Source organism: Sphingobacterium endophyticum, from assembly GCF_009733535.1.
Taxonomy (GTDB): Bacteria; Bacteroidota; Bacteroidia; order Sphingobacteriales; family Sphingobacteriaceae; genus Sphingobacterium; species Sphingobacterium endophyticum.
This window is the reverse complement of record NZ_SMMI01000012.1, coordinates 1-57,671: the sequence shown is the minus strand read 5'-3', so window position 1 is coordinate 57,671 and position 57,671 is coordinate 1. Positions and strand designations below refer to the sequence as shown.

Annotated in this window: 57 protein-coding genes and 1 other RNA gene (1 of these 58 running past the window's edge); 17 read left to right on the top strand and 41 right to left on the bottom strand. The window is 41.1% G+C overall.

Features of this window, described 5'->3' with window-relative positions:
- From plsY to E0Y80_RS14735, 3 genes are all read right to left on the bottom strand, one after another.
- Positions 1 to 538: the 5' portion of a glycerol-3-phosphate 1-O-acyltransferase PlsY gene (gene plsY / locus E0Y80_RS14745; RefSeq protein WP_156308436.1), read on the bottom strand. Its footprint begins 113 nt before the window's first position; the window shows 538 of its 651 coding nt (coding positions 1-538); it begins with the start codon at positions 536 to 538; its stop codon lies beyond the left edge, outside the window.
- A gap of 13 nt (positions 539 to 551) precedes the next feature.
- Complete coding sequence (gene nadC, locus E0Y80_RS14740; RefSeq protein ID WP_156308435.1) at positions 552 to 1,409, bottom strand: carboxylating nicotinate-nucleotide diphosphorylase; 858 nt, start codon at positions 1,407 to 1,409, stop codon at positions 552 to 554.
- 73 nt (positions 1,410 to 1,482) lie between these two features.
- A complete protein-coding gene (locus E0Y80_RS14735; RefSeq protein ID WP_156308434.1) occupies positions 1,483 to 1,896 on the bottom strand; it encodes a DUF4783 domain-containing protein in 414 nt (137 codons plus the stop codon).
- 193 nt (positions 1,897 to 2,089) lie between these two features.
- On the opposite strand from E0Y80_RS14735, the gene gpmI reads away from it, so the two are divergent.
- Positions 2,090 to 3,625, top strand: a complete 1,536-nt coding sequence (gene gpmI, locus E0Y80_RS14730; RefSeq protein ID WP_156308433.1) for a 2,3-bisphosphoglycerate-independent phosphoglycerate mutase — start codon at positions 2,090 to 2,092, stop codon at positions 3,623 to 3,625.
- On the top strand, positions 3,609 to 4,172 hold the full coding sequence (locus E0Y80_RS14725) for a hypothetical protein (RefSeq protein WP_156308432.1): 564 nt from the start codon (positions 3,609 to 3,611) through the stop codon (positions 4,170 to 4,172). Before gpmI ends, E0Y80_RS14725 begins: the two co-directional genes overlap by 17 nt.
- An 82-nt stretch (positions 4,173 to 4,254) precedes the next feature.
- Here the strand turns inward: E0Y80_RS14725 and E0Y80_RS14720 are convergent, their stop codons facing one another.
- Genes E0Y80_RS14720 through E0Y80_RS14710 form a run of 3 tightly spaced genes read right to left on the bottom strand, consistent with a single transcriptional unit; the run spans position 4,255 to position 6,584 of the window.
- Positions 4,255 to 5,037: a TerC family protein gene (locus E0Y80_RS14720; protein ID WP_156308431.1), complete on the bottom strand. Its 783-nt coding sequence runs from the start codon at positions 5,035 to 5,037 to the stop codon at positions 4,255 to 4,257.
- An 18-nt stretch (positions 5,038 to 5,055) separates the two neighbouring features.
- Positions 5,056 to 5,586, bottom strand: a complete 531-nt coding sequence (locus E0Y80_RS14715) for an adenine phosphoribosyltransferase (RefSeq protein WP_156308430.1) — start codon at positions 5,584 to 5,586, stop codon at positions 5,056 to 5,058.
- Between the two features lie 5 nt (positions 5,587 to 5,591).
- On the bottom strand, positions 5,592 to 6,584 hold the full coding sequence (locus E0Y80_RS14710; RefSeq protein ID WP_156308429.1) for a helix-hairpin-helix domain-containing protein: 993 nt from the start codon (positions 6,582 to 6,584) through the stop codon (positions 5,592 to 5,594).
- Here E0Y80_RS14710 and E0Y80_RS14705 point away from each other — a divergent pair.
- Positions 6,579 to 7,193: a polysaccharide deacetylase family protein gene (locus E0Y80_RS14705; protein WP_156308428.1), complete on the top strand. Its 615-nt coding sequence runs from the start codon at positions 6,579 to 6,581 to the stop codon at positions 7,191 to 7,193. The two genes, E0Y80_RS14710 and E0Y80_RS14705, sit on opposite strands and share 6 nt — an antisense overlap.
- On the opposite strand, the gene E0Y80_RS14700 is transcribed toward E0Y80_RS14705, so the two are convergent.
- The 6 genes from E0Y80_RS14700 to E0Y80_RS14675 all read right to left on the bottom strand — a co-directional run bounded on the left by E0Y80_RS14700 (position 7,182) and on the right by E0Y80_RS14675 (position 15,916).
- Positions 7,182 to 7,985 (bottom strand): DUF4249 domain-containing protein, encoded by an 804-nt coding sequence (locus E0Y80_RS14700; protein WP_156308427.1) that lies wholly within the window; start codon positions 7,983 to 7,985, stop codon positions 7,182 to 7,184. The genes E0Y80_RS14705 and E0Y80_RS14700 overlap by 12 nt on opposite strands.
- Positions 7,986 to 7,989: 4 nt before the next feature.
- A complete protein-coding gene (locus tag E0Y80_RS14695; RefSeq protein ID WP_317163555.1) occupies positions 7,990 to 10,290 on the bottom strand; it encodes a TonB-dependent receptor in 2,301 nt (766 codons plus the stop codon).
- Between the two features lie 180 nt (positions 10,291 to 10,470).
- Positions 10,471 to 11,283: an alpha/beta hydrolase gene (locus tag E0Y80_RS14690; protein WP_156308426.1), complete on the bottom strand. Its 813-nt coding sequence runs from the start codon at positions 11,281 to 11,283 to the stop codon at positions 10,471 to 10,473.
- A 6-nt stretch (positions 11,284 to 11,289) separates the two neighbouring features.
- Positions 11,290 to 12,177, bottom strand: coding sequence for a hypothetical protein (locus E0Y80_RS14685; RefSeq protein ID WP_156308425.1), 888 nt, complete (start codon positions 12,175 to 12,177; stop codon positions 11,290 to 11,292).
- Positions 12,178 to 12,300: 123 nt separating this feature from the next.
- Complete coding sequence (locus tag E0Y80_RS14680) at positions 12,301 to 12,945, bottom strand: hypothetical protein (protein ID WP_156308424.1); 645 nt, start codon at positions 12,943 to 12,945, stop codon at positions 12,301 to 12,303.
- Positions 12,946 to 12,991: 46 nt separating this feature from the next.
- The gene (locus tag E0Y80_RS14675; RefSeq protein WP_317163554.1) at positions 12,992 to 15,916 is read right to left on the bottom strand and encodes an FAD-binding and (Fe-S)-binding domain-containing protein; all 2,925 of its coding nucleotides are present in this window, start codon (positions 15,914 to 15,916) and stop codon (positions 12,992 to 12,994) included.
- A 247-nt stretch (positions 15,917 to 16,163) separates the two neighbouring features.
- Here E0Y80_RS14675 and E0Y80_RS14670 point away from each other — a divergent pair, with 247 nt between their 5' ends.
- The 6 genes from E0Y80_RS14670 to hisD all read left to right on the top strand — a co-directional run bounded on the left by E0Y80_RS14670 (position 16,164) and on the right by hisD (position 24,161).
- The gene (locus E0Y80_RS14670) at positions 16,164 to 16,643 is read left to right on the top strand and encodes an Lrp/AsnC family transcriptional regulator (RefSeq protein ID WP_093095838.1); all 480 of its coding nucleotides are present in this window, start codon (positions 16,164 to 16,166) and stop codon (positions 16,641 to 16,643) included.
- 8 nt (positions 16,644 to 16,651) lie between these two features.
- On the top strand, positions 16,652 to 17,845 hold the full coding sequence (locus E0Y80_RS14665; RefSeq protein WP_156308423.1) for an EamA family transporter: 1,194 nt from the start codon (positions 16,652 to 16,654) through the stop codon (positions 17,843 to 17,845).
- A 31-nt stretch (positions 17,846 to 17,876) separates the two neighbouring features.
- Positions 17,877 to 18,053: a hypothetical protein gene (locus tag E0Y80_RS14660; protein ID WP_156308422.1), complete on the top strand. Its 177-nt coding sequence runs from the start codon at positions 17,877 to 17,879 to the stop codon at positions 18,051 to 18,053.
- A 174-nt stretch (positions 18,054 to 18,227) separates the two neighbouring features.
- Complete coding sequence (locus E0Y80_RS14655; protein WP_156308421.1) at positions 18,228 to 20,798, top strand: DUF5686 and carboxypeptidase-like regulatory domain-containing protein; 2,571 nt, start codon at positions 18,228 to 18,230, stop codon at positions 20,796 to 20,798.
- A gap of 1,223 nt (positions 20,799 to 22,021) precedes the next feature.
- A complete protein-coding gene (gene hisG / locus E0Y80_RS14650) occupies positions 22,022 to 22,873 on the top strand; it encodes an ATP phosphoribosyltransferase (protein ID WP_156308420.1) in 852 nt (283 codons plus the stop codon).
- A gap of 1 nt (position 22,874) precedes the next feature.
- Positions 22,875 to 24,161 carry a histidinol dehydrogenase gene (hisD, locus tag E0Y80_RS14645; protein WP_156308419.1) on the top strand — a complete coding sequence of 429 codons (1,287 nt, stop codon included), beginning with the start codon at positions 22,875 to 22,877 and terminating at the stop codon, positions 24,159 to 24,161.
- Positions 24,162 to 24,251: 90 nt separating this feature from the next.
- On the opposite strand, the gene E0Y80_RS14640 is transcribed toward hisD, so the two are convergent.
- On the bottom strand, positions 24,252 to 25,343 hold the full coding sequence (locus E0Y80_RS14640) for a transcriptional regulator (protein WP_156308418.1): 1,092 nt from the start codon (positions 25,341 to 25,343) through the stop codon (positions 24,252 to 24,254).
- A 320-nt stretch (positions 25,344 to 25,663) separates the two neighbouring features.
- On the opposite strand from E0Y80_RS14640, the gene ssrA reads away from it, so the two are divergent.
- Positions 25,664 to 26,033: a transfer-messenger RNA gene (ssrA, locus tag E0Y80_RS14635) on the top strand.
- On the opposite strand, the gene E0Y80_RS14630 is transcribed toward ssrA, so the two are convergent.
- The 17 genes from E0Y80_RS14630 to E0Y80_RS14550 all read right to left on the bottom strand — a co-directional run bounded on the left by E0Y80_RS14630 (position 25,994) and on the right by E0Y80_RS14550 (position 40,662).
- Entirely contained in the window at positions 25,994 to 27,553 is a 1,560-nt protein-coding gene (locus E0Y80_RS14630) for a recombinase family protein (protein ID WP_156308417.1), read from the bottom strand. The genes ssrA and E0Y80_RS14630 overlap by 40 nt on opposite strands.
- Positions 27,554 to 27,649: 96 nt before the next feature.
- Positions 27,650 to 28,504: a nucleotidyl transferase AbiEii/AbiGii toxin family protein gene (locus tag E0Y80_RS14625; protein WP_231596058.1), complete on the bottom strand. Its 855-nt coding sequence runs from the start codon at positions 28,502 to 28,504 to the stop codon at positions 27,650 to 27,652.
- Positions 28,501 to 29,145 (bottom strand): type IV toxin-antitoxin system AbiEi family antitoxin domain-containing protein, encoded by a 645-nt coding sequence (locus E0Y80_RS14620; protein ID WP_156308416.1) that lies wholly within the window; start codon positions 29,143 to 29,145, stop codon positions 28,501 to 28,503. The genes E0Y80_RS14625 and E0Y80_RS14620 overlap by 4 nt, the downstream gene beginning before the upstream one ends.
- A 57-nt stretch (positions 29,146 to 29,202) precedes the next feature.
- Positions 29,203 to 29,388, bottom strand: a complete 186-nt coding sequence (locus E0Y80_RS14615; RefSeq protein ID WP_156308415.1) for a hypothetical protein — start codon at positions 29,386 to 29,388, stop codon at positions 29,203 to 29,205.
- Positions 29,389 to 29,776: 388 nt separating this feature from the next.
- A complete protein-coding gene (locus E0Y80_RS14610; protein ID WP_156308414.1) occupies positions 29,777 to 30,568 on the bottom strand; it encodes a hypothetical protein in 792 nt (263 codons plus the stop codon).
- 11 nt (positions 30,569 to 30,579) lie between these two features.
- A complete protein-coding gene (gene traN / locus E0Y80_RS14605) occupies positions 30,580 to 31,404 on the bottom strand; it encodes a conjugative transposon protein TraN (protein WP_156308413.1) in 825 nt (274 codons plus the stop codon).
- A gap of 36 nt (positions 31,405 to 31,440) precedes the next feature.
- Positions 31,441 to 32,697, bottom strand: a complete 1,257-nt coding sequence (gene traM / locus E0Y80_RS14600) for a conjugative transposon protein TraM (protein ID WP_156308412.1) — start codon at positions 32,695 to 32,697, stop codon at positions 31,441 to 31,443.
- A 109-nt stretch (positions 32,698 to 32,806) separates the two neighbouring features.
- The gene (locus E0Y80_RS14595) at positions 32,807 to 33,106 is read right to left on the bottom strand and encodes a hypothetical protein (RefSeq protein WP_156308411.1); all 300 of its coding nucleotides are present in this window, start codon (positions 33,104 to 33,106) and stop codon (positions 32,807 to 32,809) included.
- 19 nt (positions 33,107 to 33,125) lie between these two features.
- A complete protein-coding gene (gene traK, locus E0Y80_RS14590; RefSeq protein WP_156308410.1) occupies positions 33,126 to 33,746 on the bottom strand; it encodes a conjugative transposon protein TraK in 621 nt (206 codons plus the stop codon).
- A 12-nt stretch (positions 33,747 to 33,758) separates the two neighbouring features.
- Positions 33,759 to 34,958: a conjugative transposon protein TraJ gene (traJ, locus tag E0Y80_RS14585; protein ID WP_156308409.1), complete on the bottom strand. Its 1,200-nt coding sequence runs from the start codon at positions 34,956 to 34,958 to the stop codon at positions 33,759 to 33,761.
- A gap of 1 nt (position 34,959) precedes the next feature.
- Entirely contained in the window at positions 34,960 to 35,607 is a 648-nt protein-coding gene (locus E0Y80_RS14580) for a TerB family tellurite resistance protein (RefSeq protein WP_197091613.1), read from the bottom strand.
- Between the two features lie 4 nt (positions 35,608 to 35,611).
- Positions 35,612 to 36,283 carry a hypothetical protein gene (locus E0Y80_RS14575; protein ID WP_156308408.1) on the bottom strand — a complete coding sequence of 224 codons (672 nt, stop codon included), beginning with the start codon at positions 36,281 to 36,283 and terminating at the stop codon, positions 35,612 to 35,614.
- Positions 36,270 to 36,950: a conjugal transfer protein TraI gene (locus tag E0Y80_RS14570; RefSeq protein ID WP_156308407.1), complete on the bottom strand. Its 681-nt coding sequence runs from the start codon at positions 36,948 to 36,950 to the stop codon at positions 36,270 to 36,272. Before E0Y80_RS14570 ends, E0Y80_RS14575 begins: the two co-directional genes overlap by 14 nt.
- A 52-nt stretch (positions 36,951 to 37,002) precedes the next feature.
- On the bottom strand, positions 37,003 to 39,468 hold the full coding sequence (locus E0Y80_RS14565) for a TraG family conjugative transposon ATPase (protein ID WP_156308406.1): 2,466 nt from the start codon (positions 39,466 to 39,468) through the stop codon (positions 37,003 to 37,005).
- A gap of 1 nt (position 39,469) precedes the next feature.
- Positions 39,470 to 39,817, bottom strand: coding sequence for a DUF4133 domain-containing protein (locus E0Y80_RS14560; protein ID WP_156308405.1), 348 nt, complete (start codon positions 39,815 to 39,817; stop codon positions 39,470 to 39,472).
- A gap of 2 nt (positions 39,818 to 39,819) precedes the next feature.
- Positions 39,820 to 40,155, bottom strand: coding sequence for a DUF4134 domain-containing protein (locus E0Y80_RS14555; RefSeq protein WP_156308404.1), 336 nt, complete (start codon positions 40,153 to 40,155; stop codon positions 39,820 to 39,822).
- A 129-nt stretch (positions 40,156 to 40,284) separates the two neighbouring features.
- A complete protein-coding gene (locus tag E0Y80_RS14550; protein ID WP_156308403.1) occupies positions 40,285 to 40,662 on the bottom strand; it encodes a hypothetical protein in 378 nt (125 codons plus the stop codon).
- A gap of 453 nt (positions 40,663 to 41,115) precedes the next feature.
- On the opposite strand from E0Y80_RS14550, the gene E0Y80_RS14545 reads away from it, so the two are divergent.
- Together E0Y80_RS14545 and E0Y80_RS14540 are read left to right on the top strand one after the other, a co-directional pair.
- The gene (locus tag E0Y80_RS14545) at positions 41,116 to 41,586 is read left to right on the top strand and encodes a JAB domain-containing protein (protein ID WP_156308402.1); all 471 of its coding nucleotides are present in this window, start codon (positions 41,116 to 41,118) and stop codon (positions 41,584 to 41,586) included.
- Between the two features lie 130 nt (positions 41,587 to 41,716).
- Positions 41,717 to 41,878, top strand: coding sequence for a hypothetical protein (locus E0Y80_RS14540; protein ID WP_156308401.1), 162 nt, complete (start codon positions 41,717 to 41,719; stop codon positions 41,876 to 41,878).
- Positions 41,879 to 41,913: 35 nt separating this feature from the next.
- Here the strand turns inward: E0Y80_RS14540 and E0Y80_RS14535 are convergent, their stop codons facing one another.
- Both E0Y80_RS14535 and E0Y80_RS14530 read right to left on the bottom strand, forming a co-directional pair.
- Entirely contained in the window at positions 41,914 to 43,074 is a 1,161-nt protein-coding gene (locus E0Y80_RS14535) for a hypothetical protein (protein WP_156308400.1), read from the bottom strand.
- A gap of 12 nt (positions 43,075 to 43,086) precedes the next feature.
- A complete protein-coding gene (locus E0Y80_RS14530; RefSeq protein ID WP_156308399.1) occupies positions 43,087 to 44,064 on the bottom strand; it encodes a helix-turn-helix domain-containing protein in 978 nt (325 codons plus the stop codon).
- A 209-nt stretch (positions 44,065 to 44,273) separates the two neighbouring features.
- Here E0Y80_RS14530 and E0Y80_RS14525 point away from each other — a divergent pair, with 209 nt between their 5' ends.
- The 3 genes from E0Y80_RS14525 to E0Y80_RS14515 are packed head-to-tail and all read left to right on the top strand — an operon-like array spanning position 44,274 to position 46,979.
- The gene (locus E0Y80_RS14525; protein ID WP_156308398.1) at positions 44,274 to 45,215 is read left to right on the top strand and encodes an AvrD family protein; all 942 of its coding nucleotides are present in this window, start codon (positions 44,274 to 44,276) and stop codon (positions 45,213 to 45,215) included.
- Positions 45,181 to 45,939 carry an ATP/GTP-binding protein gene (locus E0Y80_RS14520; protein WP_156308397.1) on the top strand — a complete coding sequence of 253 codons (759 nt, stop codon included), beginning with the start codon at positions 45,181 to 45,183 and terminating at the stop codon, positions 45,937 to 45,939. Before E0Y80_RS14525 ends, E0Y80_RS14520 begins: the two co-directional genes overlap by 35 nt.
- A 35-nt stretch (positions 45,940 to 45,974) precedes the next feature.
- Positions 45,975 to 46,979 (top strand): helix-turn-helix transcriptional regulator, encoded by a 1,005-nt coding sequence (locus E0Y80_RS14515; RefSeq protein ID WP_156308396.1) that lies wholly within the window; start codon positions 45,975 to 45,977, stop codon positions 46,977 to 46,979.
- 7 nt (positions 46,980 to 46,986) lie between these two features.
- Here the strand turns inward: E0Y80_RS14515 and E0Y80_RS14510 are convergent, their stop codons facing one another.
- A complete protein-coding gene (locus E0Y80_RS14510; RefSeq protein WP_156308395.1) occupies positions 46,987 to 47,184 on the bottom strand; it encodes a hypothetical protein in 198 nt (65 codons plus the stop codon).
- A gap of 62 nt (positions 47,185 to 47,246) precedes the next feature.
- Here E0Y80_RS14510 and E0Y80_RS14505 point away from each other — a divergent pair, with 62 nt between their 5' ends.
- Positions 47,247 to 47,579, top strand: coding sequence for a hypothetical protein (locus E0Y80_RS14505; RefSeq protein ID WP_156308394.1), 333 nt, complete (start codon positions 47,247 to 47,249; stop codon positions 47,577 to 47,579).
- Positions 47,580 to 47,630: 51 nt separating this feature from the next.
- On the opposite strand, the gene E0Y80_RS14500 is transcribed toward E0Y80_RS14505, so the two are convergent.
- From E0Y80_RS14500 to E0Y80_RS14490, 3 genes are read right to left on the bottom strand one after another with little or no spacing between them, the layout of a single operon-like run.
- On the bottom strand, positions 47,631 to 49,007 hold the full coding sequence (locus E0Y80_RS14500) for a RagB/SusD family nutrient uptake outer membrane protein (protein ID WP_156308393.1): 1,377 nt from the start codon (positions 49,005 to 49,007) through the stop codon (positions 47,631 to 47,633).
- The gene (locus E0Y80_RS14495; RefSeq protein WP_156308392.1) at positions 49,004 to 52,192 is read right to left on the bottom strand and encodes a SusC/RagA family TonB-linked outer membrane protein; all 3,189 of its coding nucleotides are present in this window, start codon (positions 52,190 to 52,192) and stop codon (positions 49,004 to 49,006) included. The genes E0Y80_RS14500 and E0Y80_RS14495 overlap by 4 nt, the downstream gene beginning before the upstream one ends.
- Positions 52,189 to 52,854: a TlpA family protein disulfide reductase gene (locus tag E0Y80_RS14490; RefSeq protein ID WP_156308391.1), complete on the bottom strand. Its 666-nt coding sequence runs from the start codon at positions 52,852 to 52,854 to the stop codon at positions 52,189 to 52,191. The genes E0Y80_RS14495 and E0Y80_RS14490 overlap by 4 nt, the downstream gene beginning before the upstream one ends.
- An 809-nt stretch (positions 52,855 to 53,663) precedes the next feature.
- On the opposite strand from E0Y80_RS14490, the gene E0Y80_RS14485 reads away from it, so the two are divergent.
- Positions 53,664 to 53,891, top strand: coding sequence for a helix-turn-helix domain-containing protein (locus E0Y80_RS14485; RefSeq protein ID WP_156308390.1), 228 nt, complete (start codon positions 53,664 to 53,666; stop codon positions 53,889 to 53,891).
- Positions 53,892 to 54,648: 757 nt separating this feature from the next.
- Here E0Y80_RS14485 and E0Y80_RS14475 read toward each other — a convergent pair.
- From E0Y80_RS14475 to E0Y80_RS20640, 5 genes are all read right to left on the bottom strand, one after another.
- On the bottom strand, positions 54,649 to 55,026 hold the full coding sequence (locus tag E0Y80_RS14475) for a hypothetical protein (RefSeq protein ID WP_156308389.1): 378 nt from the start codon (positions 55,024 to 55,026) through the stop codon (positions 54,649 to 54,651).
- A gap of 223 nt (positions 55,027 to 55,249) precedes the next feature.
- Complete coding sequence (locus tag E0Y80_RS14470) at positions 55,250 to 55,498, bottom strand: hypothetical protein (RefSeq protein WP_156308388.1); 249 nt, start codon at positions 55,496 to 55,498, stop codon at positions 55,250 to 55,252.
- Complete coding sequence (locus E0Y80_RS14465; RefSeq protein ID WP_262885862.1) at positions 55,495 to 55,923, bottom strand: PglZ domain-containing protein; 429 nt, start codon at positions 55,921 to 55,923, stop codon at positions 55,495 to 55,497. The genes E0Y80_RS14470 and E0Y80_RS14465 overlap by 4 nt, the downstream gene beginning before the upstream one ends.
- A gap of 168 nt (positions 55,924 to 56,091) precedes the next feature.
- Positions 56,092 to 56,244, bottom strand: a complete 153-nt coding sequence (locus E0Y80_RS14460; protein WP_156308386.1) for a hypothetical protein — start codon at positions 56,242 to 56,244, stop codon at positions 56,092 to 56,094.
- Between the two features lie 835 nt (positions 56,245 to 57,079).
- Positions 57,080 to 57,397 (bottom strand): NAD-dependent epimerase/dehydratase family protein, encoded by a 318-nt coding sequence (locus E0Y80_RS20640; protein WP_197091612.1) that lies wholly within the window; start codon positions 57,395 to 57,397, stop codon positions 57,080 to 57,082.
- Positions 57,398 to 57,671 lie beyond the last annotated feature (274 nt).

Below are 57,671 nucleotides of genomic sequence, written 5' to 3'. Positions count from 1 at the left end.
ACAAGAGAATGGAAGGAACTGTAGTTTTAAATATAAAGGCAACAGAAAATGGAAAAGCAAAGCCCGCCATAATAGAACTTAACGATACATAGTGGGTGACTAGCAATATAAAAAGGAAGACCGAGACACAGACCAAGGCTGCAGGCCAGTGGATTGCCAGCACCATTCCAAATAGGGTAGCAACTCCTTTTCCACCACGAAAACCTGCAAAGATTGGAAATAAATGTCCTAATACCGCGATAACTCCCAATGCTAATTGTATATTGACAAACTGAGGTCCATCTTGATTCCCAACTAAAGAACTATCTAATAAATATGGCAAATTGGTCGCTGTCCATCCCTTCAAAATATCAACAAACATCACGATGGCACCTGCTTTTTTCCCTAAAACACGAAAGGTATTGGTCGCACCTGCATTTCCGCTCCCATATTCACGAACATCAACCCCATAAAATGCCTGCCCAAACCATACGGCTGTAGGTATTGAACCGAAAAGATATGCTAATATGACTATTCCTACTAGGTATATTGATATCATCTACAGCAATTTACTAAATAAGTTTTGCTTTCAAGCTTAAATCCAGACTTTTAACCGAATGCGTTAATGCACCAACAGAAATATAATCTACCCCTGCATTGGCATAGTCTGCTATAGTTTTTAATGTGATTCCTCCTGACGCTTCCGTTACTAATCTTCCTCCTACTAAATCGACTGCCTCTTGAACCTGGGCTGGAGTAAAATTATCAAACATCACGCGATCAACTGCCTCAAGGCTTAACACTTCTCTTAACTCATCAAAGTTCCTCACCTCAACCTCTATCGCAATATCTAACTGCTTTTCCTTTTTATATGCAAATGCTGCATTTACAGCGGATGAAATTCCACCAGCATAGTCAACATGATTATCCTTAATCAGGATCATATCATACAAACCAAAACGATGATTAACTCCTCCTCCAATCTCAACAGCCTTCTTCTCTAAGAAACGCAATAAAGGCGTAGTTTTTCGGGTATCTAAAACCTTGGCTTTAGTTCCTGAAATGGCTTTAACATATTGAGCGGTTTGAGTAGCAATCGCTGACATGCGTTGCATAATATTGAGAACTAAACGCTCCCCTTTTAAAATTGTATGGATCTTGCCTCTTACTCGAAAGGCTATATCGCCGTATTTTACAGCCGTACCATCTGAAATAAGCAATTCAAATGCTAATTCAGAGTCTATTTGTGTGAAGATTTCCTTAGCAACCTCTACGCCTGCTAAAATACCGTCCTCTTTCACCAATAATTGAGCCTCTCCTAATTGTTCTTCTTTTATCGTAGATAATGAGGTGTGATCCCCTTCTTTTACATCTTCCTCAAGGGCTTCCTGAACAAAATGTACTAGCTTATCTTTGAATTCTCTCTCCATTTAGCAAATTAAAATTAAGCGAAGATGAATAAAAATATATTTATATGGAAACTTAAATACGAAATATTGAAGTTTATTCTATTCTCAGCTCATTGATTTGGGCTTCCCCGCCCGACTGATTAAACTTTACAAAGACCCTATATGATCCCTGACCAGTCTTAATCTGGTAGACTATATAAAAGCTATTATTTGAACTGTTAGTGCGCTGAACTTGTTTGACTTCTGTGGTTTTTGAAGTCCTGAAAAAATCACTCAACATAACCTCGGCTTGAAACTTGGAATAATAGCCCGAATCATTCTTGATCGATAAGGATATATTCTGACCAAATAAATTGGCAACATTCTTAGCATTATTTGATTTCAATGCTCCAAGTAACTCTAATGCAACATCTGTTTGAAAACTCGTCAAGGTAATACATGGCAGAAGCAACATTGCAAATGCAATATGCCTTAACTTTCTTCCTAAACCATTTATTACGTTTAACATAATTGACCTGTCTATTTAGTTGACATTTTCCATTAAATAGGACAACTAAACATGAAATTCATTTTTCTGAACTACAATCAGCGAAAATTATGCCAATCATGTTTATTTTTTCTACCTATCGGAATTGTTGCGTACACAATTTATCATAGGGCCGATTTTATCATTTTTTAAGGATTATAAGTATATTTGTGTAATGAGTTCTGAAAATAAAAAAGTAGCATTACTAATCCTGGATGGTTTAGGCTACGGAAAAAATGATAATTCTAACGCTGTAATAGCTGCCAATACCCCCTTTTTAGACTATTTGCTTGCAACCTACCCTAACTCAAAACTTGAAGCATCTGGTGAAGCTGTAGGTTTACCTGCTGGACAAATGGGCAACTCGGAAGTTGGCCACATGAATCTAGGGGCTGGTCGTGTTGTCTACCAAGAATTGGGACGTATCAATAAAGCGGCTCAAGAAGGTGTATTTAAAACTGACCCTACCATTCAAGCTGCTTTTGATTTTGCGAAAGCAAACAATAAATATGTACACTTTATAGGATTGTTGTCTGATGGTGGTGTGCATGCCCATATCGAACATCTAAAAGCTTTGTGTGATGCTGCCAAAGATGCTAAACTAGGCAATGATCAAGTTTTCATTCATGCTTTCATGGATGGTCGCGATACTGACCCCAATGGTGGCGTAGGATATGTAAATGATTTAACCTCATTCCTTAAAAATTCTGTTGGTACTCTTGCTTCTGCTATTGGACGTTATTATGCAATGGACCGAGATAATCGTTGGGAACGTGTTAAAGAAGCTTATGACCTACTAACAAAAGGTATAGGAATACCTTCTTATAACTTAGCTGAATCTATACAACAATCATATAGCCAAGGTGTAACCGATGAATTCCTCAAACCAATCGTCATGGTGGATGAGCAAGGATTACCAAAAGCAATCATTAGAAACGAGGATGTTGTGATTTGCTATAACTTCCGTACAGACCGTGGTCGCGAAATTACCGAAGCTTTAACGCAAAAGGATTTCCCTGAATATAATATGCACCCTTTAAATTTGTATTATATCACCATGACTTCTTATGACGATACATTCAAAAGAGTTAAAGTCATATTCCACAAAGATAATCTAACCCAAACTTTGGGGGAAACTCTTTCTTTGCAACATAAAACTCAAGTAAGAATTGCAGAAACGGAAAAGTATCCGCACGTTACCTTCTTTTTCTCCGGAGGTCGGGAAGATCAATTTGAAGGTGAAAGAAGATTATTGATCCCTTCTCCAAAAGTTGCTACTTATGATCTTCAACCAGAAATGAGTGCAAATATTATTGCAGACTCTATCTGTAAGGATATGATTGAAAATGCACCAGATTTTATTTGTCTAAACTTTGCTAATCCGGATATGGTGGGTCATACTGGTGTTTTCGATGCAGTTGTTAAAGCCGTTGAGACAGTTGACAATTGTACAAAACGAGTAGTTGAGACTGGAATTAATAATGGATATTCATTTATTATTCTTGCCGATCATGGTAATTCAGAATTTATGATTAATGAGGATGGAAGTGTTAATACTGCACATACGACGAATCTGGTACCATGTGTATTAATCGATAGTCAGTATAAAAACATTAAGGATGGGAAATTAGGAGATGTTGCTCCTACTGTTTTACAGTTGTTAAACCTTCCTATCCCTTCAGAAATGACCGGTAATGTCCTTGCATATTAATAAGAAACATAAAAATACTTTAGTAGCAGTAATATTTATTACTGCTGCTTTATATGGTTGTTCAAACCCTAATAATCAAAGGAAAGAAATAGCCAATCAGGAACATTTTTTTGATATCCCTGGCTTCTTTCAAAAAGAAATTGATTCCCTAACTGCCTCTAATCCATCTGTGAACAAAACAGTTAAAAAGGATGATTCGGAAGAAACCAAGAATTTAAAAATTAAGGATTGGAATGTTGAACTGTCCAGTTTTTATGCTATTGACTTAAATAAGCCTGCTTATGCTGGGTATGTAAAAGTTGATTCTGCAGATTCTGTTATTCAATATAGTTTCAGTAACCCTGATCTGGATCTTTCATGTGTCCGAATAAAATTGGATAATTCAGGACAACCAGAAATGATTTCTGTAGAAAAGGAAGTTAGAAATACTTTATATAAAACTTCCGAATTCTTGGTCTATGAGAAGAATAAATTCTATCTCGTTGAAAAGAATCAACAAGTCAAGGTCATGGGCGACAACTATTATAAAGTTCAAGGGGAATTTTAAGAAATTCTTATAAATGCAAAAAGCTCGATCATTTCTGAATCGAGCTTTTTATTTTTAATAAGCGTCGTTATTTAAAATAACATTATTTAGTCTCTTTTTGTTTTTCTTGTTCTAACTGTATCAGGGCTTTTTTCTCAGAACGTATATTCAAAAACTCCACTAAAACTGAGAATGCCATCGCAAAATAGATATATCCTTTAGGAATATGCTGGTCGAAAGCTTCTGCAGTTAATGAAACCCCGATTAACAGTAAAAATGCCAAAGCAAGCATCTTAACAGATGGATAATCATTCACAAACCTTGAAATACCTTCTGCAGAGATTAACATGATCACAACCGCTACAATGACTGCTGCTATCATAACGCCAATGCTATCTACCATTCCTACCGCGGTAATTACCGAATCTAGTGAAAAAACTAAATCTAAGATGATAATTTGAATAATCACACTCATAAATGTCACCGGTTTATTTCTACTTTTTGCCGATTCTGTATGACCTTCCACTTTATGGTGTATTTCAGTAGTTGATTTATAAATCAAAAATAAACCTCCGATAAAAAGAATTAAGTCACGTCCCGACAACTGAAGGTATCTGCTCCATTCAGGATGGTCCACTCCTATTGTATCTGCCAGATTAATAAAAGGTGCTGTAAGCCCCATAATCCATTTAATGGAAAACAACAACCCAACACGCATCACTAAGGCCAAAATAAGCCCTAATTGCCTAGCCTTCTTCTGCTGTTCAATCGGTAGCTTCGCACTCTGTATTGAAATAAAAACTATATTATCAATCCCTAAAACAATCTCTAAGACAGTTAAGGTTAAAAATGAAATCCAAATATTTGGATCTGATATCCACTCCATATTTTATATTATTTTAAATTAATCGTAATGAACTAAAGAACATATATTTTCACTAAATCTTGTTAACCTTCCGGAACTTTGTAAAAAATCTAAACTGATCACAAAACTATAACCCGAAATGACCCCACCTAGTTTTTCCACCAACTTACTCGCCGCAACAACAGTCCCTCCAGTTGCTAATAAATCATCATGCATCAAGACTTTTGTGCCTTCTTGAATGGCATCTTCATGCATTTCTATAGTGGCTTGACCATATTCCAGCTTGTATGATTCAGAAATGGTATGAAATGGTAACTTACCTTGTTTACGGATTGGTACGAATGGTTTGTTCATTTCTTGTGCTAATAAAAACCCAAAAAGAAAACCCCTACTTTCAATGCCCGCAAGGACATCGATCTCGATCCCATCCAATTTTCTAACAAATTCTTTTACGGCTAGTTTAACCAATTCTGGCTGTTGTAGTAATGGTGTAATGTCTTTAAAAACTATTCCGGGTTGTGGGAAATCCGGAATATCACGGATATAAGCTTTCAGTTGTTCTTCAATCATCGATGTTATTTAAAATCCAAATAAAATTCAATTTTACGCAAAAAATCCTCATCCAAAGAATGAATCTTTCCCAAATCCGAGATTCCTTTAAAGGCTCCATGTTGTTCCCGATACCGAATTATTCCCCAAACATTTCTATCCCTAAAATAGGGATGCTTCCTCAATTCATCTGCTGTAATGCTGTTTATTGCCAATTTCCTAACCTTCGTAGCATCGACTTCCAACCATGGCAACATTTCCTCATAGGTCGCAATGGTTAAACCATAAACATCCTTAATTTGTTCTAAGGATATAAAACCACCTAATACATCTCTATACTTAATTATCCGTCTGGCCAATACTGGACCTATACCCTTCAGTTGCATAAAATCTAGAGTATCTGCCGCATTAACTTCAAAAATCTTAGGACTTTTGACTTTGTAGATTGACTTAGAAATAGAATCTGTCTTTTTGAATTCTTTAGGATTCTTTAAAATTGAAGCAGTAGCATTTACCTCTTCTGGTAAATCAACATAGGGTATTAGTTCATTGGCCTCCTTTTCCGATAAGGAATACAGCTTCCTGATATCTGATTTTTTATAAAATTTACCACCTTTATTGCGATAGTTGATAATAGTTTGAATTTGCTTTTCGCTAAGACCCAGTTTTATCCATCCTGACTTCACTAAAGTATTGGGATTAAAAGGAAATAATTTCCTGTCCTTAATTTCCTGCGGCGGATCGAATTCCTGGTAGGTTAAAGAATGTTCAATAGAGTCCAGTACAATATCATAATCTTTAAGCTGATACGATATGGCATGTTTTGGATAGAAAATTGGAAGAATAATATTTGAAAGGATTAATAACAGCAATACACAGATCAAAACGAGTACTCCTCTTTGCTCCTTTTGGGTTAACTTAAAATATTCACTCAGTCTCTTCACAACAATTGAACGGATGATGGCATTCCTAAAACTTTCCTTAAATTTGTGAAAATAACCCACTGTTCCAATATGCATTTTGTTCGCCCCATCTTTATCCTCAATTATATTTATCCTAAGGCGATTTGGAGAAAAGAAAAAGAAAAAAATAATATTTATTTAACATTTGATGATGGACCTATCCCTGAAATAACTCCTTGGATTTTAGACTGTCTCAAAGAACATCAAGTAAAAGCCACCTTTTTTTGTGTGGGAGAAAACATCAAAAAAAATCCTGAAATATTTGATAGAATACTGGCTGAAGGTCATGCTGTTGGCAATCATACCTACAACCATTTACGCGGTTGGGATAATGAAGATCAAACTTATTTTCAAAATATCGAAAAGTGTGAAAAACTAACTAACTCAAAGCTTTTTCGTCCACCTTATGGAAGGGCAAAAAAATCTCAGATGAATGTATTAGCCCAAGACTACAAAATCATTATGTGGGATGTCCTCACAGGCGATTACGACCCCAAGATTAGCCCTGAAAAATGCTATAAAAACTGTGTCAACTACACAAGAAATGGAAGTATAATCGTTTTTCACGATAATATAAAAGCCATTGAGAATGTCAAATATGCCTTACCTAAAAGCATTAAACAGCTCTTACGTAAAGGTTACCGATTTGAGACGCTATCCTTGTGATGCCTTATCTATACCAACAGGATAATCCCGAACGCTGCTTACACTGAAATAGCCCAAAGCACCATTGCTGATATTTGATGTGGGGTTCCCCGGTGCCGCACTTCCTGGATTCGTTTGCGAGTACTCCGCCCAGTAATTATAAACTTCCTTGGTTACAATCTGTCTTCTTATCAACAGGCTGTCACCAGGCTTGATATCATTACCATCTTCTCTTCCTAATTGATGCGTAACTTCGTTGCCATCATTAAATTTATCTGAAAAGATCGCATTAAATTTCATAGGCGAACCGTTGATCGACATACTATAACGGTAGTAATTCTCCTGACCGCTAGGATCAAAGAATTTAAAGTTGACAAAAAAGAAATCTTCGTTGAATATGGTTTCCTGATTCACACCGATCGAATCTACTTCAATATAGGCCAACATCGTCGTTGTTGATTGATATTCCTCTCCATCAACTACCACGGTCAATGTATAAGATTCCCCTACAGAAATTGGAAGATCAGGATTGATATACCTGCCTTCGCCGACTGATGTAAAATAAAATGTTTTGCCATTCCCCAATCGGATGTAAACTTCTGCATCTAAAACGGGTTCATTAGGTTTTGGATCATCAAAATTCACAGACTTGCTCACAAAAATCGCATGCGATTTTTCCTCGTTGTTGAGGTCAGCTACAATCACAACCTTAGGATCAGAACTGTTTAGATCAATATCAATGATATCTTCACAGCTGCTGAAGAATACTACAGTTAAAAAAATTAAAATGCTATATATAGTTTGCTTTTGCATGATCTTAAAATTTAAAGTTCCAGGTAACTGAAGGAATTGCTCCAAATAGCGCTATCCTATAGGCTTCTGTAATATTTGGATTTTGCTCATTTTCTCGGAAATCAATGATATAGGCATTCTTCCGGTTGTAGGCATTGTAAACCCCAAATGCCCAGCTAGAATGGAATTTCTTGTTTTCCTTCTTAGGCTCATAAGTGATCGACAGATCTAATCGATGGTAATCTGGCATCCGGTATCCGTTTCTTTCCGTATAGTAAAATAATGTTTTACCATCAACCTGATACTTACCACTTGGGAAAGTGATTGCATTACCGGTGTAGTAAACAAAAGTTGCCCCTAAGGTCCATTTCTTACTTAACTGATAAATTCCTACCAATGAAATATCGTGCGTACGGTCCTGACGGGCATTGAACCAATTTCCTTCATTGATCTGATCAAATTGCCTTTCACTTTTTGCTAAGGTATAACTTAACCAGCCCGATAAACGACCTTTATTTTTCCGCATTAAAAACTCCGCACCATATGATCTGCCTACCCCATATAAAAGGTCTCCTTCCATATATTTGTTCGCCTGTAGATCTGCCCCATTTCTAAAATCTATTTGGTTATGCATGTATTTATAATACGTTTCTACAGAAAACTCATACATATTATCCTGAAATGTTCGAAAGTATCCAATAGCGGCCTGATCGGCAATTTGAGGTTTAATATTCAAACTACTTACAACATATTGATCTGTCGGCAAACTCGAAGTCGTATTGGTCAATTGGTGCAAATTCTGAGAAATCCTATTGAAACTTGCTTTCACACTGTTCTCAGGATTGAATGCATAAGATAATGATAGCCTTGGCTCTAAATTAAAATAATGCTTGGCAACAACATTTTCAAAATATGACTCCGATGTAGGCTCTCCGTCTGCATCAAATTCAAAGAATGAACCTGGCCCCATAACCATAAAGTCACTTAGCCTCAATCCATATATCAATGATAATTTGTCTGTTGGTTTCCATTCGTGTGATACATAAGCCGAAGCTTCAATTCCTTGTCTATTGTCCACCGTAATGCTATTGATATCGGAATCTTCCTTAGCAGCAATACTCGCAGGCTTAATCTGCTGATGTAAAACATTTACACCGAAGCGTAATGTATTGTTGTTGTTGGAGTAATATGAAAAATCCTGCTTCAGGTTCCAATTCCTAATTTTAGAGGCAATTGTAAACTTTGTTTCATCGCTGTTCACATCAACATTGTAATTGAAATCACTATAGATTAATGAGGTATTGCTGAACAATTGGGAATTGATTACAGAATTCCAACGAACCGTGGCAGTAGCATTTCCCCAGTCGAAACCAAATAAATCCCCATAACCTAAATCATCCTTACCAAAATAACCCGAAAGGTATAAGGTATTTCGATCATTCAACTTATAGTTCATCTTTGCATTCAGATCATAAAAGTAAAGCTTGCTGCTTTTCGTCGTTTCATCCGGAGATAACTTCAGAAATAAATCTGCATAGGTACGTCGGCCACTGATCATAAATGAACTTCTATCCTTTACTAATGGCCCTTCCAGTTTGAGTCTGGAAGCAATCAATCCCAAACCTCCTTCGCCGCTGAATTTTTTATTGTTTCCATCCAGCATACTAATGTCCATTACTGATGAGATACGTCCACCATATTGAGCAGGAATACCACCTTTATATAAACTAGCATCTTTAATAGCATCTGAATTGAATGTAGAAAAGAATCCTAATAGATGGGAAGCATTATAAACCGTTGCCTCGTCCAAGAGAATTAGGTTTTGGTCGCCCCCACCTCCACGAACATAGAAGTTGGAACTTCCCTCTCCTCCGGTACTTACTCCCGGCAAGAGCTGAATTGTCTTTAAAATATCCTTCTCTCCAAATACTACAGGAATATTTTTGAGCTCCTCCATCGTGAATTTCATATTCCCCATTTGTGCCGAAGTAACATGGTCATCTTCCTTTTTACCGGTGACTACAATTTCTTCTATAACACTCGATTTGGATGTTATTTCAAAATCCTTCCTCAAATCCGCATTGACTTGAATAGAATCTACTTTATTTGCATAACCCACAAAGCTTATCTGAACTTCATAAGTTCCAGGAGGAACCGAAACAGAATAGAACCCATAATTATTTGAATAGGTACTCAGATTTAATGCTGGAATCCGCATTACCGCTGCAATCAGGTTCTCACCTGAATTTGAATCTTTAATATAACCACTTAAAGTCACTTTTTCTTGACCATAGCTGGTATTAAACATCAAAATTATCAAGCACAAAAGGCTATTTTTGATCAGGTAATTAAGCGAAAATTTCCGCACTAAATTCAAATTCATGGCTAAAAATAAAAAAGCCATTCTGAACATCAAAATGGCTTCCCGTAGGTTTATAATATCTTATCGATTCCAAAGTTATTATTATTATTCATACTCGCAAAATAATTATCCATTTTAGACACCTTATGCTGCTTTAGAAAAATAATCATGAAAGAAAGTAAGCTGATACAGAACGGATTTGCTCCAATAATCCCAATTATGTGCACCAGGCATTGTTAAAAAACGATGGGGTATATTTAAATACGTTAATTTTTCATGAAGCTTGCAATTTACTTCATAAAAAAAGTCTTCGGTACCGCAATCAATAAATAATTCTAAAGATTTTGGCTTTATCAAGTGCGTCATTTCCATTACAGTATGCGTGTTCCATACTTCCGGATTGGAAGCGTATTCTCCAATCCGCTTTGACATCTCCCAATTGTTTGGAAATGGACGGATATCAACACCCCCAGCTGTACTACCTGCTGCGCCAAAGGTATCTTGGTGACGGATTGCTAAATACAAAGCGCCATGGCCTCCCATGCTCAATCCTGTAATCCCCCGCTTTGTACGATCCTTTATAACCGGATATTTAACATCAATGTATTGAACCAATTCTTTCGCTACAAAAGTTTCATACTGAAAATTCTGATCATTCGCTACATCCCAATACCAACTCCCAAATCCTCCATCTGGACATACAATAACAATTCCTAATCGGTCCGCCAATTCTTTTACTGCCGGAACCTTACTTACCCAATCCTTATAGCTCCCTGAATAACCATGAAGTAAATATAAGGTTGGAAACTCCTTAGACTTGCTATTTTCTGGTTGAATGACAACAGTTCTAATATTCTTCTTCATTGCCGCGCTTGCTATATCCAAGGTGTCAACCTTAGCTGCATGAGCAAACACAACAAACAATAACATTAAAATAAGGGTACTATATGTTTTCATAAATGATTAGGGTTTTGAGATATGATAATAATAAAGATAGGAATCTAATCCGAACGGTTTTTCACTGATTGTAAAAAAACCATCAGAAAATCGATCAAATGTGATGGCCTCTCCCTGGGGTTCTGGCTCGTACATTACTGGCAAAAAATCCTTCTGTAAAGCTTCAACAATTGACTCTTTATGTATTAGTGGCCAATAATATATATTGGTCAAACTCTTCATAACTATTGCATCCCTATTATGGGATATATCTGCTGCCGTAATAAAGGTAAAAGGAAATTTCATCAATGGTTTAAGCAGGATAGAACGGCCAGATTGATTAAATATATTCGCTGTATAAAGTACGGAATTGAACTCCCTTTTTGAGATCAAATAAAATTGTTTGTCCAAGGGGTCAATAAAGAAAGCTTCTGCATCCCTGCCTTTGCCAGGATAATGCATTTCCTTGATTGCGATATCATTTCTCCTGATGGTATCCATTCCTTTGCCTTCAACAAATTGTGGCTCAGGAAAAACATAGAGCGATATATGATTCCTAATTGCGCGATTATCCCCTATATCTCCAAGAACAATATATGATTTCCCATCCAGTTCTACCCATGCAATATCTTCGATATCGATGGCTTCGATTCCTTCCAATCGATAGGTTTTCTTCAACCTCGCTGCAGAATCAATTAAATATACATTTGCTTCATCTCCGCTGTCATTATGAACCCAAAACATTCCCGGGTTGTTAATGGAAGCAATAATTCCTGACAACTCCCCCAAAACAGGGGCTGTAACCTTTCCTCTGGATGTCCTCTCGGAATGCTGAACTTCTTGGGCAAAAGTGCTGAAGAAGCTAAACATTAAAACAAAAAGTGCTAAAGATTTTTTAAGGAAGTGAACTAGCATAAAAAAGAGTAGGCAATAAAGATTTGTAGAAATTAAATGGAAGTATCAATTAATGTAAAACCAGTAAACAAATAGATTCCAGCACTTTGGTACTGGAATCATTGTTAAAAATTTAAATTAATGTTATTTACCTTCAAAAGCAGAAATAATAGCTGCACGATAGGTAGAATCCTTTTCTCCCAATTCAAATGAATGTTTATAAATATCAAGTGTTCCGAACATCTCGGCATCTTTACCAGTTCCGTTGGAAAAGAAATATTTGAAACTATAAGTACCAGGATTCGTTAAGTCAACTTGTTTATTATTTGATGAAAAAACAAGCGGAGTGATCACAGTACTTGCCATCTTTCCATCGGTTGGTAACTTAAATAATGTTCCCAAAGATTTAACAAAATTATCAGATGGTGCCCCATTTGAAGATATTCTTACCCATCCTTTATTGAATCCTAAATCTTCAATTGGCTGGCCCTTTTGATCGATCCCTGCAGGAATATTCTTCATAACTTCAACATTAAACCCTACAGGTTCTGCATTGTATTCTGATTTAGCCTCATAGACAATAGATGAATCCGTCTCATTTGATTTTGTAATGTCAAAATATAAATGAAACTGACTTGAGCTCGTTTCATTGGTCAACGGCTTCAGCGCAGTAGATGTATTGGTCCCCGTTGAATCTGTTGATCCGCCCTCAGATTTCTTGGAATTGCCACATGATGCCATCCACAAAATTGATGAAACCATTAATGCAAAGGATGTTATCTTTTTCATGATTTTGCTATTTATTTTGAAACAATAAGATACAACTTTTGTTTGGTTATTTCTTGATTAAAGCATCATAAATTATTTCTACTGGATGGTATGATTTACGTTGAAGACCATCCTTTATCTGATGTCTACAAGATGTTCCCGCAGCAGCAATGATATATTCGTTCCCTGTCTTTCTTAAGGTTGGATATAATACCAATTCTGCCACTTGTTGGGATACGGCATAATGCTCTTTCTCATATCCAAATGAGCCCGCCATTCCACAACAGCCCGTTGGAATAACTTCAACCTCGTAATTGCTTGGAAAAGAAAGCAGCTCTATGGTGGCATCTACCAATTTAAATGCTTTCTGATAACAGTGTCCATGTAACTTGATTTTTTGCGGTTCCGCAGTAAATTGTTCCGTGTGAATTCTACCGGCCTTAATTTCACGGACTAAAAACTCATCGATCATCAACGAATTCTCACTAAGCATTCTTGCCTTTTCACGTCTTGACTCATCAACTAAATCTGGATACTCATCTCTGAATGTAATAATAGCAGAAGGTTCAATACCTAATAAAGGCGATGATGAACTTACTTCAGCTGCTGCTAATTCAACGTTTGCATTAGCCAAAGCTTTGGCTTTTTTCACAAATCCTTTCGATAGATATGTCCTACCACTTTCCTTTAGCTTAGGCACGATAACTTCGTATCCTAAAGCGCTTAATAATTTATAAGCGGTAATCCCTACCTCGGTATCATTGTAGTTTGTAAACTCATCACTAAATAAAAATACCTTCTTATTACTTTGTGTTATTGGCTGTTTGGCTGCCCATTTACTAAATGTCGTAGCATGTACCTTTGGCAATGAGCGTTCAGGAGCAAAGCCAACGACTTTTTTAATAATGCTTGATGTGAAACTATTGGTCGCAAAGAAATTGTAGATCGGGGCAACCAAGGATCCTAACTTTTGAGATTCCGTAAAATTAGCTATAACCTTTGCCCGAAAAGGACTTCCGTTAGCATCATAATAATGCTGTAGGAATTCGGCCTTCATTTTTGCAATATCAACGCTGGATGGACATTCTGTTTTACATCCTTTACAGCTTAAGCACAAATCCATCACTTCTTTTATCTCCTCATGATTGAATCGATTCGTTTCCGTCGAATTCGTTAAAAACTGTCTCAGCATATTGGCCCGCGCTCGGGTTGTATCCTTCTCATTCCGCGTTGCCATAAAAGACGGACACATCGTCCCTCCGGTGATCTCGGTCTTCCGACAATCTCCAGAGCCTGAACATTTCTCAGCCAACCTGAGAATGCTTTCATCCTTCGTAAAATCAAAATAGGTCTTGATCGACTTCCCATCCGCCACCTGATCATATCGCAAATGCGTATCCATTGGTGGGGTATTGACAATCTTCCTAGCGTTAAAGATATTCTTCGGATCAAATATCCCTTTAACCTCTAAAAGAAGCTGATATACCTTTTCTCCCAATACTTTACCGATAAATTCACCTCTTAACCTACCGTCACCATGTTCACCACTTAATGAGCCGTTATATTTCAAAACCAAATCCGTCGTCTTTTCCAAGATCCTACGGAACTGCTGTTTGCCTTCAGCTGTTTTTAAGTTGATGAAGGGTTCTATATGCAACTCACCCGCTCCTGCATGTGCATAGTAGGAAGCATGTGCATTTTCTGCTTTAAGGAGTTCTTGAATATCTGTTACATAAGCTGGAAGATCTTCTGGAGAAACGGCACAGTCCTCAATTAAATTTACCGGCTGTGAATCTCCTGGAAGATTTCTGATGAGGCCAAGCCCCGCCTTCCGAACATCCCAAACCAAATTGGTCTTTTCTACACCTGTAATCCAAGGATAGGCATATCCCAACCCAGCAGATTTCAACTCTGAAACTAGATTATTTGCTTTCAATGCGATTTCCTCCTGCGAATCGCCTCTGAATTCAACGATCAGAAGAGCTTCCGGATCTCCTTCTATAAAGAAGCGGTTATATTGATAGGTTGGATGACCAACTGTAAAATCCAAAATATATTTGTCAACCAATTCTGACGCTTCTGGCTTATTTCTTAAGGCTATTACATTGCCTCGCATACATTCAACCATATCGTTGAAATGAACACATAGCAAACCAATTTCTTTAGGTGGCAATGGCATCAATCTTACCTTTGCCTCGGTAATTATACCTATTGTTCCTTCTGAGCCGGCCAATAACCTACATAAATTGAATGGAACCGAAGTATCCGAGAGCATATCCAATGCATAACCAGTATTTCTTCTTGTAATCTCCGATTTTGGATAGCCTGCATGAATAGCTTCCTGATTTTCTTTGTTGGTCAAAAGTGCATTTAGCGATCGATAAATATCGCCTTCACGACCTTTATGCGACAGCTTTTCAAAATACTCACCCTCATTCAGGTCTTTAAATAAAACCTCGGATTCATCATCCAATATCACACTTGCTTCCAGCAAGTTATGACGAGTATCTCCCCAAACGATTGAATGCAATCCAGAAGAGTTATTTCCAATCATACCTCCTATCATTGCCCGACTAGCGGTCGAAGTCTCAGGACCAAACATTAAGCCATAAGGCTTAAGAAAAGCATTTAAATCATCCCGTATAACGCCCGGCTGAACTCGTGCCCAGCCCTCTTCTGCATTGACTTCTAAAATCTGATTAAAGAACCGAGAAATATCAATAACGACCCCATCTCCGACCACCTGACCTGCCAATGAGGTTCCTGCAGTTCTCGGAATTAAGGTTATTGAGTTTTCCCTCGCAAAACGAATAAGCACTTTTAAATCCTCAATGTGCTGAGGAATGCAAACCGCTAATGGTAATTCCTGATACACCGAAGCATCCGTGGAATAGGCTAAGCGCATGGTTTGATGTGACGCTTTACTTGAATCGTAAAATAAATCTCCTTTAAGAGATTCTGCTAAGTCAACTAATTTTTCTTGTAATGACACGATTAGATAGATTGAAACCCAAAATTACACATTGTTTCATTAAATATCAGTTCTAAACGCATATTTCCAATATTTCAACTATTTATGTATATTCGTAAAGACCTATGAATCAACCTCCATAAATAGGTTTATCTAAATCTCAATTCAAGCAAAATTCATCCTTTCAGAACAATAATTCACTGAATAAAATTCTAAATTATTGCCAATTCTTTGAATTTAATTCGGAATTACCGATATTTGCAACACTATGGCAAAACTAGAAATATCATTAGATCAAATTGACCTGCAAATCATCCGCATTATGCAGGATAATGCCCGCACTAACAATGCTGATATTGCCAGAGAGCTCGGAATGGCTCCTTCGGCTATCTTGGAACGCGTAAAGAAATTAGAACAAAAGGAGGTTATCCTTCAATATAATGCCCGCATCAATCCAGCAGCATTGGATCAAAAAATGCTTTCCTTCATCTTTATAAAGACCCAGGATATCATCGGTGTGCAGAAAGTAGGACTCCTATTAGCTGAAATTCCGGAAGTATTGGAAGTACATGATATCGCTGGAGAGGATGGCTACCTAATCAAGGTAAGAACAAATGATTCCGCAGGATTGGTTGACCTTATGCGCAACACCTTGAGTAAGATAGAAGGAATTATATCAACTAGAACTACAATCGTTTTAGAAACTGTAAAAGAAGACAATAAATTAGTTATCCCTTCAAAGGATTAATATAAATCATGGTTAAATCATCAAGTCCATCAGGAAGTGTCATCATCTTTGCCTATCTGGTGGTTTACATTGTTTGGGGATCTACCTTTTTCTTTATCGAGAAAGCATTGCATGCTTTTCCACCATTTGTGTTAGGATCAATCCGCTTTATTATTGCGGGTACCTTACTAATGCTGTACTGTTGGATGAAAGGCTATAAAATCTATATCAAAAAAGCGGTCAAAGACGCTGCTTTGGTTGGATTCTTATTGTTATTTGTCGACATGGCGGCTATTATTTGGTCCGAGCAGTTTATATCGAGTGCCATTGTATCCATCCTATCAGCTGCAACAGCCATCTGGTTTATTGTGCTCGATAAACCCAAATGGAAAGAAAACTTTTCCAGCATTCCTACCTTGCTCGGACTGATCTTAGGTTTCCTAGGTGTAGTGATGCTTTTTGCCGAACAAATTTTTGGCGCTCCTACCGATGATGGCGACAGTGACAAAAAGCTAACTGCCATGATTGTCATGACTGTGGGTACGATAGGCTGGACTGTTGGTTCACTTATTTCCAAATACAGCAAGAACGCACAAAAGAAAAAAATCAACGAATCTACTTCTGAAAAAGAGCCTGAAGAAGACCTGAATGTTATGGTCAAAACGGCCTGGCAGATGGTCGTTGCCGGAACAGCATTTACAACCGTTGCCCTACTTAATGGAGAATACAAGAATTTTGATGTGCAGGCAGTTCCAATCGAATATTGGGGAGCAATGATCTATCTAGCTCTTTTAGGGTCAATCCTAGCCTTTAGCTGTTACATTTTTCTATTGCAGGTACGTCCAGCAACTGAGGTCAGCACCTATGCCTATGTAAATCCAATCGTGGCATTGATCCTCGTACATTTCTTCACGGACCATATCGTTAGCCGAATGCAGATCATTGGACTGGCTGTAGTACTGTTTAGTGTCTTGCTGATGAATTGGAATCTGTATCGAGACAGCGATATCATCCGAAACTACAAAAGGCGTCGCAAGATCCGTAAACTCCGCCATATGGCACCTAAAAGTAGTATCCCACGTATTGTCGAGGTTGCTGAATTTGGCCAAAAGAAATCTAAAAAGCCAAAAGAAAACCCAAAATCAAATGACAATACAACTGATTCTTTAAATCAAAAGAATTCAGGAACTCCAAAAGAACATAATCAAGATTTCTATGATTAAATAGGATCTTAAGTTTTTCATTGCCTTGCTTGTGTCAAGGTCGTATCATGCTCGTGTTTTGGTCGTGAATGGTCCGCACCTCGCGTGGACATTGTCCACAGCTCGTCCGCTTGTGAGCGGACGAGCTCCGGATAAGTTTTGGACAAGCTGTGGACGAGACACGAGCAAAACACGAGCAAAACACGAACGGATCTTGAAGCGTCCATAAAAATCCTTGACCGCGGAATAGAACAGTAAATTATTTGTCATAACAACTAATTTTTACTGACCAATTATCATAAAAAAGTCAAATCGTCAATAACTCTATTTTATAAATCAGCAATAATATCTTTATTTGCAATACTTTTTGAACACTAACACAAAAAAGTCAAAAAGTCATGGCATGAAAACAAGATTTTTACACTTTACTATACTGTTTGGAATGTTATTATCATTCCTCAACCTTTCCGCTCAAAGTACCGTTACCATTAAAGGAAAAATAATGAATGCGGATAATTACGAGCCGATACCTTATGCAAGCATTAAGGTTATGGGTGCAAATAGAGAAATTGGTACGAGTTCCAACGCCCAAGGCGAATATGTCCTTAGCATTCCATCGGAATACAAAAAAATTAAGGTGAGTTCGGTCGGCTTTGAATCTGAAGAATATCCGCTATCCGCTGAAAAAGAACAGACCATTCGTGTTATGCTTTTTCCAGCTAACTCCATTGAAGAAATTGTTATTAAAGCACCAAAACGCGGAAAATATTCGAATAAAAATAATCCAGCTGTTGACTTGATCAGAAAGGTTGTTGAACATCGGGATCAAAACAGGCTTTCTGGCCAAGAATATGCTGAATTCGATCAATATGAAAAGATCAGCCTTGGATTAAGCAATCTGGATGAAAAATTTAAAAACAAGAAAGTATTTAAAAACTATCAATTTTTATTCGAGTCCGACGATACTTCTAAAAACTATGTACTTCCAGCATATATGGAGGAGAAATTCTCCAAAGTTTATTTCAGGAAAAACCCGAATGCAAAAAAACAATATATCCTGGCTGACAGAAAAGCGGAATTTGACCCTAAATTCGTGGACAATGATGGTCTAAGTAAATACTTTAACCGTCTTTATGATGAGATTGAAATCTATGACAACAACATTAGCATATTGACCAATCAATTATTGTCGCCAATTGCTAACTCTGCTCCCACATTTTACAGATTCTATATTACAGATACTATAAAAACGGATAATGAATCTCTAGTTGAACTGAGCTTTTTTCCTAGGAATAAAAATGACCTTTTATTTAAAGGAAAATTGTACGTTACACTGGATGGAAATTATGCGGTGAAAGCAGCTGAAATGACGGTTGCAGATGAGATCAACCTGAATTTTGTACGTGATCTGAATATCGAATTGGGATTTAGTAAAACCAAAGACAATAAATATTATCTGACAAAATCCAGCCTTGGAATTGACTTTGCCATTACGGGCAAAGGAAAAGGAATTAAAGGTAAGCGGGTGGTATTGATCAACGATTACGTGAATGGTCAGTCAAGACCAGACTCCATCTATGCTGTACCGGATCAATACATGGTAACTCCGGAACAAAAGGAAGAGGTAGAAGTAGATAATTCGGAAAGCTATTGGGCAACCTTGAGACCTGAACCATTGAGCAAATCTGAGAAATCGATTTATACGAATATCGATAGTTTACAGAGAATGCCTTCCTTCCGTACATTTATGGATATTTCAGCATTGGTATTCTCAGGATATAAACAAGCGGGACCAGTTGAGATCGGTCCTGTCAATACGTTCTATTCTTATAACCCTGTGGAAGGTTTCCGCCTTCGTGTGGGTGGTAGAACGACCGAGCAGCTGAGCAAAAGATTCTATGCTGAAGGATATGGTGCCTATGGTTTCGAGGATCAGAAATGGAAATATTTCCTTTCCGGAACTTATTCGCTGAACAATAAGTCTATCTATAAATTTCCACAGCACTACCTTCGAGTATCTGCTTCATATGACACCAAAATCCCGGGACAGAATTTAGAGTTCGTTCAGGAGGACAACGTTTTGCTTTCTTTTAAACGTGGTGAAAATATGAGCTACCTGTACAATGAAGTTTATCGACTAGACTATAAGGTTGAATTCAGCAACCACCTTTCCCTGAATGCAGGACTGGGAACATGGAAACAAACTCCTGCCGGAGTATTGTCTTATTCATTGCTTCAGCCAGATGGATCCCATCGGATCATCAACAACCTGCAGAGTACGGAATTCAATGTTGGAATCCGCTATGCTCCGAAAGAGGAATTTTATCAAGGTAAAAATTATAGAACGCCGATTTTCAACAAATACCCAATCATGACCTTCAACTATACGGCTGGTGTGAAAGGATTATTTGGAGGTGAATACAATTACCATAATTTCTCGGCTGGGATATTCAAAAGGTTCTACCTATCCCAATTGGGATATGCTGACGTCAATGTGGATGGTACTTACATCGCCGGAAAGAACCTTCCCTTCCCTGTCTTGAACATCCACCGTGCCAACCAGACTTATGCTTATCAGCTACAGTCCTATAACTTGATGAACTTTATGGAATTTATTTCCGACCATCATGTTTCATGGAACGTACAGTACTATATGAACGGATTTATCTTCAATAAAATTCCATTGCTGAATAAATTGAAGCTGAGGGAGGTGTTTAGTTTCAAAGGTGTTTATGGAGGTCTTCGTGACAGCAATAACCCTAGCCTAAACAACCAGGTTTACGATTGGCAAACTAATAGTGCCGGAGAACAGATGTCCTTTACATTTGGAAATAAGCCTTACATGGAAGCAAGTGCCGGTGTGGCGAATATATTTAAGGTATTAAGGGTGGATCTTGTTAGAAGATTAAACTACCTGGATCATCCTGAAGCTCCGAAATGGGGTGTGAGGGCAAGAGTTAAATTCGACTTCTAACAGGATTTTGGGATTATAGGATGACAGGATCTGGGGAAAGAATTGGTGGATTGGAAGTATTGGTGGGAATGGATGGATTGGATGGATAGAAGGGACTGGTGGAAATGCTGAGGTTATTGGTGGAAAATATTGTTGGGAATAGTGAAGTTATTGGATAGCGAGTGCTGTATGGAATGGGAAATGATCGATAATTTATAAAAAATCCCAGAGGGATGAGATGTCTATAGCCAGGTCTGAAAGGCCTGGAAGAATGTTGGACAATACATCAAAAATCCCAGAGGGATGAGATATTTTAAGCCTGTCTAGGTGTTTGATTTAGAATTTTAGTTTGAATTAGTGAAATAGTTTTTAGTGGTGAAATTGTGGAGAAGGATTGTTTAGTGATGGTTAATAATGTGAGGGTGGATAATTTACCACTGAATGAAAAGCGGGCAATGCCCGCTTTTTTATTGGCTATTTGATATGGGTTATTTGGAAATAGTTTCCATGTCTTACGACATGGAATGAAAGTATTTTGGGTATCGCAGTTTCTGAGGAAAGCAAGAATCTTTATGGAGATGTTTTTAAATGGAAACTGTTTCCTCATCTTGCGATGAGGGATGGCGTATTAAATCCCATTTCTTTTGCTTAAATTAGAATTACCAATATATCAGTTAAGAACAAAGAATTATGGAATAAAATTAAGCCTGTGGTTGCTTACTTATCGTTGTTGCTGAATATTGCATTGACAGGTTCGTGGATTTATGTTTTTCAAAATTCTAAGGATCATCTTGAAGCGACTAGCCGATATGATCGTATTTGGATGATCGATTCTGGGGTATTAATGATAATTGCTATTGTCCTGGCTATTTTTTCTGTAATCTATTTTGCGCGAACCAATGGGTTTCTCAATAAACTTTCAATGGTTATCCAGATCTTATTTATTTGCTGGTTTCTTTTTACGATGATGTAATTATATAGAATTGGAATTTAAATGTGTCTATTAATTTCCTGATTCTTCAAATTAATAATTTCGAATCTTTTTTATGAATTTCCTTGCATAGCAATTGGATAACAATTACTTTTGTTGCGTTATTGATATGAAGATCGCTTGTACACACCATTACTTTATGCATCATCGCCATTGTGGCGATAGATATTAGTATTGGCTTCTACGTGGAGCAAGTAAACCCCAGATTCTTTATTTATTAATAATTTTTTACACTCAACATAAACTCTACATTTTGAAAAATCTCAAAATAGCTATCCAAAAATCGGGTAGATTAAACGAAAAATCTGTTCAATTGCTGAAAAACTGTGGCTTGGACTTCGAAAACTATAAAAGCTCATTAATTACTACCGTCTCCAACTTTAACTTAGAAATTCTATTCTTACGTGATGACGATATTCCAGGATATGTTGAGCAAGGGATTGCTGATCTAGGGATCGTTGGTGAAAACGTAATCGAGGAAACTCTTTCGAATGTGCAATACCTGCAAAGATTGGGATTCGGAAAATGTACTTTGAAATTAGCGATTCCGAAAGATTCTACCATCGACCGACTAGAAGATCTTAACGGCAAATCGATTGCAACCTCCTACCCTAATATCCTTCAGCAATTCTTGGACGAATATAAAATCAATGCCGATATTCAGATGATATCCGGCTCTGTTGAGATTGCTCCGGGATTGGGCTTAAGCGATGCCATCTGTGATATCGTTTCAACTGGGGGAACATTGAAAAGCAATGGTCTGAAACCTTTTGTTGATGTTCGTAACTCAGAGGCTATTTTGATCGGTAGAGAAGGATTGGAAGAAAATCCGATCATCTGCGAGTTATTGCAAAGAATACAATCGGTATTACGTGCTAAGGAGACTAAATATGTAGTCTTGAACGTTGAGAAGAAGAATTTATCACAAATTACGGAATTGTTGCACGGTGTGAAGAGTCCGACGGTTGTTCCATTAGCGGAAGAAGGTTGGGTTGCTGTTCACACGGTTATTTCGGAGGATGATTTTTGGGATAAGATCAACAAATTAAAAGCGGCAGGTGCACAGGGAATCGTGGTTATGCCGATCGAAAAAATTATCATGTAAAATGCTAAAGACTTATCTATATAAAGATTTATCGAAAGAGCAGATTCAGGAATTGGTGAATAGGAATACTGATCCTAATCATGCGATTCAGGATACTGTATTAAATATCATCAATGAGGTGAAGACTCATGGCGATGCAGCCTTGAAGTCCTATGCCAAGCAGTTTGATAAAGTTGAGCTTGAAAAGCTGTTTTTAGGTCAGGAAGAAATCGATGAACTGGCATCAACCATTTCCCGCGATCAGATGCGCGCTTTGGAAATTGCCTTTCAGAATATTTATAAATTTCACCAGACGCAGCTGAAGCGTGAGCGCACGGTTGAAACTATGCCGGGAGTCAAATGCTGGCGTGAGGTTCGGCCTATCGAAAAGGTTGGTCTCTATATTCCGGGTGGATCCGCTGTTCTGCCTAGTACGCTATTGATGCTTGGAATACCGGCAAGGATTGCAGGATGTCGTGAAATAGTTGTTTGTTCACCGCCACAAAACAATGGAAAGATCAATGGATTTGTGGCTTATTGCTTGAAATTGCTAAAGATTGATCGAATTTATTTGGTAGGTGGTGCTCAGGCCGTAGCAGCGATGGCTTATGGCACTGAGAGCATTCCAAAAGTAAATAAGATATTCGGTCCCGGAAACCAATTTGTCACAAAGGCGAAAAGTTTGATTCAGGGATTGACCGATGTGAGTATCGACATGCCTGCCGGACCTTCTGAAGTTTTGGTAATAGCCGATGAGAGCTGTAATCCAGCGTTTGTTGCTGCCGATCTTTTGGCTCAAGCGGAGCATGGCATCGATAGTCAGGCAGTCTTGGTCTGTACATCAGAAAATATTGCCAAAGCTGTTGAGGAGGAAGTGCAAAAGCAACTGGAAGTTTTGCCTAGAAAAGAATTAGCCGAAAAGGCAATGCTGAACTCCTATATCGTAATTGCCGATACACTTCAAGAAGCTATGGATTTCTCAAACTTATATGCTCCGGAACATTTGATTCTAGAAACTGATGAATGGAAGCCTCTTATCAACAAGGTGTTGAATGCAGGTTCTGTATTCTTAGGACATCTTACACCGGAGAGTGCTGGAGACTATGCATCAGGCACCAACCATACCCTACCGACATCAGGATTTGCAAGATCCTACTCGGGTGTCTCAGTAGATTCATTTGTCAAGAAAATTACATTCCAACATATTACTGAAGAGGGACTGCAACAGATCGGTTCGACAGTTGAAATATTAGCGGAATTGGAAGGTTTGCAGGCGCATAAAAATGCGGTCAGCATCCGTAAGAAATAAAAAATCTTATTATAAAAAGAAGCCCCAATTATAGCCTATCATTAGATATTCTATATTGGGGCTTCTATTTTTAAATGTAATTATTTAGAATTATTTTTTCTTCTTTTTCTTGCCTTTGTTATCGTTATCGTCGCCAACAATTTTGTGGTAGATTTCAGCGAATGCGGATTTTAATTTCTTCATTGTTTTTTCACCGCTCTTCTTTGCTTTTTTCGAAATCTTTTCGATTTTGCTTTCTTCTTTTTTAGCTTTTCTCTTCGAAGTTTTCTTAGCTTTAGGCTTTTCTACCTTCGCTTTAGCGGGCTCTTTTTCTTTTTTGCTGTCCTGAGATTTTTTCGCAGACTTAGCCTTTTTAGCATCCTTAGCTTTTACCTCTTTTTTATCGGATTTTTTGGCTTTAGCCTTTTTATCCGGATTTTCCTTAACGGTTTTGTTGTTAGGAACCTCTTCCTTGTATCCAGCTTCTTTTTCGATTTTAGTTTCTTCAACAGGTGAAGGCGTAGTCGCTTTAGTTTCTGGAGCTTTAGCCGCAGGTTTTGCAGCAGGTTTTGCAGCAGGTTTTGCAGCAGCTTTAGCCGGAGTTGCAGCTTTAGGAGCAGGAGCAATTGTCGCTTCTACTTTTGCTGCCGGTTTAGCAGAACTTGCTGGTTTTGCGGCAGTAGCTTTCGATGCAGCAGGCTTCGCAGCAGGTTTAGCAGGTGCTGGTTTAGCAGCAGCGGCAGTTTTAGCTGGAGTAGCCTTTGCAGGAGCAGCGGATGCAGCTTTTGCAGCAGGCGCTTTAGCATCAGGCGCAGCTGAAGTTTTTGTTGCAGTTGTTTTTGCAACCGCAGCAGATGATTTAGCAGCTCTTGCCGATCTTGCAGCAGTAGTTGTCGTTGCCGGTTTAGCAGCTGAAGTTTTTGCAGCAGGAGCAGCAGGTTTAGCGGCAGCATCGCCAGCTACAGGACGAGTTTCTGAGGTTTCGTCACCCCCACTTTTACGAGCACGTGTATTGGATCCTTCACCATCGCCTTTGCTAGGATTCGGTGAATTCTTAGGTTCTTCTTTTTTAGCAGCAGTGGCAGATGCCGAAGCTGCTTTTACTGGAGCTTTTCTTGCCGTTGCTCTCGCCGGTTTAGCCGGACTGCTCTTTTGGTCAGCAGTTGCCGGAGTCGTTGTTTTAGCGTTGTTTTCCTCAGCCATTGTGTATAATTTTAGTATATTTTAGTAATTTGTTTCAACCGCTCCAACCTTTTAAACTATTGTAAAATAGCGAATTGCCCCTTTCGGTACATTCTTCATTCTATTAGCTTGGTATTCTTTATTATTGATTTTATGAATCATAAAATGTTTAGAACGGATGTAATTCTTCACAGAATTATTAATCAAAATAGGTCATAATTTTAACCTATCCTCTTTAGAAACAGTAATATAGCAATTTTGTTTATATAATCCTATCCTGTTAAACTATTTTAGGTTTTTCAAGTCATATTAATTGATTACATTTGTAGCCTATACATAACGGGGTCGACCGGAATTGACAGGATAGCGATGGTTATGTAAGCATGCAGTGCGTTGTTAGTCTAGCACTTTAATCTGAACTTTCAACTTTTCAAATGGCGAAGAAAACTACGCCTTAGCTGCTTAATTTAGAATTAAGATCTAGCTTTTGTCTCGTCAGGCTTTGTTCTACTGCTTGACATCAGAGGCACCGAACTGTAGAACTGGTCCTTGCGATTTTGCTAAGTAAGGACGAGAAACAGCAAATACGGAGAAAGGTATAGGTAAGCGACTCACCTTCCCCTCTCTCGACAATTAAAGAGAAGCTAAGCATGTAGAAATCGTAAATCATACTATGTTTGGACGAGGGTTCGAATCCCTCCGGCTCCACCCGAGGGGATTGAAGACATTTCAATCCCTTTTTTTGTTACTTTCAACAGGTTTAACTCGCTCATTTTCTGTACATTACGATTAAACAAAGGGTTGATTTCGAGAGTTCGATAACTCCCATTTTCGATGATGAGACCCAAATTGAACACCCTTGAAAGTAGCGTACGCTTATCTATTACATTTGATGATTCATAAAGTTTGGATAGGTCCGAGAGCTTATTCAATTCCGAATTCAGGATCTTTTTCAGTCTGTTTTTGTCTTTTCCGTAATCAAACTTATTCAGTTTAAGCGATTGTATTTTTTGTGTTAGATCACTATGCCATCTGGAATAGGTCTCCTGATTAATACTATTATTGATCCATTTCTCCTCGACCGATCGCAAGGATTTTTCAGCTGCCACAAGCTCCTTGTTTCTATTTTCCTTACGCTGTTTTTCTTCTTTAACTTGGTAGTTTAATAGCTCCGTGGCCAGCGTTCGAATATCGGCTATGAGATCATCTGGTAGACTAATTAATTTCAGAATATCATTTAGTTTTTCGTGTGCTTTGATAGCACTGATATTGTTATGCTTTGATGTCAGACGGCACCGGTAATAGTAATAGTATTGCCCTGTCTTTCCCCGTGAGGCAGCTCCGGTCATGAATCGTCCACAATGACATTGCAACAGGCCCCTCAGGGGAATATCCTCATGCAAGGTAACAATCGTCCTTTCCTCTTTACGGAATTTTTCCTGAACTTGGTTCCAGGAATATAAATCGATAATAGGTTCTGCATTTTTTACCGGAAACATTCCACCAGGATTATTCTTCCATGCTTTTACTTTTTGGAAACCACTGTAAAGAGGGTTCTGTAAAATGCGATGGATACATGAGTTGCCCTTATGTGGAAACCCTTGGGATATAGCGATTTCCTGAATCTTATAGATGGGAACATCTTTTAAAAATAATTCATAGATATGGCGTATTATTTGAGCTTCATCTTCCTCGATTACCAACTTCATTTCTCGTTCCTGCCTCATCTTTACGTAACCGTAAGGTGCTGGACCACCATGTATGTATTTCCCTTTAATGGCCTTTGCCGAATAGATACCCCAATTGATATCATTCTGCCTCTTGATGTTTTCCGAATCACCTAATAGAAATTCCAGGCCCATCATAAAATAGGAACTGTGATCGGTAACATCATAGACCATTCCCCGGCCCGCACTGACGATTTTAATACCGTACTCCTTCTGGATTTTCATCACCATATTGATTGCATCCCCTGTGATACGGCTGAAGCGAGTCAATTCAGAGACAATGAGGTAATCAATCTCATGATGGTTCTTTTTTATAAATGTAAATAGGGTTTTTACATCCGGACGATCAAAAGTTTTTGCACTATAGCCTTCGTCCCGGAAGGTATCAATAATTTCAACGTCGGCACTTTCTGTCCACTGCGCGGTAATAAAATCCTGTCGTTCGATACTGTGACGGCTTTGGTCATAGTTACTGAACCTTAAATATCGAATTCCTTTTTTCATAATACGTTGTAAGATGGATTTGTAAAATAATGAATCTTAAATCTGAAATTATCCGCTTTAAATCATTTTTGTAACATGTTAAATTTTGGATTTTTATCATTCAAACTTAAGTTGTTCGATCAGTTCCAAAAAATAGCTTTTTGACCAGATATCGAGTTTTTTGGAATCTGGAATAAACTTAACGATATCTTCCCTGATAGCATCTAGGGATATTGAATTGATACGGTTTCTCAACAGGTTCATTACATCTTCTTTCTGAACAACCGAAGGGCTCCAATCTCCTGTATCCTGGGCTCTGGACTGGAAATGGTCCAGATTAAGTGGAATGCCTTTTCTGATGTACCACTCTAAGTCATACCAATCCCTTCCTTTCACCCTGTTTTGCCATTTTCGAAAGAGAAGGGCATGCATCTTTCCTGCAAAAAGATTAGGTTTGGTAAAGCATTTGACATAAAAAGAGTAAGGTTTGAGTAGCAGTTTCTCTTCCGTTTCAAATCTCAATGGTGGATTTCTGTCGACTTCCAACTTGATCTTCAGACCAATCATACCACCTAAGCCAGCGTCAATCACCGTGCCTTCCAGAATCAGTTCTCGCCAGACAGTTTCTGATTTTAAAAATGCTGAGTCAATGGATGTTCTCTTCGTCTTTTTCTTTTCCTTGATACTTACCTGCATGCCGACATTGGCAAACTCCTCTACAAGTCCTTTGAAATATGGCTCTAAAGAAAACTCGGGATCACGTTGCAATAAGGAAAAATCCAGGTCTTCTGAAAAGCGGTCCAGTCCGTAAAATATACGGAGGGCAGTACCGCCATAAAAGGCGGCTTTCTCAAAGAAACCTGAACGCTGAAGACCAGCTAAAGACACCTCCTGCATAATCTCTCTCAAGGCTGAAAATGCCTGTTCTTGATTTTTTGGCTCATAAGAGGCCAACCATTCCTTTATCATCATATACTAATTGCTTTAATGACCTTTAAAAGCCACTCAAGGCTTTTCCTTTTGGGTGAAAAAACCAACCATTTCTCCATCATCTTAAAATCCAATAATGAAATCTGCTGCTCATCCATCCTTAGGTCCTCAAATAAAAAAGATTCGGTTTGCGGTATGCTTCTCAACAATATGCCCGATGTGAGGATGATTCGATCAAACAGGGCCTTTTCAGGGCTCGCTATGAAAACGGTTTGCCTTTCGGTCAACCTGACACTTTTAATTCCCAGAGAGTAGTAGCTCTCCTGAACATGGTAATACCGAAACCTACCAATCGGAGTCTGGTAATACTTGGCCAATTTAGTGGTACAGGATAACACCTCAAAAACCTTTTCCGGAATCATTCCCCAATACGAAAGTGCAGAATCCGAAGATACGTAACTTGGGCCCCAAAGGTGGTTGGCAATTAATTTATCATTAGGTGGATCCATGTGCAGACCCGGTCCAGGAATATACAGTCCATTCTTTAACGGAATCAAAATTCCTTGCTTGATCATTTCGCTGACCTTATCGTTGGGACGTTGATAGCCCTTCAGAAGGCTCAGAACAATCTGCCGAGTGAGCACCGCCTCACGGAAATTCAATAGGGCATCCTCAATTTTCATGTTAAATATTTATATAAAAATCGGAATAAATCCGATTTAATCAAAATTATTTAACATTTATTTCTCCTTTACAGGTTGATGTCCCCATATACCATAGTCTGTTTCCATATACCGTCTCAATACGTTCTGGACGACTATCTCTGCTATTAATTTAATGGTTTTAAGACGTTCGTTTTCATCCCATTTAGCAGATTGAACACTCCTGTTCACCTTTATATATTCTTTTATCTTATATTTATTCATCACCTATCCTGCCACAAAAAATGCTGCCTTTCCAACATCGACAAGGCAGCATCATATTCTAATTCTCTTTTAATTTCAAAATCCCGTTCTGTTTCAAGACAAACTTATTCGACTCGGTATATTTCGATTGTAAGACGGTTCATATTGAAGGTAACCAAAGCAGTGCAGGTCCATTAAGCATCCATAGTAGGTACTTGATGCCCTGATCTTGGCCTTAGGCATGATTTGCCGTGCATACACTAAGATCGAATCAGGTTTGTCACACTCTAGCCAGAACAACCAAATTGCCGCATATATGGCAATATGGGTCGCTCCTATCCTTCCGTCATTTTGGATCGCTTCCATAAAGTCCTTAAACCGTAAAATACAGACTGACATGTTATTGACCTTAATTTATAGATTGCCCTACCCTTTTCTTCTTCGCGATAGTTTTGCCTTCCCCGGGTTCTTCATCGGTGGCTGCTTTAGATTTTTTGGTCTTTTGCACTTGTTGGCGCTGATCCTTTTCTTGGCTGATATGGTTTTTCAGGTGAACCTTCTTCAGATTCCCATCGTAAATATTCACGGTTTTATATTGTGGATTTGCCTCGATAAAATGTTTACTGTCCTGACCTGAAACGTTTAAGTTTATCGATTGACGGTTTCCTTTTTTTAGTGAATCGATGAGCTCCTCCTTATATGCCGGGTGCTGCAGTTCCTTGATCTGGTGTTTTTCTAGTTCCTTTTCCAGGTCATAACCATAATTTTCATGGTAATGTTTGATCTTGAAATTCCCCTGTGTGTCGGACTCTTTAAAGTCCAGTTGAAGCCAGGCTTTATACGATTCACCCTCCTTATTGAGCAGCTCTTTATGGACCGATCGTCCATCCATCAGGTTATAGGCCTCTTTCATGGTGACAGTATTTCCAAAGTGTACATAAAACTGTTGTTTCAGGGGTTCCTTTTTGCCTTCCTTATGAAGTTCCACCTGGTAGGAATTGAAAAAATACATATCCGTTTCTTTCGACCTGTTGAAGTTGAGCTTGGCCTGCACGAAATCATCCTGATAAGAGGCATCAAAGTTCAGTGAAAAGCTGGGTTTGCCCGTCAAAATCTGTTCCTTTAGTTCGTTTTCAAGGCCTTCACCAAAACCAGTGTACTTTACCTGATCACGCAGGTATTCAAAATTCTTTGTGTTCATATCCTTAAAATTTAGTTGATTAATGTTGCTTTTATTAAATGTCTATTGCCCGTCCTTAACCGAAGGTGCCTACCTCCGCCGAACTCCTGAACCTCCAGTACGAATTCCTTTTTCTCAGGGAGCGTAAATTTGGGAAGAACTGCGATGATCGTATGGGCATGCTGAGCCTGAACTGTTCCTTTCTCTCCTACCAGGCAAACCGGAGATAGTTCGATCTCCTGGATGGCAGTCCGCTTGGCCTGTTTTTTTTCCCGGACAAAGAACCGCAGGCCATCCAGATCATAGCTCACCGTTGATCTGTTTTCAAGGCTAAGAACCGCATAGTATAAATCGCCCTGGATATAGAGACCATTGAGAGTCAGTTGCACACCATATTTTTTATGCTTTGGACCTGCAAAATCAGATTTTAGTTGCCTGACTAGACGGATGTTGTCTTCAATGTCCCTCTCATTGATAGTTTTTCCTTCTACTGGTTTTCGGTTGAAATCATGCTCCGGTACACGGAGGATGGCGTGATTCAGTTTTACCGGATCATCTGCATAGTTGACCAGAAAGGAATGGAACTCACCATCCGCGGTGACTACGGATAGATTGGTCTGCTGGAAATGGGATTTGGCAGCTTTAAGCTGGAGGATATTTTCTACCCCTACCGCTTTCTGCACCAAAATATCCTGGCTCCCCCGATCCACACTTTTTATGGTATATGGAAAGATGATGTTGGTGGTCTTCGTGCAGCTCGCCTCCACGGTTTGAGGAACGATTTCTTGGGAAAAACCGGATATCCCTTGACTGATCATCAGAACTGCTGATAGTAAATAACGATTAATTGTTTTCATAGAACTTATTTTTAATTAATATCTCAATGCAGTATTCTACTGCTTTTGCTGAAGGACCACCTGGTAGCCATCCCTGACGGTCACCCGCACCAGTTTGGCTTTTTGACTCAGGAGGTTCTTGGCAGCGTCCACACCCGAACTGACTACCTGAGCGCCCAAGGAAAGATCGAGACTCCGTAAGTCCAGGCCCTGTATGGTCCGGTCCATTGCGTTTTTGGCGACATCACGATCAATGGATCCCGGAATATAGATCCCCTCAAGACCATCCATATCGTAGAGTTCCAGATCTACTGGAAAGACGGATTGACCTACCAGAATGCTGTTGATGGATACCTGCAGTCGGTCTCCCTGCAATCGCGCCACACCGTTTACAAATTGGTCTTTTGCCAATGGCTGGCCGCCAATAGATACCTTCTGTGTCAGCCTTAACTTAACGGTCGAGCCGTTAACAAGGATTTGAGAACCATGAACGACAGCACGAATTCCCTGCTCGGACTCACCCAGAGCAGAACTGCCAGCAGAGAAGGAATAAAATCCACTTCTCGAGAGTGAATCCTGGGGGCCTAAAAATCCCAGTTCAGCTCCTTTTTCCAAGGCTTTTATCGAATATGAAGCGGGGCGGTGCATCAGGAGGCTATCCCTGATCTTGGCTTGCCGCTGCTCTGGGTTTTGGATTTCCAGGATTTTTTCCAGAATGCCCGATACCTGCTTTAATTCCTGGTCCTCCCCAGAGGGAGAAACCATGCTCTGCATCATTTCATCCAGTTTGTCAATATCGTCCGATAGCTCGCTCTGTGGAAAATCATTCCGCTGGTCCAAAGAAGCATGGGGCCTGGCTTCCTGTTGCTGGAGCTGCTCCTGGAGTAGCGCTAGGCGTTGATATATTTCCCTTTCACGAGATCCTCCGCTATTGTCTACAACTGGCTTAGAGAAATCCGATGGCATTTCATTCGGAGCTATCTGTGCATCGGTCAGCTCACCATATGGATCAAATGAACCGGCAAAAAGGTCCCCCTCAGGTGTAAATGCCTCGGAGTTCCCCAGCATCTCCTGATCCTGTTTTCTATAGAGCTCCATTTTGCTGATCTTCTCATCTTCGTTCACCTGGGCTCCGGGTACTTGTAAGATCAGCTTTCCGCTAGCAGCTTCTTTATCTGTCCCATTATCAATCGAGCCCCCTTCAAAACTCCAGAATCCAAGCGTAATAAAAGGAATGACCATAACCGGAAGCAATAGCCATATTCTCTTCTGCCGACGGACTTCCGCTGCTGATTTTTCTCTTGCATGCATCATGTTAATGTTTGTTTAATTGTGGGTATATTTTTTGTTTATATTTTTTTGGGTTTGTTGTTCTGATATTATTGATCAGTTCCTTCGTCAAAAAAACTAGCCATTTAACGGTTCATTTACTTGGTTCCCTTTGCCCTAGGCTGTCCGCTGCTGGCGGAAAGGATCTCCTTGGTGGATCAGGCGAAAGGGTTGATTTGGTCCCAAGGTGATGAATGGACTTTGGCAGTGCCAATCGAGCGGTATTCCCCCAGAAAAGCTGAACTAGCAGATAGCTATACAAAAGGATCATTAATAGGAAACACACCAATATGCCCTTGATGGAATAGCGCTTCAAATGTTTATAATTACTGATCAGCATTCCATTTCCTGGGAACACCGATGGAAATCTATGTTTAGTTATTCTCTGTACCATGATGGTTTATTTTGTGCAATCAATGCCGCTTTTTGTTGCTCAGCTCTTTGTTTTCAATGGTTTGCCAGCGCTCGATAAGCAATCCATGAGGATTGTTCTCACTCCGGGAAACAATCCGTAGCTCTCCCCCGGTTACCAGCGACCTGACCGTGGTCCTCGTCGAACGGGTGATGATCTGCTTGCCAAAGAAGCGAAAGCGGATAGGTAGCCGTACCATTTCAATGGTAATGCTGTCGATCTGCACTTTCTGGCTTACGTTCCCTGAAACCAAATTCAGATAGAAACCACTTTCCTGCAGATCATCATAGATCCGTTTAGCGCTTTCATCTGCTAAATACAGTGCGCTTCCTATGTTTTCTCGGATAACCTGCTCGTCAGGATCGAGACCAAAGAAGAGCCGGTGAAATCTCGCAACATGGTCTCTGGCCTCCACCGGTATATTTTCTCCCCTTTCGGACGTAAAAGCTTCCAGCGCCTTGCCATCTGCCAGCACATAGATCCGGTCATCAACCCGGGAAACAAGTAAAAAGCTCTTATGCAGCACATAGCAGCTTAGAAAAACACAGCCTAGAATTACCACCGAGGTAAATAATCTGATGTGCTGGAATGCCCTCTCCAGGTTCTTTAACTTTCCGAACATGCTCCTCCCTCCTTATTCATTACCCTTTAACTTCTTGTTCATATAATTCCCTTCATCCGCTCCCCGTTCCTTGAAATACGGTCCGGACTCTCCACGCTCGGACATGCTTTGGCTGATCCGGGAGTAGCTGTCCCCCAATCCGTCGCCTGCCATGCTAACGCCTGCAGCCTGTACTACACTTCTAGAGGATTGGGACAGCATCCTGTTCACTTTTTGCACCAAGGCACTTCCCCCTGAGGCATGGACGATGTAATTGGCTACCGAAGGAACGCAGAAGTAGCCCACAATGCCAATGATCAGGAACACTTGATAGGCCATGCCCGTTCGGCTGAAATAAGTGTCTCCCTGCTCGGCGATCTGGGAAAGATCGATCTTGAGCATGTTTTCCTGGATCTTACCGATGATGCCACCGAAAATATTGGCCACGGGAAGCCATAGGAAAATATTGAGGTATCTGGCAAGCCATACAGTCAGGGTATGCTGGAAGCCGTCAAAGACGGAAATGCCAAAAATCAGTGGCCCCAGAATGGATAGGACCACCAGCTGAAAGGTTCTTAGCGTATTCACGCAGAGCGAAGCAGCCTGAAACAGGACCTGCAAAATCTCACTCATCCACTCCCTGACAGAATTCCTGAAATTATAGGACGCCTTATCCATCGCAAATTTTATATCGTTGCCAATCCCATCCAGAATACCTTCACCGCTGCCATCATCGCCATGGGTATATTTATACCATTCCGCTCGATTACCGTCACCGTGCTCCCCAATGTACATCTGCCAAGCGGAGGTTTTCTTGATCGCTTCCTGTTGTTTTTCCAGTAGCACTTGGACCGCCCGGTCGGAATGCTCCACCATGGCTGAGGTCGCGCGAACCACCGGTTGCATCACGCCGTTGATCAGCGCAAGCACCAGGGGGAAGGCCATAATACAGAAGCCGATCACAAAAGGTCGGAACAAAGGGTAAAAATCGATAGACTCGGCATTGGCGATATGGCGCCATACCCGAGATCCGATATACCACATAGCAGCAAATCCGGCAATCCCCTGACCTACGCCCATCAACTGGCCACATAAGGGCATCATCTCCCGATAGAGCTGCTCGAGTACCTCGTGCATGCTTTTCATTTCCTCGGCAATTCCCTGTGCGTGGGACAAAGCCGGTACAAGTAGACCTATAGAAAGGATTACTCCCCGAAATTTTATCTTTTTCATCTTACTTCCATTTTTGTTCCTTGCCATGGATCTTTCCCATGGATCGGTTACCGTTCATCTCTTTTTTACGCTGAAGATGTAAAATTGAAGCTTCAGTATTGAAATGATCAAGGAAATGGAGCTTTTCTTCCATCTGCCGGTGGATCGCATCGATGCGCGATAAACGCTCATCATCGCCCATCTCCAGGGTCTGTTCGCTCAGGACCAACAGAAGTTCGTTCAGATTGCCAAGCGATAGCCTCAGGAGCCGATCATGGATCCCGCTGATGTGATGGAGTTCCTGCGGGCTAAAAAGCATTGAAGCACGCAGCCCGCTGTATCCCCCCTTGCACTGCTCAACAATACGCACCTGCATATCGATGATCTCAACGATTTTGCGGTACCTGCGGACCGCCGGACTTACCCTCAAGAGTCCATCGAGGAAAGTTCGGTGCAAGGTGAAATTGCCCTCAGACAGATCCCTTACCGTTCGGTAGCCGCTACTGAGTACATCGTAGCCTTGTTTCATCTGCTTCAAAATAGATCTGAACTGTGCTAATTTTTCCACATTGAGCGTTAACTGGACCACTTCACTCGATTGCCCCATTACCGAGCAAACAGAAAATAGGAAAGCGAACAGCGGAACGTAATATTTTACCTTAAATTTCATGTTATTAATACATTAGGTCATTCAATTTGAATAATTCATCAACATCGTTATTTTCCCTTGAACGGTTTATGACCAGCAGCTGGATATCCTGAGAAAACCGTTTCAGAAATCCATGTTGAGCACTTAGTTCACCATGGACCTGCTGTATACGCTGGATGCGCTCATGATCCCCAAGGTTCATTTTACCTTTTTCCAACAGATCCAGCAGACCAAGGAAGGAACCTTCAGATGCTGTCCTCACTCTTCTAGCAACCCGATCGATATAGCTCAGCTCCTGTTTACTGAGCAGTGCATTTTGTTTCACCAACTGTTTTAATGCCGCACATTGGATCAGGATCTCCAGCTCAAGGGCAATAGTTTCCGCGACCCTTGCATAGCGCCGAACAGATGGACTCACTGTCTTCGATGAACCGAAGAATCGGTCATGAAGATTAAATTCACCGCGCTGCAGCTCGCCTACAATACCAATTCCGCTATGTACGATCCGGTAGCCTTTCTTGAGCAGGTCAAAATAGAGCTGGTTCGCTGCGATCTGGGTAAGGAGGTACTCCTTCTGCGTTCTCTTCTGACGGAGCCATTCCTTGAGTGTCTGCGCCTGGCAATTCAGGGACAAAAGCACGGTTAGAACTACTATCGGGGCTTTCAGATACATTTTCTTCTTGTTAAGGTAAACCATATAGTTTCTTTATAATCAACACCTCCTGTTCAGAGCGGGCACGTTGTATACGGAGCAGAATATTCTGCCGGTTGAACCGTCTGAGGTCGTTAAAATTCTCATCGATCCTCACTGAAGCCTTTGCAAGGATCTCCATTCGCTGCCCGTCGGACATCTGCAATGTATAGGACTGGATGATCATCGTCAGCCCATCGATGTTCTTTAGGCTCTCCTCCAACATGCCACTGTACACCTTGGCCATGTAATCCAGTTCCCCTATCGAAAAATGTCCGTCGTGCTGAAGCAATCCCCAGACACGTCTGTATTCCCTGACCATCGCCACCTGCTTTTCGGTCAGCTCCTTTACTTGATGGAACTGACCGATCACGGATTTCACTTTCATCAGGCCTGAATAGTACTTATCAAAAGCTTCCTTTTGCTTTTGCGACCAAAGGGCAATTTCGTCCAGACGGGTTTTTGAAAGGATATTTTCCATTGTTTTCTGCGCTTGCTGCAGCCAGATGGTTTTATTCTGCAGGCGCTGGATTTTCAGGTCCACTGCCTTGACTACTTTTTTAATCGCGCTTCGGATGACTTCCGCTAGCACCAACTGTCCATAGCTTGGTTTAGGAGATGTCGATACAAAAACGATTAACAGTAATAGAATAATTTTAAAGTATTTATTCATAATAAATTACATTATTTATTATTAAGTATCACATTAGGTTTTTATTTTAAAATCAGTGCTTTTTTAGCTCCTGAGCCATTGCTTTTAAGGCCATCTTCACATCCCCTTTATAATGCTCGATCCATTTATTAAGCTGTACCTTCTCGCTCTCTTCGGTCGTATAGACCAGGTATTCTTCAGCAGAGACTTCTGTCCGATACACTTTGCTCAGCGTGCCGCCCAAGCTGATAAATACTTCTTTATATTTTCTCAAAGGATCGTTTGCTTTATTCATGGAAAGGATCAGTGCTCTCTCCTTTTCGGTCAATCCAAGGAGCTGCTGGATCTCCTCAAACCTGTTTTGGTATTTGCTCTGATCCAACAGGATCTTGCAATCACTGTTATTGATGATCGCCTGTTTCACGACTGCAGAAGAAATGATATCTTCCACCTCCTGGGTGACCACAACGGCCTCCCCGAAGAATTTACGGACCGTCTTGAAAAGGTATTTGATATAGGTCGCAAACCCTTCCTTCATCAGGGCCTTCCAAGCCTCCTCGATCAGGATCATCTTGCGAACACCCTTCATCTTGCGCATCTTATTGATAAATACTTCCATGATAATGATCGTCACCACTGGAAAAAGGATCGGATGGTCTTTGATGTTATCCAGCTCAAAAACGATAAAGCGTTCGTTAAGTAGGTCCAGATCCTCCCTGGCATTCAACAGGTAGTCGAATTCCCCACCTAGGTAGAAAGGGCGCAGCACGTACAGGAAATTATCCACATCGAAGTCCTTTTCCTTGACCCGGTCCTGCTCGAGTTCCTTGATAAAATCGTCCCTCAGGAATTCATAGAACGAGTCAAAGCTGGGAAAGACCGATGGAGCCCCTGCTAAAAAGTAATAATATCCCGTAATGGCGTTCGAAAGGGCGACATATTCGGATCTTCTGAAAGACTCATCGTCCTTTTTCCACAAAGCCAAGAGCAGGGTTTTGATGCTTTCCTTTTTTTCGGTATCCAGGCTATCTCCAGCTCCAATATAAAATGGATTAAACCGGATCGGCCGCTCCTCGGTATAGGTAAAGTAATAGCCACTGACCATCTCACAGAGCCCCCTGTAGGAATGACCCACGTCCACCAGGACAATATGGGTTCCCTGCTCGTAGTACGAGCGCACCATATGGTTGGTAAAGAAGGATTTCCCGCTTCCAGAGGGTCCCAGGATAAACTTGTTACGGTTCGTGCATAGGCCATTGCGCATAGGCTCGTCACTGATGTCCACATGCATCGGCCGGCCCGTTTGCCGATCCCCCAAACGCAGGCCCATTGGACTGACCGAATTACGGTAGCCCGTCTCCAGGTTCAGCAGGCAGGCTGCCTGGGCAGCGAACGTATCAAAGCTTTCATTCATCGGGAAATCAGCGCTGTTACCCGGAATGCCGGCCCAGAAAATCTGGGCGGCCCCTACGGTCTCCTCCTTGCAAGGACAGTCGATCTGCGACAGCGCTGAGGACACCCTGTTGCGCACTTCCTGTAGTTGTTCCGGTTTTTCGGTCCAGACCAACACATTGAAATGTGCTTTTACAGGTTGCCGCTGTTGGGCGATGGCTTCGTTCAGAAAATCGTTCGTCGCTTGCCCAGCAATTAGGTTCTGCCGGCTGTAGGCAGCAAGGGACTGCAGTCGCAGTTTTTTGCTCTCCAGTTTTTTTAATGTCCGGCCTGGGTCCTCAATGAAAATATATTGGTTATAGATGTGATTGCAGGGAAGTAGCTGCCCCAATGGTGAGGCAAAACCGATACTGAACTTGCTCAGGTCGGTTGAATACCGCTCATAGGTGAGTCTGCTTCCGCAAAGCGATGGCAGGGAATCCGCATCGCAAAGCGTGTACAGCTGTGCCTGTTTATGCCCGATCTGGATGCCTTGGGAAAAATCCATGTCCCTGAGCCTGAGATCATCGCCGCGATCAGAAAGTGAGCAGTACCGCTCGATCAGACCTTTCTTTTTAAGTTCGCTGCTCAGTTCGGAATTGCCGATCCGGGTGAGCCGAACAAGACCACTTTCTTCCAAGATGCTCACAAACTGACCGCAGGATTCCATAAATTGCTTGTATGATCCCACATCAAGCAGTTCTCTGGGAACCAGGTTCGGACGGATCAGATTGGAAAAAATAGAACTGGAAGGTTTTCTACCTTTAGGTTTTTTGGTCAGCATCAGGTAACAGCGGTGATCCAGATAGGGCCTTTCATGAAAATATCGCCCCGAGGCCTGATCTAGGAAGCTCGGCTCTTGGTCACTATGCTTCTCCCTGTGTTTATCCTCGATAAACCAGTCCTGTTTATGCAGGACAGAGTGGTTTGGCAAGGTACGTATGGCCTTTACCCACGATTGGTGGAACAGCTCAAACTCCATTTCTGAGAGCGTGAAGATTTCCGGCAGCCTCAGTTCAAAGGCTAACGTCAGGTCCCCCATTTTGCTGAGGACACAGTCCTGATCTACTTCCAGAATGGGGAAAACCTTATCCAACGTCTTTTCCATATCACTTGTTTTTATCATCTCTAATGAAGTCAGGGCTTTCAAAACGAAACAGACGTCTTCCCCTGCAGACCACATGTTTCGGCAATTGCTTTTTTGCGAGCGCTTTCATCAGACCAAACTCCCCGTACCGACGGCTGAGCCGATAGACCTGCATGAAAAACAGAGATCCTGATACACCGATGATGGCTACGCAGATCAGTGATGGAATCCCAATAAAATACAGCATGGAGAAAAGGATAACCAGTACAACAACACCAATTCCCAAGTACCCAATATACTGCGCCTTCAATCCACGAAACTCAATGGATAGATTGACTCCCTTATTGATTTTATAAACCTGGCTGGCCATCGCTAATTGACATTGAAAAAGGTTTTGATGACCGTGGTTACCAGCACTAGGAACACACAGCTCCCAAACCATGCAGCGGCAACCTTTCCGGTATCCGGATCGCCGTTATTCCACTTTTGGTAGACCTTTACTGCGCCGATCAGGCCCAATAGGGCTCCAACGGCGTACATCAACTTCGTTCCAGAATCAAAGTAGCTCCTGACCATATTGTTCGCCTCATTGATGCCCGCAACGCCATCCTGCCCATAGACCAGTACCGGCAGGAGCCAGCTGCACAGAACAAGGACAGATACCTTCCTATATTCGTGCTGACATCCAACTGTCTTTACCTTCACCATATCCGTTCAATCTTTGATTTTTAAAATCCAATACCATAAAGCGGTATGTCCCGGCCGTCAACAGCCCATACTCCTACATCCCGATTGCCCTAACGCTGATGGTCGGACGGGGGGACATCCGCTAAATCATCATACCGCACCTTTCCACATCGCATCCAATTCATCCACATTGGGTATAATGACCTGACAACGCTCACATTCTGAAAGGATAAACTCGTTCAGCGTGTCCCTCAACCCCAGATCATGGAGTGAGGGAAACCTGCTGAGTACCGACCTGATTTCCTCAAAGAGCTGTTTTGACCCATGCTCTGCGGAAGTCTTGGATCCCAATAACCCGCGCAGATCTTTGGCAAACCGCTCAATCGGTTCTCCCAGGGGAATGGAATCTTCAAATTCCCTTTCCGCTCGAAGGTCCGATGGGACTGTATCGGAACTTTCCTTTTGTGTTTCTGTGAATGCTTCATCCCCACCTTCAAGCTCATAGCGAGTTTTGAAAAGTGAAAGCATTTTCGTGCGGTACAAGATGACCACAACCGTTAAATAATAGAGGATGATCATCGCGGAGACGACCTTGATATAATCCATCCATGAGATATCCTTGAGCATATTTTTATACATTTAATCCAACATTTTCGCTACCCCTCAATCCTTGCAGAAATAAGCTTATTCAAAGGAACGGACTCTGAAGGCTTGACAAAAGGACAACTATCGCTTTGTTCCCTTTCTGTTCCCTGTTCCCTTTCCATATTGTTTCCAGAGCGACATTTTAATCATTTACTCCCTGGAAAGAATTCTGCCATGAAGTCCGGACTGCGGGTCGGAGGCGGAACAAAAAATTCCGGCATAAACACTGTCCTGGGCTCCTTCCCATCCTTTATTCCGTTGCTTTTTGCCCTTGCTCCCCTTAATCCGCACCAGATGCCATAATTCATTCCATTCGTAAACTTAAAATTGAAAACTATGGAAACTCAACAAAATCAACAGGATTGGCAACAGGTTGCCGAAGTACGGATATCTTACCAAAACCCAGTTCGACCTTCCCAAAGACCGAAGCTCACCTCTTCCAAAGAGGTTTATGCCCTATTGCTCACCTGTTGGAATGCAGAAAGGATAGAGTATGCCGAAGAATTTAAGATTCTATTGCTCAATACAGGAAATAGGGTGTTAGGAATCTATCAAGTTTCTGCAGGTGGTATTGATGCCACCCCGGTGGATGCCAAGGTCATATTTACCGCAGCCCTCAAGGCGAATGCCTCAGCTTTGATCCTGGTGCACAACCACCCCTCGGGAAACCTGGTTCCCAGTGACCCTGATATCCTGCTCACAAAGAAGATCGACCAGGCAGCACGGTTGCTGGACATCCGCGTACTGGACCATCTGATCATATCTCCAGATGGTTATTATTCCTTCAAGGATTCCGGAAGGCTATAATTAAACATGCTCTTAGGGCCTAAGGCTTATTGGCTAGTAGCTCAATAAGCCTCTTTTTATGGAATTGGATAATTCACAACTTAAAATCAACCTCGATGTGCATGTATAAATAAGGTTAACTTTCAACTTAATGGTAGTTCAGTTGACGGGTCATGTTGATTCGGCCAGTTTGAAAGTTATGTCCAATGATCCGGTCATTACTCCCCCTCCTTCAGTAAGTTTAGGGGTAGGAATCTATCTGCAGGTAAAACGGGGGAATCGGAAGGTATTAGCTGTTTGGATCAGTACTTAATCGAGATGCAGCAAGTAGGGGGATAATAGCAGATTTCAATAACTTTGGATCTTTTCGATCATCTTCTGCAGCAGGCCCACAGCAACCTGTCGGTCCCTATCTTCTGGAGAGTACGCTTTGCTGCGGACCGCTCCATAGGAAAGATTTTCCTTGCGGTCGGTACTTAGGAATGGGATGATTTGCCGAAAGACCGCGTTCATGGATTTGGCTCCAACCAATCTGCTTTCATCCATGGCACGCAGGATTAGCGCAAGTTGGTCAGCGGAAAGGTTGCAGGTAATTTTCTCCATACACCGCTGCTTGGCCCTCGCACCATCATGAAGGCCAATATCCGGCTCTTTGTTGTCTTCAGGAGATATATACCTTTCGATAACCTGTTCCAACAACCCGATCGTTCGGTTTTTTCTAATGCCGTTCAACCTTGAGGTTTTTTTTAGTTTCAGCAGGTATTTCCCGAAGGATTCCATAAAGGGATCCCGCTCATTGGGGGCCAATTTTTCTATCCCCCTTTTAACCCTTTCGAGTAACCTGCTCAGGTACAGCCCATCCCGATAATCCAACAGGATCAGGTTCGCATCGACCCAGGTTAGCGGTGGGTGATGGATAGTCTGGGGGGCATGCTGCTTAAACCTTTCCATAAAGTCTCTCAGTCCCTTTAACATTTTATAGCTGGGGTTTTGTTCCAGCTGTTTACTGAGGATCATTTTGAGCAAATCGATCGTATCTCCTCCATTGTTCGGAAGGTCCTCCTGAGCGTGTTGAAAAGACTCATCAAGCTCTCTTCTGAATGCTGTTAGCATCCGTGTACTCAAGGGATCTTCTCCATTCAAATGCTGGGAAAACCGTTCATCGATCTCCGCTAAGAATGCCTCGAAAAGATTGATCCATTCGATAAGCTTTTCTTTTACGCCGGTACGTTCAACTTCCTTTGAAAGGTTCCCCAGCATATAAAATATGGTATTCCGTACCTTACGGAATTCCCTTTCAAATTGGTTTTCCTTCTTTCGTAGAAAGTACATTCGTTGGATGGATCTTGCGGTTTGGGCCAGTATTTCCGAAAGTGAAGTATCCTCAAGTGCACCACCATCCGCACACATTGAAGCAGAATCGTACCACCCATTCAGTGCCTTCAATTTTTCCGTTAAGTCCTTTACCATAATCACCGAAATGCATGAACAATTATTTCCTATCGTCAATCATCCCTATGCTCAGGCCTGAGGAAGGTTCAATCGACCGGCCAGCCCATCAATGCAGCCATCCAAATGGTTGAAGAAATGGATCCTCTCCTTTTCCGAAAGCTTGCTCAGGCAACTGGACTTGTTCAATACGCCACGGATCCAATCAATGGTTTCGGTAACGTACCTCATGTCCAAGGTCGCAATGCTATTGATGGTATAGAGCTTGACCGATACGGACTGCTGGCCATCAAATCGGCACAGCATCTGGCTTATGCCCAGGTTCACGGGCGATAGGTAGAGGTCAAAGTGTACTCCCTCGTGTTTTTCCTGCCCTTTGGTCCTTCTTTTTAGATTGGTTATGAGATGGCCGAGCTGCTCCAGTAGCAGGCCAATGCTATCCTGATTCCGAAAGCTGCCGATGTCATGATGGTATTCCAGGAGTTCCAGGATTGGCCCGATGGTGCCCCTTGACCAGATTTCCCTGGAAGGGATCCTGCAGTAGGCTTCATGTAGGTTTTGGAAAACAGGTTCCAGGTGCTGCTTTTTGAGTTCATATACAAAATCCTCATAACTGACCCCAAGGTTCAGCACTGCCTGGTTCCATGAGTAGAGCTTAAAGTAGGTTAGCTCGGCAAATTCCATAAAATGGAAGATAGGGACGTCGTCGGCACAGAAGATGATCTCCTTTTGCTCGCAGGAAACCATGTACTGAAGTTGGAGAAGCAGCTGGCCGATATACTGGGTATAGTTAAAGCTGTCCTGATGGTTGAGGCTCGTGTGCTTGAATACTACATTGTGCCGGTCACTAAGCAGGTACCTATCCAGGGAAATACCATAATGGCGGCAGAGCGTCTCCAATTCCCCTACCGTGAGCTGCACATCACCACGCTCCCTGCGATAGACCGCATCCCTGCCCAGGTGCAGCAATTCTGAAATTTCCTTTGACCAGGCGGCCGGATTGGAAATCCTTGAGCGAATTTCCTCAAATAACAATTTTTGAATATCCATAACTGGAAAATTTAGGTTCAAAAACTAGACGAATTCGTAAAATATAAATTAATAATTAAAATCACAATATTTTTGCTGCATTGGTTAACAAATATTTTATTCAGTTAAATAGTTGCGCAAACAGCTGATGCCACTGGACCTCTTACGGCATTCGCCAAGATTATCATGGTTCCCTGCCCTACTTTTAGCCAAAAGCAATACAGCTAACCATGAAACAGCCAATTGATAGCTTAGACAGCATATTGGGTCCTTCCCAGACCCGTTATTTTTCCTTTGGATTCAGTAGGTTCCATTTTCAGGTTTCCAATTTCAGCCTAGATGGCCAAAACCGGATTCGGGGTTCCTTTTGCGTTCATTATGATGGCCCGGAAAGACCAAACCAACAGGCGCTACACTTGGGAAGCATGGAATATGTTGCCATGGGCTTATTCTTGGCAGAGGGCATACTCATCAAGCAGAAACGGCTGACCAGGCATGAAATTAACCGTTCCATCCTGCGGAACCTTTCGCTCCGAATAAAAAAATCAGCGGACATCACTAGCGGCATGACGGTTCCCTTTGAAATATCCATTGCTGAATCCCTTCAGGATCTTAATACGGTCAACATTGGTCTGACAAGCCTAGAATTAAAGATCCAGGATGCCCAGATGCGTATCGTCATCGATCATCCCGGTCCAACCCAGATCGACTTTCGGGATTTTGATCTCTGGCCTTTTGGAGATGGCTCCCTCCACCGGGAGCTCTACAGGCAGCGCAACCTCGAACTGGAGCAGATGCACATGGACCTACAGACTGAATCCATTTCTGCCCAATTGTCAAGACCGTTGCCCTACCCTTCGGATGTATGGGGTTTCAGTGCCTATGACAATCCCCTCAGCCCGTTGGACTGCGTTCGGATATCAGGACAGCTGATGCAGGTGCTGCTGTACTCCCTTATTTCTAGAAGTCGGGTAGAATGTCCCAATATTTGGCTTCGGAACATGGAAATCGAGTTTAAGCGCCCCTACCGATCGGATAGATACCGCGTTGATCTGCAATTCGACCACCGCCGGCAGACCATGCTGCGCAGCAAACCTTGGCAGACCGTTTCGCTCATGAGCCAGATGGGCAACATGGATGCAAAATTCAAAATTTGCCATGAGATGCCCTGAACATAAGCCCCGGATCGTCATCAGCGGAACCTACTGCACTGGGAAGACCAGCCTCTCGCTCGCCCTTTCCCTAGCTACCGGGATGCCGACGACCCATGCCCCAACCATGCGCGAGATCCTTCCTGGTTTATTTCCGGGCACCTCGCTAAAGGATTGTTCCTATGCACAGTTGCTGCGCTTGGGGATGGAACGCTTTGAGCGGCGGATGCATGCCGAAGCTGGATTGTCCACTGGCTTTATCAGTGACGGCTGTCCGCTGCAGGAATGGCTCTATGGCAGCACCAGGCTGATCACGGGCGCTTACCCCGATGAGAACCATTTGACCATGCTGTGGAAGAAATTGAGGAACTATCGTCAATATCAAGATTTTGAGCTTTTGTTAACCGGATTCGAAAAGATGGCCAAGACCTATGCAAAGAACAGTTATGATATCTTCTTTCATCTCCCAGTCGAATTTCCGTTTGTGGAGGATGGACATCGTCCTACCTCTGAACGGTTCCGAAAAGTTTCCGAGGATAGGCTGCTGGAATGTTACAATGAGCTACAATTAGAAACTATTCCTTTAACAGGAGATTTGCCCGAGCGGATTGGACGGGCTTTGGATCATTTAAACGTACAGCCAAGAATTCCGATTTACCAAGCGATCTCAATTGCTAACGAGATAAAAATGAAAAAATTCGATCAGGTTCAACTTGAGGGAAGGGTATGGCCGAAATCAAGTTGACCACTGCATAAAGCTCTTCAAAGGGGTATTGTATCATGAAAAACAGCATTGCATTTGAATTACGGTTAACTGATCAAGAATCGATCGAGATCCAATCCAATCAATTTGCCCAACAATCCATTGTAGCATTTCCAACTACACCTTATATCGTTAAAAGGAACGATGGTCTGGAGGTAGCGACCGCAAGCTTTCCAAAAAATATGCTCCTAGTCGAACACCACCTTCTACATGGATCAGCTTCCCATCGTCCGGTAACCATTATTGCCAAAAGGCATACCTATGTCCTCTTAATCTGTTTACAGGGTCGTATAGTCTATTCTTCAGAAAAGGAAACGGCATCCACATTAAAACTTTTGGAGAGGGAGGCTATTTTCCTTTTTGCCAGGAAAGGGACTTATCTTGCATTTCCCTTAAGATTTCCGGCAGAAGTTTTAACCATCACTATACATCCCAAGATATTGCCCCTTATCGCTCCCAATCGGTTCCACTCAAGCGAATTCATGTTTCAACAGAAAAGATTTATGTTGACCTGCCTAGATCCCATAGTATTCAAGACATCATTTTTGAACAAATTAAAAGGTTTGATTGGATCCTATACCCAGAGAACAGAGTTAAATGTCGATCTGATAAAACATGTTTCTGAAATTCTGCTCCTTTATTTTAAGCAATTGGATACGCGGTCCAGATCCAGCTTTTACCAATCAATTGTTGAGTGTACCATCCAAATGATCCATGAAGATCTGCACAAGAACGAAAGACCGAACCTGAACGACTTGGCAAAGAGGAACAGGATCAGTGTTTCCAGTCTGGAACTGGGGTTCAAGGAAATTACCGGTAAAACTGTCCGTAAGCATATAAAATCAGCTCTCCTGCACAGAATTTCAGAAATTCTGGTCCAGACCGACATTCCCCTGCTGGAGCTGTCGATCCTGTTAGGTTACGCGGACACAAATACCTTGAACAGGATCTTCAAGAGGACTTTTGGAACCACGATGGGATCGTACAGAAAACTGTATGGGAATTCTTCCTTTTCAAAATAAATCTTATTTAAATTATTCCCCAAAAAGGTCTACCTGTCAAAAACCTTATATCCATAATTTTAGGTTCTGAAACTAAAATTAGATCTATGAAATTTCCAAAATATTTCCCTAAGAAGTTCGCTACCTTCACGATAAGGGCCATTCCATGGTTCCAGGAACCAGAATGGCCTTGAAGATTAAACATATCCGTTAAATATAAATTCATGTATCATGAAAACCCTAAATTTAAAATATCTACTAAATGCCACCCTGCTGATCGTTGGTTCGGTGGCAGTGTCAACGTTCCTCAACTCCTTTGCTACAGAGAAGGTTCAGGACTTGGATAAACAAATACCGGCTACTTGGTATTTCCATGGAAATTCGACCGATTCCAGGCTCGATTCAACCAAATATTCCTTGAGTCCCGATCCCAACAAACCCTGCGAGGGACAGCAACAGGAAGTATGTACCATATCCGCGCCAGCTAATACCGCTGGATATCCCGATATGAGCGCAATCGCAACGGGCTCCTCCAAAGTAAAAGATCGCATCAACGATGCCTTTGCAAGTACACCATCGACAAACGAAACAGTAACTGCGCTTAGGGAGAAGGTAGATTAATAGAGCAGGCCAAATCAAGCCGAAGTCAAGGCAGGCTCTAGCCTGCCTTTTTTATCGCTTGGTCTGAACCATTCCACTCTTTTCAATGACCTGAGGTGGAATATAGTAGCAGTACCTTGGGTCCCCGGGCAACAATAGGACCTCCATAGGTTTGCCATCGTCGTTTGGATAGGTTCTTCGGACGGTCTTCGAAAACCTAGGGTCCCGGTTCAACCGTCGTAGGTCCGTCCATCGAATCCCCCGAAAGGCGAGTTCCTTCCTCCTTTCGTCCAAAACAATCCGAAGGGCCTCCAATTCGGTGCTGGCTTTCCGTGGAACAAAAGTACTCCGTTCATACCGATGGGCAAGAAGTCTGTTGAGCATTTCCATACCCTCACCAACCTTTCCTGTTCGAATAAGGCATTCAGCAGCGATAAGCAGCATTTCATCAACTGCTATGCCCGCAAAGTAGCTCGCTGCGGATCCGTTATAGAAACCTTTAAACCGATATCTACCCGGAGTCCTTGCTACAAAAAATGCCGTCTTACGTAGATCATCATCGCTATAACTATCCAATAGATCCTGCGTGATCGTCAACCTAGAAGATGCCATCAGGGAACCGGATGCGCTGCTTTTACCATGGTAAATGACCTCTTGGTTCAAGGGCATAAACGGATAGGCCGCGGAAAGATCGATCGTATTGTAGTCCATAAGTCTAGAATCTCGTTTAAGGGACTGCTTTGCGCATTCCAGGGCCTGTACATAATTACCGATCGACAACTGCACCCTGGCCAACAGCGCATATGCCGAGGATTTATTGGGCCTGGTTTTATAGCCCACCTCCTCCGGCAGCAATTCGACCGATCTGCCAAGGTCCTTGATAATCTGTTCATAGCCCTCTTTCACAGTTGCTCTGACCGACCTTTCATTGACATTTGAACTGAGTCGGAGTGGAATTCCGTAGGGACTGTCCTGGTCTCCCTCCAGATATGGTGGAGAATAGACCTGCATCAGTTGAAAGAAGCGATAGCTACGGATAAACAGTGCGTCGCCTTCCAGTCGCTTCCTCAAGGATGGGTCGCCACCTTTGACCCTATCAAGGGATTCAAGCGCGACATTGGCATATAGAATGGTTTCATAGGGAAACAGCCAGTTTTCACCTGCCCCACCGTCCTCCGAAAATGGTTCTTCGTCCCATCGGTATAGCTCTTGATAATAGGCTGATCGGGTGCTGTAACTGGAGAAGTCAATCTCAAAATCATCCGTACCCGATTCGATATTTCCAACGTAGTTTCCATTCACCCTGGATTCATAGTTCAAAAGCGCGTTGATATCCTCTAAGGTTTCGGGATGACTGTAGGAGGTTTCTGGCTTTAGTGCCAAGAAATCTTTACAAGATACCATGACAATACATAGCCCCAATAATGCAATTTGTTTAGTTTTCATCATTTCTTAGGTTTTAGGTTCAATCCAATGGAATAGGTTCGCGGTGCCGGCATGGACAGGTTCTCGGGGTCCAATTTGGCATTGTTCTCCCTCCATAACAGCCCTACATTTCCCATGTAGAAGCTGACCGAAGCATCCACTTTTCTTCCCAAAGAGATCGGTATGCTCAGGTTGATATCCTGGATACGGATGAATCCACCTGGCTCCACATTTCTTTGGGAATACATATAAAAGAAATCCCGATTGGAGTTCAATGGAATCTTTAAAGCCGGAACGTCGGTTTTCGCTTCGTCCCCCGGTTTGCGCCATCGATATTGTGCATCATCATGTCCAGTCCACCCGTTGACCAAGCTGGAATAGTTCACTGTATTTCTGGAAAAGTAATTCCCTCCCTTGAAGATGATATTGACGTTTAAGGTAATTCCCCTATACGAAAATGTATTCCGGAGGGCACCATGGAACCTCGGCAATCCCGATCCGAAGTATTTCAGGTTTTGAAGGGAATCTGCGTTCAATTTGACGTAGTCTTTGGAAGGAGCACCGTTCAACATGCCGACCGGATCACCCTCGCTGTCCAAACCGGAGCTCCGCAACCCAAAAATTGGATACAGTCCCCACTCCTCGGTAGGATAAAGGCTCAACCCCCTTGCCGTAAGGAAATCCCTGGATTCCCGATTCCCTCCAAAGTAGTCCGTCACCCTATCCTTTACCATGGAGAAATAGGATTGTGTGCTCCATGAAAACTTACGCTGGATGTTGAGGGTATTTATGCTCACATCGATGCCCTCGCCTTTCATATTGGCTACGTTTTTCATCATGCTGTTCATGCCTAAAGTGGGCTCCAAAAGATCTTGAGCAAGGATATCGGTCGATTTTTTGTTGAAATATTCCAGGCTACCGGAAATTCTTCGATCAAAAAGGCTATAGTCCAGGCCCAGGTTCATCATGCGCACGTCCTCCCATTTCAGGTCGACATAAGGAAGGCTGTATAGGTAGGCCTGACGTTCTGGATTCAGGGTGTAGTTCTTGATCTCTAGGATCACGGGCAGTGAGGTACCCAAACCGCCGGAGTTTCCACTATGTCCCCAAGTAACCCTTAACTTTAATTGATTGACAAATGCTACGCTCTGCATGAACTTTTCCTTCTCGATGCTCCAGGCTATTCCAGATGACCACAACGGGTTCCATCGCCAATTCGTACCGATGCCAAAGGTGTTTGAAGCATCTTTTCTCATCGAGAAATTCAAAAAATATTTTTCCTTATAGCCGTAAGCTGCATTCCCGAAGAAAGATGCCATCCGGGTATTCTTCGATGAAAGTTCACCGTACCTTGGAATTGTCGTATTTCCCAGAATCCCCTGAAAGGTATTGTAGTTCGTTAGGTAATCCACAAACTGATGGGTCTTCATCGATTCATCGTACCCATAATATCGGTAGGAATCCGATTCCCGGGGTTGATCGGAAACCTCTCCTCCGATCAGTGAAGTAAATCGATGGTGGTTTAAAAATGGCAGGTCAATATCTGCCTGGATTCTCCCACGCCTTTCGACCATTGCTGATCTCCCTTCATCAAATATACCACCTTCGGGAATGGGTGTAAAAACCTTCCCATCGATCATCGAGGAATATGAATTCTGAAGGTTACGGACATAATAGGAGTTCCTGCCATAATCATCCTGGTCGCTCTCAGATTGGATGGTATGTGCATATTTTCCGCTCAGGGTCAAAAATGGGAACAGCTTATAACTGATACCCAAGTTCGCCCGCACCTGCATCTTTTGATGGTTTCTAGTAGACTCCCATATATTTTGGAGTGGGTTATAAGACCAGTCATATGGCAGCTGATCGCTGAACTCTTTCAAATATTCATTTGAAAATTGCCTTTCTATAGGTATTGCCCTCCCCTCCCCATCGACCAGGGATGCATAAGGATACAGCGCGCTTCTACCACTACCGGGACTTAGCGGGTAGTTCAAGCCTTCCAGGGTCATCGTGGACTGCTGCCCATTTAATGCCAACAGGTAATCTATCGAAATGGCTTTTCCCGGTTTATACATTCCGGACCATACAAGTCCTTCACGCGCATATTTATTGGTCACGGTACCCTGCAGATCTCTGTCATAGGTCAGGGAAATTCGGTTGTGAAAATCTTGGGTCCCCCCCGTTGCCGACAGATTGTATTTCTGCATGAAGGTTTGGCGATAATAATGGTCCAATAGATCCTTTCGATAGTCCCGCCCCCGGAATGCATCTGTTAATTCTGCTGATTCCGATTCGGAGATCTCCCCTTTTCTCATCTTGTCCAGCAGTTCAACATATGGGCTCAGCATGGTTCTAGTCACAGAGGTTTCATTCAGCGATGCATCGTAGATTCCCAGATCAAACAACTCCTTTTCGATTTCCATGAATGACCTGGAATTCAAGATAGGCATATCCAGCAGACGCGGTTTCTTCATCGAGACGTAGTTAAGGCCACCCTCCAACCGAACCTTTCCGTCTTTCGATTTTCTGGTGGTAATTACGATCACACCGTTACCTGCCCTGGATCCCCAGATCGATGCGGCAGCAGCATCCTTAAGGACCGAAACAGATTCTATGTCCTGCGGATTGATCGCATTGATGTCGCCAGCATAGGGAAAGTTGTCAACGATCAATAAAGGGGCGGTCATCGATTCAGTCAATGAATTGATTCCACGGACATGAAATTTGTTATCTCCGCTTCGTTTATCGAACATCACCCCCGGCAGATATCCTTCCATATTCTGAAAGATATTGCTGATGGGTCGCTGCGTAATTTCCCTGCGGCCAATCTGCTCGAAGCTTCCCGTGGAACGCTCCCTTGAAATTTTCTGGTATCCCGTTTCAATAATATGCAGCGCTTCGATACCGATGGTCCTTCGGTTCATGATTACCCGAAAATTTCTCTGATCGTCAGCCACATCGACATACATCGTGTCATAATTCTGATGGGTAAAGACAAGTTTGTCCTTTGCGTTTAATAGCATCGAAAAATTGCCTTCTTTATCTGTCCGGTAGCTTTTTTGATTTACCGGGCTGAAAATATTCACTGCAGGGATTGGTGATCCATCTTCCTGGACAACTTTTCCTGAAATCGATATCTGTGCAAATAGCTGATTCGCATAACCGCATAGGAATGCAATCATAAAGATTAAGTTCCTTGCTTTCATAATACCTTACCTCCATAGAATGGCATCGCCGCTTCCTTGTCCAAAAAATTCCAGAACGTAATGGTCTGCACCATGCCTCCAGGCGTAATCCATACATAGGTCGGGAAAGCTCGAACTGCAAATAGATTGGAAAGTTCCTTATCCAGGATAATGCTCCGAAAACCATTAGGGAAATACTCTTGACCATACCTCTCTTCAAATGCGGTGATTTGGTTCAAACTGTCTTTCGTTCTTAGCGGATTGACCATGATGACTTCGAGATCCTCTGGATATTTTTCTTTAAAATAGGAAATCGCCTTTTGGTGGAAAATGCAGTTTCCACAGCTCACGGACCAAAAGTCCAATACCAACACTTTGCCTTTAGATTCTTTAAGTGTAATTACCCGAGTTTGACCATCTTCATAGATCGTATGCTTTTGGACCCAAAAGTCGGAGGGTACTTTTTGTCCTACAATTACGGTTCTTGGGGGATTCCCAGAGCCAGCAGCAGCCTCCGATTTCGGAGACTGCGCCAGAACTGATTTACTAAACAACAATATTTGGAATGCCAAGAGCAAGGTAATGAATGTTCTTAATGAACATGCATGATTATTTAAAGCAGTAGGCTCTAATCGACAGATATTTTTGGACAGGTCTCTCCTGCCCCAATAAAAATTCTTCATTTTTTAAGGATATTAAAATTGGTTATGAAATTAGAATAACCGACCTCCACACCTATTCAGCATTAGATGATCACCACAATCATTTTGGGGAATTGGAAAAGAATAGCTAGATTTATTGTGTCAGAATAAAATAAAACTATCGAACCAATAATTTCCGGACAATCATGCCTTGTCAGGTTATTGAAGGTCGGTCAGGAAAATAAGAAGAAAAGACTATAATCCAGTAATATATCTATATCACAGGGATTATTAATCTCTAGCGTACTTTCTTTTGATGTCTTAAATAAAGACATCCTAATCAAGAATGCACTCTCTTTCCTTGAGTTTTTATTTTATTCAGGACTTGAGATAATGTTCTTTGTTTGTTGTTTACGGGAAAACCTGTTACGATCCTTGATCGAAATAAGTTGTTTTTTTTTGGTGGTTTTTAATCGTATCATAATTTTATATGGTTTATGATAACGACGGCACTCCTAAAGCACAAGATGTTAGCAGATTGGAAAAATTCCAATAAGGCGAGCCTCAATGCTTCGAACGCGGTACCGCTAAGAACCGCCACAACATAGATTGTGGTTCCCCGAAGACTGACATGAGACCCGCCCTATTGGACTGTATCAACAAAGATATGAAAATCCAATAGATAGCGAGCTCACGATCGACTCATAGGGAAAATTAGCGGTTTTCGTTTATGAGTGACATCGTAAAAGTCGAGGATAAAGCCTCGCACTAAATTAGTCGCTGTTGTAACTTATACAAAGGTAATAATAATATTTTAATGTGGCAATAAAACCACAAATATTTTTAACTAAATGAATGAAAAGCATATTGAAATATTCTCCAGAATTGGGAAAAATCTAAAGCAAAAACGAAAGGAACAAGGTTTAACCCAAGAAGAAGTATCTAAAAAAATACCTAAAATGGATCGTTCCAAATTAAGTGATATAGAAAATGGTAAAGAAGATTTTGTTTTTTCTAAATTATTAAATATATGTGATGCTTTAAATATCACATTGGAAGACACTTTAAAAAAGAATTAAAAAAGATAAATATTTCAACCAAATCACAGTTATGAAATTAACATAGTTTGATTTATTTTGAAAACTCTTATGGAAACCAGTCCGAAAATAGGGAGGATTAAAGGTCAATATAAAACATCATTATGGGATTGACCTGAAATCCACACCAGTCATTACTATAATTATAATATTGTCGATAATTATTTCTCTGGGTTTAGGCACTCTATATGAGAAAAACAGGCAAATGGATAATAGAAAATCATACGAGTTGAGTTACCGAATGATTGAATTGGAGTTGCCAAATATTACGTCGCATATTGATTCAATCTACTCTCTTGATCCCAATAAATTTCAGGATTGGTGATTAAAAGAGAAGAGCAAAACAAATTATTAAACAGCATCGAACGAAAACGTCAAGATATTGAGAACTTAAGCAATTCTAAATAACGGTCTCGTATATGATAAGTAGCGGATTTTAAAGCACGAAACTGTCAGATAGCAATTGCCTTCGATTTATAGATTTACGTTTCAAAATAGCAGTTGACCCGCTGTTGCTTATACACAATGTTGTGCTTTCGTTCTTTATTTTCCCTTTCATTTTAGAATTCATTTTCAATGTACTCCTGTGCGGTGAGGCATTTTTTAAAAATTCTCATCATTTCTCCAATTGGGAAGCCACACTTTTTGACAAGCTTTGGCTTTTGCGGCTACTTTACGCGGCTTGGCAATGTATGTGGCTGAATGGTTTAGATAACATTTCATATTACACTTTTACAATCTAAAAATAAGGATCCATTAATTGATATTCCTGAATTTCATTTATGCTATTGTTCAACTTAAATGATTCTAAGTAAATTTTCTCCCTTATGTTAAAGCTTGGAATAATTTTTTTTACCCCACCGATAAATTCCTTGCTTTGGACGATTAAAAAAACTGCTTCCAAAAACATCGAGACTACATTGTATATCCCATTTTCAGTTGCACGATTACCACCATAAATTTTAGAAATTGATTTCTTGACGGTATCTTTGTTTATAATTTCTTGAACCTCAAAATACTTTCCGAATATCTTTAGAACATAATAAGAGAATGGAAATGCTGAATTCAATAGAGCTATCAATATTATATCTCTGCCTTGCTTTTTCTTGATTGCCAATTTTATCTCAGCTTTATTCGCATTGATTAAAGGCTTTAATGGATTTTTGGAAATGATTCGATTAATTATCCTTAAAGCTTTCTTTAATCTATTCTAACCGCTTTACTCAAGCCGTAATTGTTCAATGTTATATTTATTGGAATAGTCATCGTTTAAGTAGGCTTCCAATCCAGCATGAAGAGTTTCCAGAGGGATTCTCTGATTTATATATATTGACTTATTATTAATTTGTAATTTCTATAAATGGTATTACTACTTCAAGGAAATGGGCTCCGCCATGTGTTACCAATTCATCTCTTCTTGAAAAACTCAATTCATTTTTGAAATAAGCTTGTTCTTCCTGCACAATTGAAGCAAGTAGCTCCGGATTATTATCTAAAAACTCATCTTTCAACATTTTTTCAGAGAACTCAAGTTGCCGTTCACTTCTGCTACCTGATTTGTTAGTTCCTAATTTTTCCTTTCCATTCAAACCACAGCATCCTTTTGATTGAATATTACCTTAGTCTCATGTATCTTGCTACGCACAAACCAATTCTCAGTCAGTTTTAGGAGATCATTATAATCCTTGGAACTGCCCAAGTAGTCATCCAAGTCTTTGTACACAATACCCAACCTTTTTATACCATCAATATTGGAGACGTTAATTGTATCATTCTGATACAGTATTTCAAAATCATTGAGGTTTTTAGACTTCCAGTAATCTTTCCATAGCTTTGATTCATTCGTTGGGTTTTGCTTGTAAGATTCTAGTGGACCTGAACCTCTGAAAATTGCGCGGCGTGAGAGTTGTGTAATAGAAGGAATCCAAGAGAAAGTGATTTCCTCTTTTTTGTTTCTGGGCAATCTATTTTTAATTAAAGCATACTGCCAAAAGCTTAAACCATCAATTACTATAAGAGCAATTTCATCCTGTTTGCAATTGAAATCTATATAATCCAGTATCTTGAATACGATCTATGGTCTCTTTATCGGATTTGAATTTTTAATTTGAGCATATTGAGAATAAATATGCTGTTGAAATTTTTAATTTGATTCTTTGATCAATCCTAGAATTAAGGCAAACTACTCAGAACCGATAGACTGTGAAATTGCATCCCCAAAAAGATTGGCTACTTCCTGCCAGTCGATATTTTCCGCTGCTAAACCTTCAATTATTCTTTCTGTAAATTCATCAATATCTAATTTTGGATTCTTTGATTTTGAATCAGCAAACACTTTTTCGATTTCTTTGATTGTTTCACTTTTTGAAAGTGAAAATAACAGTTTCTAAATGAATAATGTATCCAATATTGATAATGATAAATCTTTTACCGATGGTATATGATATTCGAAAAGATATTGACTTAAAAAGAACTCAGAATTAATAGCAATGTTTTCAATATCTTCCAAGTATGGACGGTCATCCTTATTAGTAATAAGGTTTTTGAATTATCTCTAAGCTCAAATGCTACCCTTTGGGAGAGATTGTTTCCGAACGAAATAAAAATCCATCATTGCTTTCGATAATAAGGACAGGAGCATCATAACCGGAAAGGACTTTAATTATATGTTTTATCAGGCTATTCTCCATCCAATCTAAATTTTAAAAGTCGTTTTATACCCGGAATAAGCCTTTGATTTTCCTCGAAGTCAGAAAACCATTTTTTATGCTCACTTAGCCATAATATGAATATCAGCCACGTCCCGCACGTCGACATCACCCATTGTAAATCCGGGGCTTTTGCTTGTAGTTCCGTTTAAAATACCCGTAACACCAATATCCAGTGAGGCAGAACTAATGCCATCCATTACAGGTCGAAAAATTCCTACCGGATTGATTACCGTTAATTCCAAACTATTTACCTCAATTTCTATATAATCCCAGGCTGCCTTCTCTGCCCGAGGTTTAGATTAGATATAGGGCGGGAAGCGGAGCGTTGGAATCAGTCCAATCGGCTTCGGTAAAAATATGGCCTTTAGGATTGATGCTGTAACCAACAGCCGCAAACGAAGAAGTAAGCACGACCATTTGTACACCGGTATTGTTTGCGGCTTTCAATACACGAAAGGCTTAGTCCCCGGCAGGATTAATGAGTTCATTTTCATCGCTAGGGTTTTGAGCCGGAAATGGAGACGCTACGTGCAATACATATTTTACACCTTGCATTGCTTCTAACCATCCGTTATCGCTGGTGAGGTCTGCTTCGTAAAAGGATAAGTTACTAAGGTCGCTCAAGCCACCTTCCTTCAAAGCATTGATCACAATTTCTTTTTTGGCTAATGATCGTATTGTTGTATGTACCTTAAATCTCTTTTGCAATAATTGTAAGATGGAATGTACGCCAACAAAACCGGTGCCTCCGGTTACTAATACTGTTTGATTGCTCATTTTTTTTGTTTTAAATTAATCCTACAAAGGTTGAGATTATAACAATAGAGGGCTTTGTTGCAAAGTTCTATTTTATTTTGTTATGAAGGTCAGTCTTTGCTTCTAATTTGTTAATTGAAGCAGCTAAGTCCGCTTTATACAAGCTTGCATCAATCAGATTCGTTAAAAATTGCTGAAGATTACACTGCAGACCCCATTGTTAATACCTGCGGGTGTTGAAAAACTCCAAGATTGTAATCATTGGTTGCAAACCTGCGTTTTTACTATGGTCTTA

What these genes read in the sequence shown, in the direction of transcription:
- nadC (WP_156308435.1), bottom strand. Translation starts at nt 1,409, where the DNA reads ATGGAGAGAGAATTCAAAGATAAGCTAGTACATTTTGTTCAGGAAGCC.
- E0Y80_RS14735 (WP_156308434.1), bottom strand. Translation starts at nt 1,896, where the DNA reads ATGTTAAACGTAATAAATGGTTTAGGAAGAAAGTTAAGGCATATTGCA.
- gpmI (WP_156308433.1), top strand. Translation starts at nt 2,090, where the DNA reads ATGAGTTCTGAAAATAAAAAAGTAGCATTACTAATCCTGGATGGTTTA.
- E0Y80_RS14725 (WP_156308432.1), top strand. Translation starts at nt 3,609, where the DNA reads ATGTCCTTGCATATTAATAAGAAACATAAAAATACTTTAGTAGCAGTA.
- E0Y80_RS14720 (WP_156308431.1), bottom strand. Translation starts at nt 5,037, where the DNA reads ATGGAGTGGATATCAGATCCAAATATTTGGATTTCATTTTTAACCTTA.
- E0Y80_RS14715 (WP_156308430.1), bottom strand. Translation starts at nt 5,586, where the DNA reads ATGATTGAAGAACAACTGAAAGCTTATATCCGTGATATTCCGGATTTC.
- E0Y80_RS14705 (WP_156308428.1), top strand. Translation starts at nt 6,579, where the DNA reads ATGCATTTTGTTCGCCCCATCTTTATCCTCAATTATATTTATCCTAAG.
- E0Y80_RS14710 (WP_156308429.1), bottom strand. Translation starts at nt 6,584, where the DNA reads ATGCATATTGGAACAGTGGGTTATTTTCACAAATTTAAGGAAAGTTTT.
- E0Y80_RS14700 (WP_156308427.1), bottom strand. Translation starts at nt 7,985, where the DNA reads ATGCAAAAGCAAACTATATATAGCATTTTAATTTTTTTAACTGTAGTA.
- E0Y80_RS14690 (WP_156308426.1), bottom strand. Translation starts at nt 11,283, where the DNA reads ATGAAAACATATAGTACCCTTATTTTAATGTTATTGTTTGTTGTGTTT.
- E0Y80_RS14685 (WP_156308425.1), bottom strand. Translation starts at nt 12,177, where the DNA reads ATGCTAGTTCACTTCCTTAAAAAATCTTTAGCACTTTTTGTTTTAATG.
- E0Y80_RS14680 (WP_156308424.1), bottom strand. Translation starts at nt 12,945, where the DNA reads ATGAAAAAGATAACATCCTTTGCATTAATGGTTTCATCAATTTTGTGG.
- E0Y80_RS14670 (WP_093095838.1), top strand. Translation starts at nt 16,164, where the DNA reads ATGGCAAAACTAGAAATATCATTAGATCAAATTGACCTGCAAATCATC.
- E0Y80_RS14665 (WP_156308423.1), top strand. Translation starts at nt 16,652, where the DNA reads ATGGTTAAATCATCAAGTCCATCAGGAAGTGTCATCATCTTTGCCTAT.
- E0Y80_RS14655 (WP_156308421.1), top strand. Translation starts at nt 18,228, where the DNA reads ATGAAAACAAGATTTTTACACTTTACTATACTGTTTGGAATGTTATTA.
- hisD (WP_156308419.1), top strand. Translation starts at nt 22,875, where the DNA reads ATGCTAAAGACTTATCTATATAAAGATTTATCGAAAGAGCAGATTCAG.
- E0Y80_RS14640 (WP_156308418.1), bottom strand. Translation starts at nt 25,343, where the DNA reads ATGGCTGAGGAAAACAACGCTAAAACAACGACTCCGGCAACTGCTGAC.
- E0Y80_RS14630 (WP_156308417.1), bottom strand. Translation starts at nt 27,553, where the DNA reads ATGAAAAAAGGAATTCGATATTTAAGGTTCAGTAACTATGACCAAAGC.
- E0Y80_RS14625 (WP_231596058.1), bottom strand. Translation starts at nt 28,504, where the DNA reads ATGATGATAAAGGAATGGTTGGCCTCTTATGAGCCAAAAAATCAAGAA.
- E0Y80_RS14620 (WP_156308416.1), bottom strand. Translation starts at nt 29,145, where the DNA reads ATGAAAATTGAGGATGCCCTATTGAATTTCCGTGAGGCGGTGCTCACT.
- E0Y80_RS14615 (WP_156308415.1), bottom strand. Translation starts at nt 29,388, where the DNA reads ATGAATAAATATAAGATAAAAGAATATATAAAGGTGAACAGGAGTGTT.
- E0Y80_RS14610 (WP_156308414.1), bottom strand. Translation starts at nt 30,568, where the DNA reads ATGAACACAAAGAATTTTGAATACCTGCGTGATCAGGTAAAGTACACT.
- traN (WP_156308413.1), bottom strand. Translation starts at nt 31,404, where the DNA reads ATGAAAACAATTAATCGTTATTTACTATCAGCAGTTCTGATGATCAGT.
- traM (WP_156308412.1), bottom strand. Translation starts at nt 32,697, where the DNA reads ATGATGCATGCAAGAGAAAAATCAGCAGCGGAAGTCCGTCGGCAGAAG.
- E0Y80_RS14595 (WP_156308411.1), bottom strand. Translation starts at nt 33,106, where the DNA reads ATGGTACAGAGAATAACTAAACATAGATTTCCATCGGTGTTCCCAGGA.
- traK (WP_156308410.1), bottom strand. Translation starts at nt 33,746, where the DNA reads ATGTTCGGAAAGTTAAAGAACCTGGAGAGGGCATTCCAGCACATCAGA.
- traJ (WP_156308409.1), bottom strand. Translation starts at nt 34,958, where the DNA reads ATGAAAAAGATAAAATTTCGGGGAGTAATCCTTTCTATAGGTCTACTT.
- E0Y80_RS14580 (WP_197091613.1), bottom strand. Translation starts at nt 35,607, where the DNA reads ATGAAATTTAAGGTAAAATATTACGTTCCGCTGTTCGCTTTCCTATTT.
- E0Y80_RS14575 (WP_156308408.1), bottom strand. Translation starts at nt 36,283, where the DNA reads ATGGTTTACCTTAACAAGAAGAAAATGTATCTGAAAGCCCCGATAGTA.
- E0Y80_RS14570 (WP_156308407.1), bottom strand. Translation starts at nt 36,950, where the DNA reads ATGAATAAATACTTTAAAATTATTCTATTACTGTTAATCGTTTTTGTA.
- E0Y80_RS14565 (WP_156308406.1), bottom strand. Translation starts at nt 39,468, where the DNA reads ATGGAAAAGACGTTGGATAAGGTTTTCCCCATTCTGGAAGTAGATCAG.
- E0Y80_RS14560 (WP_156308405.1), bottom strand. Translation starts at nt 39,817, where the DNA reads ATGGCCAGCCAGGTTTATAAAATCAATAAGGGAGTCAATCTATCCATT.
- E0Y80_RS14555 (WP_156308404.1), bottom strand. Translation starts at nt 40,155, where the DNA reads ATGGTGAAGGTAAAGACAGTTGGATGTCAGCACGAATATAGGAAGGTA.
- E0Y80_RS14550 (WP_156308403.1), bottom strand. Translation starts at nt 40,662, where the DNA reads ATGCTTTCACTTTTCAAAACTCGCTATGAGCTTGAAGGTGGGGATGAA.
- E0Y80_RS14545 (WP_156308402.1), top strand. Translation starts at nt 41,116, where the DNA reads ATGGAAACTCAACAAAATCAACAGGATTGGCAACAGGTTGCCGAAGTA.
- E0Y80_RS14540 (WP_156308401.1), top strand. Translation starts at nt 41,717, where the DNA reads ATGGTAGTTCAGTTGACGGGTCATGTTGATTCGGCCAGTTTGAAAGTT.
- E0Y80_RS14530 (WP_156308399.1), bottom strand. Translation starts at nt 44,064, where the DNA reads ATGGATATTCAAAAATTGTTATTTGAGGAAATTCGCTCAAGGATTTCC.
- E0Y80_RS14525 (WP_156308398.1), top strand. Translation starts at nt 44,274, where the DNA reads ATGAAACAGCCAATTGATAGCTTAGACAGCATATTGGGTCCTTCCCAG.
- E0Y80_RS14520 (WP_156308397.1), top strand. Translation starts at nt 45,181, where the DNA reads ATGCAAAATTCAAAATTTGCCATGAGATGCCCTGAACATAAGCCCCGG.
- E0Y80_RS14515 (WP_156308396.1), top strand. Translation starts at nt 45,975, where the DNA reads ATGAAAAACAGCATTGCATTTGAATTACGGTTAACTGATCAAGAATCG.
- E0Y80_RS14510 (WP_156308395.1), bottom strand. Translation starts at nt 47,184, where the DNA reads ATGAATTTATATTTAACGGATATGTTTAATCTTCAAGGCCATTCTGGT.
- E0Y80_RS14500 (WP_156308393.1), bottom strand. Translation starts at nt 49,007, where the DNA reads ATGATGAAAACTAAACAAATTGCATTATTGGGGCTATGTATTGTCATG.
- E0Y80_RS14495 (WP_156308392.1), bottom strand. Translation starts at nt 52,192, where the DNA reads ATGAAAGCAAGGAACTTAATCTTTATGATTGCATTCCTATGCGGTTAT.
- E0Y80_RS14490 (WP_156308391.1), bottom strand. Translation starts at nt 52,854, where the DNA reads ATGAAGAATTTTTATTGGGGCAGGAGAGACCTGTCCAAAAATATCTGT.
- E0Y80_RS14485 (WP_156308390.1), top strand. Translation starts at nt 53,664, where the DNA reads ATGAATGAAAAGCATATTGAAATATTCTCCAGAATTGGGAAAAATCTA.
- E0Y80_RS20640 (WP_197091612.1), bottom strand. Translation starts at nt 57,397, where the DNA reads ATGAGCAATCAAACAGTATTAGTAACCGGAGGCACCGGTTTTGTTGGC.